General features: G+C 77.9%; 40 protein-coding genes (1 of these 40 running past the window's edge). 14 read left to right on the top strand and 26 right to left on the bottom strand.

All coding sequences use genetic code 11. The features are described 5' to 3' along the window. Positions 1-2,021, top strand: partial view of a S9 family peptidase gene (locus ACRYR7_RS00200; protein ID WP_432570044.1) — the 3' portion only. It extends 37 nt beyond the left edge of the window; the window shows 2,021 of its 2,058 coding nt (coding positions 38-2,058); the start codon falls outside the window, past its left edge; the stop codon is at positions 2,019-2,021. A gap of 55 nt (positions 2,022-2,076) precedes the next feature. On the opposite strand, the gene ACRYR7_RS00195 is transcribed toward ACRYR7_RS00200, so the two are convergent. Then, positions 2,077-3,621, bottom strand: coding sequence for a UDP-N-acetylmuramoyl-L-alanyl-D-glutamate--2,6-diaminopimelate ligase (locus tag ACRYR7_RS00195; protein ID WP_432570043.1), 1,545 nt, complete (start codon positions 3,619-3,621; stop codon positions 2,077-2,079). Between the two features lie 171 nt (positions 3,622-3,792). Here ACRYR7_RS00195 and ACRYR7_RS00190 point away from each other — a divergent pair, with 171 nt between their 5' ends. The 3 genes from ACRYR7_RS00190 (at position 3,793) to ACRYR7_RS00180 (ending at position 8,859) form a co-directional block, all read left to right on the top strand. Continuing rightward, the gene (locus ACRYR7_RS00190) at positions 3,793-5,010 is read left to right on the top strand and encodes an LGFP repeat-containing protein (protein ID WP_432570042.1); all 1,218 of its coding nucleotides are present in this window, start codon (positions 3,793-3,795) and stop codon (positions 5,008-5,010) included. Positions 5,011-5,140: 130 nt separating this feature from the next. Further along, on the top strand, positions 5,141-7,516 hold the full coding sequence (locus ACRYR7_RS00185) for a glycoside hydrolase family 9 protein (RefSeq protein ID WP_432570041.1): 2,376 nt from the start codon (positions 5,141-5,143) through the stop codon (positions 7,514-7,516). 188 nt (positions 7,517-7,704) lie between these two features. Then, the gene (locus tag ACRYR7_RS00180; RefSeq protein ID WP_432570040.1) at positions 7,705-8,859 is read left to right on the top strand and encodes a S8 family peptidase; all 1,155 of its coding nucleotides are present in this window, start codon (positions 7,705-7,707) and stop codon (positions 8,857-8,859) included. 12 nt (positions 8,860-8,871) lie between these two features. Here ACRYR7_RS00180 and ACRYR7_RS00175 read toward each other — a convergent pair whose 3' ends face one another. The 5 genes from ACRYR7_RS00175 to ACRYR7_RS00155 all read right to left on the bottom strand — a co-directional run bounded on the left by ACRYR7_RS00175 (position 8,872) and on the right by ACRYR7_RS00155 (position 15,496). Continuing rightward, positions 8,872-9,987, bottom strand: coding sequence for an ABC transporter ATP-binding protein (locus ACRYR7_RS00175; protein ID WP_432570039.1), 1,116 nt, complete (start codon positions 9,985-9,987; stop codon positions 8,872-8,874). Further along, positions 9,984-11,066, bottom strand: a complete 1,083-nt coding sequence (locus ACRYR7_RS00170) for an ABC transporter ATP-binding protein (protein WP_432570038.1) — start codon at positions 11,064-11,066, stop codon at positions 9,984-9,986. Before ACRYR7_RS00170 ends, ACRYR7_RS00175 begins: the two co-directional genes overlap by 4 nt. Next, positions 11,066-12,070: an ABC transporter permease gene (locus tag ACRYR7_RS00165; RefSeq protein ID WP_432570037.1), complete on the bottom strand. Its 1,005-nt coding sequence runs from the start codon at positions 12,068-12,070 to the stop codon at positions 11,066-11,068. The genes ACRYR7_RS00170 and ACRYR7_RS00165 overlap by 1 nt, the downstream gene beginning before the upstream one ends. 88 nt (positions 12,071-12,158) lie before the next feature. Beyond that, positions 12,159-13,691 (bottom strand): ABC transporter permease, encoded by a 1,533-nt coding sequence (locus ACRYR7_RS00160; protein WP_432570036.1) that lies wholly within the window; start codon positions 13,689-13,691, stop codon positions 12,159-12,161. Between the two features lie 71 nt (positions 13,692-13,762). Further along, positions 13,763-15,496, bottom strand: coding sequence for an ABC transporter family substrate-binding protein (locus tag ACRYR7_RS00155; protein ID WP_432570035.1), 1,734 nt, complete (start codon positions 15,494-15,496; stop codon positions 13,763-13,765). A 253-nt stretch (positions 15,497-15,749) separates the two neighbouring features. Here ACRYR7_RS00155 and ACRYR7_RS00150 point away from each other — a divergent pair, with 253 nt between their 5' ends. Beyond that, positions 15,750-18,830, top strand: a complete 3,081-nt coding sequence (locus ACRYR7_RS00150; RefSeq protein ID WP_432570034.1) for a DEAD/DEAH box helicase — start codon at positions 15,750-15,752, stop codon at positions 18,828-18,830. Positions 18,831-18,833: 3 nt separating this feature from the next. Next, positions 18,834-19,706 carry an SWIM zinc finger family protein gene (locus tag ACRYR7_RS00145; RefSeq protein WP_432570033.1) on the top strand — a complete coding sequence of 291 codons (873 nt, stop codon included), beginning with the start codon at positions 18,834-18,836 and terminating at the stop codon, positions 19,704-19,706. On the opposite strand, the gene ACRYR7_RS00140 is transcribed toward ACRYR7_RS00145, so the two are convergent. From ACRYR7_RS00140 to ACRYR7_RS00115, 6 genes are all read right to left on the bottom strand, one after another. Beyond that, positions 19,675-20,718, bottom strand: a complete 1,044-nt coding sequence (locus tag ACRYR7_RS00140) for a BadF/BadG/BcrA/BcrD ATPase family protein (RefSeq protein ID WP_432570032.1) — start codon at positions 20,716-20,718, stop codon at positions 19,675-19,677. The genes ACRYR7_RS00145 and ACRYR7_RS00140 overlap by 32 nt on opposite strands. Positions 20,719-20,755: 37 nt before the next feature. After that, on the bottom strand, positions 20,756-21,505 hold the full coding sequence (locus ACRYR7_RS00135; protein WP_432570031.1) for a diguanylate cyclase domain-containing protein: 750 nt from the start codon (positions 21,503-21,505) through the stop codon (positions 20,756-20,758). Then, positions 21,502-22,674 (bottom strand): FIST signal transduction protein, encoded by a 1,173-nt coding sequence (locus ACRYR7_RS00130; RefSeq protein ID WP_432570030.1) that lies wholly within the window; start codon positions 22,672-22,674, stop codon positions 21,502-21,504. Before ACRYR7_RS00130 ends, ACRYR7_RS00135 begins: the two co-directional genes overlap by 4 nt. Before the next feature lie 196 nt (positions 22,675-22,870). Further along, positions 22,871-24,577, bottom strand: coding sequence for a glycerol-3-phosphate dehydrogenase/oxidase (locus tag ACRYR7_RS00125; RefSeq protein WP_432570071.1), 1,707 nt, complete (start codon positions 24,575-24,577; stop codon positions 22,871-22,873). A 134-nt stretch (positions 24,578-24,711) separates the two neighbouring features. After that, on the bottom strand, positions 24,712-26,244 hold the full coding sequence (gene glpK / locus ACRYR7_RS00120; protein WP_432570029.1) for a glycerol kinase GlpK: 1,533 nt from the start codon (positions 26,242-26,244) through the stop codon (positions 24,712-24,714). A 55-nt stretch (positions 26,245-26,299) separates the two neighbouring features. Then, the gene (locus ACRYR7_RS00115) at positions 26,300-27,148 is read right to left on the bottom strand and encodes an MIP/aquaporin family protein (RefSeq protein WP_432570028.1); all 849 of its coding nucleotides are present in this window, start codon (positions 27,146-27,148) and stop codon (positions 26,300-26,302) included. Positions 27,149-27,242: 94 nt separating this feature from the next. Here ACRYR7_RS00115 and ACRYR7_RS00110 point away from each other — a divergent pair, with 94 nt between their 5' ends. The 4 genes from ACRYR7_RS00110 to ACRYR7_RS00095 all read left to right on the top strand — a co-directional run bounded on the left by ACRYR7_RS00110 (position 27,243) and on the right by ACRYR7_RS00095 (position 31,936). After that, positions 27,243-27,905: a hypothetical protein gene (locus tag ACRYR7_RS00110; RefSeq protein ID WP_432570027.1), complete on the top strand. Its 663-nt coding sequence runs from the start codon at positions 27,243-27,245 to the stop codon at positions 27,903-27,905. 123 nt (positions 27,906-28,028) lie between these two features. Beyond that, positions 28,029-29,258, top strand: a complete 1,230-nt coding sequence (locus ACRYR7_RS00105; protein WP_432570026.1) for an MFS transporter — start codon at positions 28,029-28,031, stop codon at positions 29,256-29,258. A 73-nt stretch (positions 29,259-29,331) separates the two neighbouring features. After that, positions 29,332-30,189, top strand: coding sequence for an SDR family NAD(P)-dependent oxidoreductase (locus ACRYR7_RS00100; protein WP_432570025.1), 858 nt, complete (start codon positions 29,332-29,334; stop codon positions 30,187-30,189). Positions 30,190-30,283: 94 nt separating this feature from the next. Then, positions 30,284-31,936, top strand: a complete 1,653-nt coding sequence (locus ACRYR7_RS00095) for an ATP-binding SpoIIE family protein phosphatase (RefSeq protein WP_432570024.1) — start codon at positions 30,284-30,286, stop codon at positions 31,934-31,936. Between the two features lie 70 nt (positions 31,937-32,006). Here the strand turns inward: ACRYR7_RS00095 and ACRYR7_RS00090 are convergent, their stop codons facing one another. Together ACRYR7_RS00090 and aroQ are read right to left on the bottom strand one after the other, a co-directional pair. Then, positions 32,007-33,671: an FAD-binding oxidoreductase gene (locus tag ACRYR7_RS00090; protein ID WP_432570023.1), complete on the bottom strand. Its 1,665-nt coding sequence runs from the start codon at positions 33,669-33,671 to the stop codon at positions 32,007-32,009. Between the two features lie 124 nt (positions 33,672-33,795). Further along, positions 33,796-34,227, bottom strand: a complete 432-nt coding sequence (gene aroQ / locus ACRYR7_RS00085; protein WP_432570070.1) for a type II 3-dehydroquinate dehydratase — start codon at positions 34,225-34,227, stop codon at positions 33,796-33,798. 114 nt (positions 34,228-34,341) lie between these two features. Between aroQ and ACRYR7_RS00080 the strand changes: the two genes are divergently transcribed. The 3 genes from ACRYR7_RS00080 (at position 34,342) to ACRYR7_RS00070 (ending at position 37,293) form a co-directional block, all read left to right on the top strand. After that, complete coding sequence (locus tag ACRYR7_RS00080; protein WP_432570022.1) at positions 34,342-34,977, top strand: DNA-3-methyladenine glycosylase I; 636 nt, start codon at positions 34,342-34,344, stop codon at positions 34,975-34,977. Positions 34,978-35,162: 185 nt separating this feature from the next. After that, positions 35,163-36,539 (top strand): NAD(P)/FAD-dependent oxidoreductase, encoded by a 1,377-nt coding sequence (locus ACRYR7_RS00075; protein ID WP_432570021.1) that lies wholly within the window; start codon positions 35,163-35,165, stop codon positions 36,537-36,539. A 127-nt stretch (positions 36,540-36,666) separates the two neighbouring features. Continuing rightward, positions 36,667-37,293 carry a TOPRIM nucleotidyl transferase/hydrolase domain-containing protein gene (locus ACRYR7_RS00070; RefSeq protein ID WP_432570020.1) on the top strand — a complete coding sequence of 209 codons (627 nt, stop codon included), beginning with the start codon at positions 36,667-36,669 and terminating at the stop codon, positions 37,291-37,293. On the opposite strand, the gene recD is transcribed toward ACRYR7_RS00070, so the two are convergent. The 3 genes from recD to recC are packed head-to-tail and all read right to left on the bottom strand — an operon-like array spanning position 37,202 to position 46,130. After that, positions 37,202-39,286: an exodeoxyribonuclease V subunit alpha gene (gene recD / locus ACRYR7_RS00065; protein ID WP_432570019.1), complete on the bottom strand. Its 2,085-nt coding sequence runs from the start codon at positions 39,284-39,286 to the stop codon at positions 37,202-37,204. The two genes, ACRYR7_RS00070 and recD, sit on opposite strands and share 92 nt — an antisense overlap. Continuing rightward, complete coding sequence (locus tag ACRYR7_RS00060) at positions 39,283-42,690, bottom strand: UvrD-helicase domain-containing protein (protein WP_432570018.1); 3,408 nt, start codon at positions 42,688-42,690, stop codon at positions 39,283-39,285. Before ACRYR7_RS00060 ends, recD begins: the two co-directional genes overlap by 4 nt. After that, entirely contained in the window at positions 42,687-46,130 is a 3,444-nt protein-coding gene (gene recC, locus ACRYR7_RS00055) for an exodeoxyribonuclease V subunit gamma (protein ID WP_432570017.1), read from the bottom strand. Before recC ends, ACRYR7_RS00060 begins: the two co-directional genes overlap by 4 nt. A gap of 143 nt (positions 46,131-46,273) precedes the next feature. Here recC and ACRYR7_RS00050 point away from each other — a divergent pair, with 143 nt between their 5' ends. Beyond that, complete coding sequence (locus ACRYR7_RS00050; RefSeq protein WP_432570016.1) at positions 46,274-47,011, top strand: histidine phosphatase family protein; 738 nt, start codon at positions 46,274-46,276, stop codon at positions 47,009-47,011. A gap of 13 nt (positions 47,012-47,024) precedes the next feature. Here ACRYR7_RS00050 and ACRYR7_RS00045 read toward each other — a convergent pair whose 3' ends face one another. The 9 genes from ACRYR7_RS00045 to rlmC form a co-directional block, all read right to left on the bottom strand. Further along, a complete protein-coding gene (locus tag ACRYR7_RS00045) occupies positions 47,025-48,194 on the bottom strand; it encodes an ATP-grasp domain-containing protein (RefSeq protein ID WP_432570015.1) in 1,170 nt (389 codons plus the stop codon). A gap of 105 nt (positions 48,195-48,299) precedes the next feature. Next, a complete protein-coding gene (locus tag ACRYR7_RS00040; protein ID WP_432570014.1) occupies positions 48,300-49,739 on the bottom strand; it encodes a threonine/serine exporter family protein in 1,440 nt (479 codons plus the stop codon). A gap of 22 nt (positions 49,740-49,761) precedes the next feature. Next, positions 49,762-50,148: a hypothetical protein gene (locus ACRYR7_RS00035; protein ID WP_432570013.1), complete on the bottom strand. Its 387-nt coding sequence runs from the start codon at positions 50,146-50,148 to the stop codon at positions 49,762-49,764. A 171-nt stretch (positions 50,149-50,319) separates the two neighbouring features. Beyond that, positions 50,320-51,591 carry a cation:proton antiporter gene (locus ACRYR7_RS00030; protein WP_432570012.1) on the bottom strand — a complete coding sequence of 424 codons (1,272 nt, stop codon included), beginning with the start codon at positions 51,589-51,591 and terminating at the stop codon, positions 50,320-50,322. A gap of 38 nt (positions 51,592-51,629) precedes the next feature. After that, positions 51,630-52,415 carry an MIP/aquaporin family protein gene (locus tag ACRYR7_RS00025; RefSeq protein WP_432570011.1) on the bottom strand — a complete coding sequence of 262 codons (786 nt, stop codon included), beginning with the start codon at positions 52,413-52,415 and terminating at the stop codon, positions 51,630-51,632. Continuing rightward, on the bottom strand, positions 52,412-53,161 hold the full coding sequence (locus tag ACRYR7_RS00020) for a hypothetical protein (protein WP_432570010.1): 750 nt from the start codon (positions 53,159-53,161) through the stop codon (positions 52,412-52,414). The genes ACRYR7_RS00025 and ACRYR7_RS00020 overlap by 4 nt, the downstream gene beginning before the upstream one ends. A gap of 199 nt (positions 53,162-53,360) precedes the next feature. Next, positions 53,361-55,271: a gamma-glutamyltransferase gene (ggt, locus tag ACRYR7_RS00015; protein WP_432570009.1), complete on the bottom strand. Its 1,911-nt coding sequence runs from the start codon at positions 55,269-55,271 to the stop codon at positions 53,361-53,363. A gap of 126 nt (positions 55,272-55,397) precedes the next feature. Beyond that, complete coding sequence (locus ACRYR7_RS00010; RefSeq protein WP_432570008.1) at positions 55,398-56,408, bottom strand: alpha/beta hydrolase; 1,011 nt, start codon at positions 56,406-56,408, stop codon at positions 55,398-55,400. Between the two features lie 88 nt (positions 56,409-56,496). Continuing rightward, positions 56,497-57,624 carry a 23S rRNA (uracil(747)-C(5))-methyltransferase RlmC gene (gene rlmC / locus ACRYR7_RS00005; RefSeq protein ID WP_432570069.1) on the bottom strand — a complete coding sequence of 376 codons (1,128 nt, stop codon included), beginning with the start codon at positions 57,622-57,624 and terminating at the stop codon, positions 56,497-56,499. Positions 57,625-57,671 lie beyond the last annotated feature (47 nt).

The following is a 57,671-nucleotide window of genomic DNA, read 5'->3' as shown; positions in this document are numbered from 1 at the left end:
CCGCGCCCACCGTCTCCCCCGACGGCGGGACGGTGGTGTTCGCGCTCTCGCGCCCCGACACGGCCGCCGACGCCGAGGTGGGGCAGCTGTGGTGGGTGCCCGCCGACGGCTCCGCCCCGGCGGCGCTGCTGACGCGCGGGCACCGCGACGGCGCCCCGCGGTTCTCCCCCGACGGCTCGCTGGTGGCCTTCCTGCGCGCGGCGCCGGGCGCGCCGGCGCAGCTCGCCGTCGTCGCCGCGGGCGGCGGGGAGCCGGTGGTGCTCACCGACCGCCCCCGCGGGGTGCTCTCCTTCGACTGGTCGCCGGACTCGCGGCGGCTGGTGCTGGCCGCCCGCGACCCCGAGCCGGGCCGCTACGGAACCGTCGAGGGCGTCGGCGCGGGCGCCGAGCCGCCGCGGCGCATCACCACCACGCGCTACAAGAGCAACGGCCTGCCCGGCTACACGGTCGACCAGCGGGTGCAGCTCTTCGTCGTGGAGGTGCCCGACGTGGGCGCCGAGCCGGTGCCGGCCCCCGCCCCCGGCGACGCCACCGGGGACGCTCCCGACGCCTCCCCCGGGGGTGCCCCCGACGGCGCTGGCGGTGGCGCGGCGGCCGTCCCGCCGGCGCTGCGGCTGACCGCCGGGGACGTGGACTGCACGCACCCGCGCTTCACCCCCGACGGCGCCGCGGTGACGTTCGTCGCCGCGCGCCACCCCGGCCGCGACGACGACCTGCGGGTCGGCGCGCACCGCGTGCGCGTGCCCGGCCCGGGCGCCGGCGCGCCGGGGCCTGGGGAGCCGGAGGAGCCGGAGGAGCTCGTGGGCCCCGGCGCCGACCTGGCCGTGCGCGAGGTGCTCACCACCGCCGACGGGTCCGTCTTCGTGCTGGCCGCCCCGCTGGGCCCCACCGGCCGGGACTTCGCCGGGCGCAGCACCGTCCTGCACGTGCTGCGCGCGGGCGCGGCGCACCCGCTGACCGACCCGGCGAGCGTGGACCTGGGCGAGTCCGGCCTGGAGGCCGCCGGCGCGGACGCGGTGCTGGTGCAGGACCGCGTCCGCGGCGCTCTGCACCTGCTGCGCGTGGGAGCCGCCGGCGACGTCGAGCGCCTGACCGGCGGGCCGGTGGAGGTCACCGGCGCCGCCGCGGCGGGCGGGACGGTGGCGCTGGCCGTGCGCGACGCCGGCACCTCCGGCGACGTGGCCGTGCTGGGCGCGGACGGCCCGCGCCGGCTGACGGACCTGTCCGCGCCGCTGCGCGCGACCGGCCTGGTGGTGCCGCGCGAGGTGGAGGTGCCCGCGCGCGACGGGCACCCGCTGCACGGCTGGGTGCTCGTGCCCGAGACCCCCGCCGGCGCCCCGCGCGCCACGCTGCTGCTGGTGCACGGCGGGCCGTTCGCGCAGTACACCGGCTCGCTGTTCGACGAGGCGCAGGTGCTCGCCGGCGCCGGGTACGCCGTCGTCATGGGCAACCCGCGCGGCTCGGCCGGGTACGGCGAGGCGCACGCGCGCGCGATCGCCGGGGCGATGGGCACGGTGGACGCCACCGACGTGCTGGACCTGTTTGACGGGGCCTGCCGCGCGCACGGCCTGGAGACGCAGCGGGTGGGCGTCCTCGGCGGCTCCTACGGCGGGTACCTGACGGCGTGGACGATCGCGCACGACCACCGCTTCGCCGCCGCGGTCGTCGAGCGCGGCTACCTGGACGCGGAGCTCTTCGTCGGCACCTCCGACATCGGCACCTACTTCACCGAGCAGTACTTCGGCCCCGACCCCGCCGACCAGCGCGCGCGCAGCCCGCAGTCCGTGGCGCACCTGACGCGCACGCCGACGCTGGTGGTGCACTCCGAGGACGACCTGCGCTGCCCGCTGTCGCAGGCGGAGCGCTACTTCCTGGCGCTGCGCCGGGCGGGGGTGGACTCGGAGATGCTCGTCTTCCCCGGCGAGGACCACGAGCTGACCCGCTCGGGGCGCCCGCGCCACCGCCTGCAGCGCTTCGAGGCGGTGCTGCAGTGGTGGCGGCGGCACCTGCCGCTGGACTGAGGCGACCGCACCGCCCGCCCGCGCGCCCGCCCCCGCGGGGGCGGGCGGTGCGCGCTCAGCGCCCGCCCGCCACGGGCAGGTGCGCCAGCGCCTGCCGCAGCTGCACCGCGTCGTCGAAGGTGCGGGTGCGCCCGCCGGCCACGAGCAGCCGGTCGTGGCCGCGGCCGACGACGACGACCACGTCGCCCGGCGCGGCCAGCGACACCGCCAGCCGCAGCGCCCGGTCGCGGTCGGCCTCGACGTGCACCTGCGCCGAGCCGGCGCTGCGCGCGCCGGCGGCCACCGCCTCGCGCAGCACGGCGGGGTCCTCGCCGTGCGGGCTCTCGTCGGTGACGACGACGACGTCGGCGAGCTGCGCCGCGGTGCGGCCCAGGGGGGCGCGCTTGCCGGGGTCGCGCTCGCCGGTGGCGCCCAGCACCACCACGACGCGCCCGCCGGTCAGCCCGCGCAGGAAGGGCAGCAGCCGCTGCTGGCCGGCGACGTTGTGGGCGTAGTCCACCAGCGCCAGGAACGGCTGGCCGGCGTCGACGCGCTCCAGCCGCCCGGGCACCCCGGCCAGCTCCTCGGCGCCGCGCACCGCGTCGCGGACGTCCACGCCCGTGGCGTGCAGCAGCGCGACCGCCCCCAGGGCGTTGTCCACCTGGTGCCCGCCCAGCAGGCGCAGCCGCACCCGCCGGTCGGTGCCCGGCCCCAGCAGCCGGAAGGAGGTCCCGGTGGCGTCCGCGCGCACCTCGCCGGCGCGCCAGTCCGCGCCGGGGCGCCCGGACGCGGAGAACGTCACGACGGGGGTGCGCGCCGCGGCGGCCAGCCGCCGCCCGTGGGCGTCGTCGGCGTTGACGACGGCCAGGGCGCAGCGCTCCGGCTCGAACAGGGCCGCCTTGGCGGCGAAGTAGGACTCCTGGTCGCCGTGCAGGTCGAGGTGGTCGACGCCGAGGTTGGTGAACACCGCGGCGCGGAAGCGGGTGCCGTCCACCCGGTGCAGCGCCAGGCCGTGGCTGGAGACCTCCACCGCCGCCGAGGTCGCCCCCTGCTCGCGCAGCGAGGCGAGCACCTCCTGCAGCTCCGGCGCCTCCGGGGTGGTGCGCAGCGCCGGGCGCGACCAGCCCGGGGTGCGCACCCGCACCCCGCTGAGCAGGCCGGTGCACCGGCCCGCGGCGCGCAGGCCCGCGTCGATGAGGTGGGTGGTGCTCGTCTTGCCGTTCGTGCCGGTGACCCCGTGCACCTCCAGCGCCGCGCTGGGGTGCCCGTGCAGGTGGGCGGCCAGCTCCCCGAGCACCGCGCGCGGGTCGGGCACGACGAGGGTGGGCAGCCCGTCCAGGGGCCGGTCGCTGAGCGCGGCGACCGCCCCGGCGGCCCGGGCGTCCCGGGCGAAGCGGGCCCCGTGGTGCCGCGCGCCGGGCAGGGCCGCGTAGAGGTCACCGGGCAGCACCGCGCGCGAGTCCAGCGTCAGCCCGAGCAGCCGCGCACCCGCGCCGGGCGGTGCGGGCAGGCCCAGGGCGCGCGCCAGGTGCGCGAGGTCGACGTGCCGCGGCACGGCGGGGCGCGGGCGCGCCTGCGGCGGCGACGTCGCCGGGGAGCCCACCGCCGGGGAGTCCGTCACCGGGCGAGTAACCCACCCGCGCCCCCTGCGCGCGAGTCGGCACGCGCACCGCCCGCCCCACCCGCCCCTCCCGGGCGCCGCGGGGAGCGGCCGGGGGACCCGGGAAATCCCCGGCCGCGGACCCGCCACCGGGTGTTCACTGCCGGTGTCGGTGCGGACGGGGGAGGGGTCGTGGGGCGACGGGTGCGGGCAGCGGTGCTGGCGGCGGCGGTGGTCGGGGTCGGGGCGGCGCCGCCGTCGGCGGCCGCGCCGGCGGAGGGGGCGCCGCCGCAGCTGCGGCTGGCGCCGGCGTGCGTGGGCGGGCGCCCGGGGCACTGGGCGGAGTTCGAGCAGGACGGCACGGCGCTGGCGCTGCGCTCGGACCGCTCCACCGTCACCCTGGCCCCCTCCGCCACCACGCCGAGGACGGTGCGCACGGTCCTGCCGGGGCCGCTGGCGGGCGGGCGGTGGTCGCTGCTGGGCGCGGGCGAGGCGGTGCTCAGCTCGGCCGCGGCCGCCGACGTGCCCTGCGACGGCTGGTACGACCGCACGGGCTTCGTGCGCGGCGGCTCCAACGACCCGTGGTCCCCGCAGCGCGTCGGCGACCTGGCGGAGCGGCCCGTCGCGGAGGGCGGCTGGGAGGTGCACCGGGGCACCGAGGGGGCGCTGTACGTGCGCCCCTCGGTGCCCGGCACGCGCGGGCACGTCGTGCGCGGGGCGATCCACGAGGCCTACGTGCGCCACGGCGGCCCGGCGGGCCGGCTGGGTGCACCGCTGACCAGCGAGGTGGAGTTCGTGCGGGCCGCCGACGGGGACGGGGCGACGGGCGCGGGGTCGGGCGTGGAGCAGATCACGGTGGGCCGGGGCACCGCGTTCGAGCGCGGCACGGTCCTGTGGTCGGCCCCCACGGGGGCGCACGTCGTGCGCGGTGCGCTGGCCGAGGCGTTCCACGCCCGCGGCGGCGTGCGGACCACGGGGGTGCCGCGCGGGGAGGAGTTCGGCCCCCTGGTGCGCGGCGGGTACGGCCAGGTCTTCACCGGCGGCACCCTGTACTGGACCCCGGCCACGGGGGCGCACCTGGTGCGCGACGGCCTGCTCATGGACCGCTGGGCGCGGCAGGGCTGGGAGACCGGGGAGCTGGGCTACCCCGTGTCCGAGCAGTTCGGCGAGGAGGGCTACGCGCCCCGCTGGCAGCACTTCCAGGGCGGCTCGGTCTACTTCGCCAAGCCCTCGACGGTGGTCGTCAAGGGCGCGGTCCGCGAGGCGTACCGCTCCACGGGCGCCGAGGCGGGCCCGCTGGGCTTCCCGCGCGGGGAGGAGGAGCGCCACGGCGACGGCGCCCGGCAGGTGTTCTCGGGCGGCACGATCACCTGGAGCCCGGTGACGGGGACCTCGGTCGAGTTCGGCTGAGCGCGCACGGCACCCTGCCGGGCCGGGCCTCGGCAGGGTGCTGCACGGGCCCGGCGTTGACAGGGCGCTCACCTCGGGTGAAGCTGTGCGCGCTCTCTGAGAGCGCTCTCAACGAAGAGGAGACGCCCCCGTGCCTTCGCACCCCCGGCGCAGGACCCGTGCCCGCGCGCTCACCGCGGTCACCGCGCTGCTCGTCCCGGCGAGCCTGCTGCTCACCCCGTCGGCGGCCCAGGCCGCCGACCAGATCACCAACGGCACCTTCGACCAGGGCACCACGGGCTGGACGGCCTACCCCGCCCCCTCCGTGCAGGACGGGGCCGGGTGCATCACCGTCCCGGCGTCCACCGCCCCCTACGGCGCGACGATCGCGCAGGAGGTCTCGCTGGTCGCCGGCGAGGACTACCGGCTGACGTTCCGCGCGCGCAGCACGCCGGCCACCACCGGCCCGGTGCGCGTCGTCGTCCAGGGCGGCGAGGACGTGAACTACCAGCAGTTCCTGCCGGCCGTGAAGCCCGCCTTCGAGACCGCGTTCGGCGAGCAGGTGCACTACTTCACCGCCGACCGCGACTACCCCAACGCGCAGCTGTCCTTCCAGCAGGACGTGACCAACCCGGTCGCCTACACCCTGTGCGTCGACGACGTCGTGCTCGACAGCGGCGTGGAGCGCCCGCCGTACGTGCCCGAGACGGGCCCGCGCGTGCGCGTGAACCAGGAGGCGTACCTGCCGCAGGGCCCCAAGGGCGCCACGCTGGTGACCGACTCGACCACGGCGCTGCCGTGGGAGCTGAAGGACACCCGCGGCACCGTCGTCGCCCGCGGCACCACCACCCCGCGCGGGGTCGACCCCACCGCGGGCCTGAACGTGCACACCATCGACTTCACCGGCTACCAGCGCCGCAGCGCCGGCCTCGTGCTCACCGCCGACGGGGAGAGCAGCCACCCCTTCGACATCGGCGAGGACGCCTACGAGCGCCTGCGCGACGACTCGATGACGTTCTTCTACACCAACCGCAGCGGCACCCCGATCTCCGACGAGCTGGCCCCCGGCTACGGCCGCGCCGCCGGCCACGTCGGCGTCGCGCCCAACCTCGGCGACACCGCCGTGCCGTGCCAGAGCCTCGAGGACGACTCCCAGGCGATCCTCGTCGCGCAGGGCGACGAGCCGTGGACCTGCGACTACACCACCGACGTCACCGGCGGCTGGTACGACGCCGGCGACCACGGCAAGTACGTCGTCAACGGCGGCATCTCCGTGGGCCAGCTCCTGCAGCAGTACGAGCGCAGCCTGCACGCCCCCACCGCGGACCCGCGCGCGCTGGCCGACGGCACCCTGAGCATCCCCGAGTCCGGCAACGGCGTGCCCGACGTGCTGGACGAGGCGCGCTGGGAGCTGGAGTGGTTCCTGAAGATGCAGGTCCAGCCGGGCCGGCAGTACGCCGGCATGGTGTTCCACAAGGTCGCCGACGTCGACTGGACGGGCCTGCCGCTGGACCCGGCCGCCGACCCGCAGCCGCGCGCGCTGTACCGGCCCTCCACGGCCGCCACGCTCAACGTCGCCGCGACCGCGGCGCAGGGCGCGCGCCTGTTCGCCAAGCACGACAAGGCCTTCTCGCAGCGGCTGCTGGCCGCGGCCCGCACCGCGTACGCGGCGGCGAAGGCCACGCCGGACCTGTACGCCCCGGCGCCGGACGCGACCCTGGACCCCAACCCGGGCAGCGGGCCGTACGACGACCGCGACGTGTCGGACGAGTTCTACTGGGCGGCCGCCGAGCTGTACCTGACCACCGGTGAGGCGGGCTTCCGCAAGGACGTCCTGGACTCCCCCGCGCACACCGCGGACGTCTTCCCCGCCGGCGGGTTCAGCTGGGGCAGCGTGGGTGCGCTGGCCCGCATGGACCTGGCCACCGTGCCCAGCCGGCTGAACCGCGCGGAGCTGCGCGCGGTGCAGCGCTCGGTGGTCGAGGCCGCCGACCGGCGCCTGGCCGAGCAGGCCGCCCAGCCGTTCGGGCAGGCCTACGCCCCCGAGGACGGCCAGTACTCCTGGGGCTCGAACAGCGCGATCCTGAACAACATGCAGGTGCTGGGCACCGCGTTCGACCTCACCGGCCAGGACCGCTACCGCGACGGGGTCGTGCGCAGCATGGGCTACCTGCTGGGCCGCAACGCGCTGAACAACTCCTACGTCACCGGCTACGGCGACGTGTACTCGAAGAACCAGCACTCGCGCATGTACGCGAACCAGCTCGACCCCTCGCTGCCGAACCCGCCCGCGGGCACGGTGGCCGGCGGCCCGTACTCGCCCACCGCCACCAGCGGTGACCCGATCACGGCGCCGCTGTTCGCGGACGGCTGCGCCGCGCAGTTCTGCTACGTCGACGACATCGGCTCGTGGTCGACCAACGAGATCACGATCAACTGGAACGCCCCGCTGGCCTGGGTGGCGTCCTTCATCGCCGACCAGGACGCCGGCCGCGACCCCGGTGAGCGCGGGGGCCGCTGGCACTGACCGGCGGCACCCGCGGCGCGCGAGCGCAGCGGCGCAGCAGCGCGACGACGTGACGACGCCCCCGTCCCCGGCACCCGCCGGGGGCGGGGGCGTCCGCGTTGACGCCGCCCAGCACGCGTGGTTACGTTCCGTGGGCGACGAGAACTCCTCGTAGCGACCGCCGTGGCCACTCGCGCCGGAGGAGAACCGTGAACCGCAGCGCCCTGCTCGCCCCCCTGGCCGCCCTCGCCGTCGGCCTCACCTGCACCGCCGCCCCCGCCGCGGCCGCCCCCCGCGAGGTGGAGGTCACCCGGGCCGGCGCCGCCGCCGTCCGCGGCGACTACGTCGTCACCCTGCGCGAGGGCGCGGACCCGCGCGGCCTGGCCCGCGCGTTGCAGGCCTCCCCGCGCCACGTCTACACCAGCGCCCTGCACGGCTTCGCCGCCACGCTCACCGACGGGCAGGTGAGGGCCCTGCAGCGCGACGCCTCGGTGGTCGCCATCGAGGAGGACCAGAGGGCGGTTGCCGACGCCGTGCAGAGCACCCCCGCCGGCCTGCACGGCCTGGACCGCATCGACCAGCGCGCCCTGCCGCTGTCGGGCACCTACACCAGCACCACCACCGGGGCCGGCGTGACCGCCTACGTCGTCGACACCGGCATCGACACCTCCCACCGCGACTTCGGCGGCCGCGCCCGCAACGTCTACGACGCCCTGGGCGGCGACGGGCGGGACTGCAACGGCCACGGCACGCACGTGGCCGGCACCATCGGCGGGGCCACCCACGGGGTCGCCAAGGGCGTGCAGCTGCGCGGGGTGCGCGTGCTGGGCTGCGACGGCTCCGGCACCACCTCCGGGATCATCGCGGCCCTGGACTGGGTGCGGGCCAACCACGTGAAGCCGGCCGTGGCCAACCTCTCCCTGGGCGGGGGCTACTCCGCCGCCCAGAACGCCGCGGTGACCAGCCTGGTGAACGCGGGGGTGGCCACCGCGGTGGCGGCCGGCAACGAGAACCGCGACGCGTGCCGGGTCTCGCCCGCCTCGGCCGCCGGGGTGGTGACGGTGGCCGCCACGGACCGCACCGACACCCGCGCGTCCTTCTCCAACCACGGCTCGTGCGTGGAGACCTACGCCCCCGGCGTGGACGTGACCTCCACCTGGCTCGGCGGCGCCACCCGGACGATCAGCGGCACCTCCATGGCCAGCCCGCACGTGGCCGGGGTCATGGCCCTGCACAAGGGCGCCAACGGCGACGCCCCCTCGGCCACCGTCAGCGGCTGGGTCGTCTCCAACGCCACCCCCGGCGTCGTGCGCGCCAACCCCGGCAGCACCCCGAACCGCCTGCTGTTCACGTCCACCCCCTGAACCCCCGGGGGCTCAGTCCGCGGTGACGGCGGTGTTCACCTCCGCGAAGTGGCACGCCGCCAGGTGGCCGGGCGCGCGCCCGGCCGCCGGGCCGGCGGCGTCCAGCTCGCCGTGGTGCACCAGCGCCGGCTCCTCGGTGGCGCACACGTCCTGCGCCTTCCAGCAGCGGGTGCGGAAGCGGCACCCCGAGGGCGGGTCCAGCGGGCTGGGCACGTCGCCGGTGAGCACGATGCGCTGGCGCGCCGCCTCCACCGCCGGGTCGGTGACCGGGGCCGCCGACAGCAGCGCCTGCGTGTACGGGTGCTGGGGCGCCTCGTACACGCTGTCGGCGGGACCGATCTCGACGATCTTCCCCAGGTACATCACCGCCACCCGGTCCGAGGTGTGCCGCACCACGGCCAGGTCGTGGGCGATGAACACGTAGGCCAGCCCGAGGCGGTCCTGCAGGTCCTCCAGCAGGTTCACCACGCCGGCCTGCACGGACACGTCCAGCGCGGAGACCGGCTCGTCCAGGACGAGGACCTGCGGCTCCAGCGCCAGTGCGCGCGCGATGCCCACCCGCTGGCGCTGGCCGCCGGAGAACTCGTGCGCGTACCGGTTGCCGTGCTCGGGGTTCAGGCCCACCAGCCGCAGCAGCTCCGCCACCCGCGCCGGGCCGGTCCGCGCGTCCCACAGGCCGTGGATCCTTAGCGGCTCGGCGATGACGTCGTTGACCGGCATCTTCGGGTTCAGCGAGGCGTAGGGGTCCTGGAAGACGATCTGCAGGTCGCGGCGCACCGGGCGCATCCGCGCGGTGCTCAGCGTCGTCAGCTCCCGCCCGGCCAGGCGCACCGAGCCGGAGGTGGGCCGGTGCAGCTGCAGCACCGCGCGCCCGGTGGTGGACTTGCCGCACCCGGACTCCCCCACCAGCCCGAGCGTCTCGCCCGCGTCGACGTGGAAGCTGACCCCGGAGACAGCCTGCACGTGCCCGGTGGTGCGCCGCAGCAGGCCGCCGCCGCGCACGGGGAAGGACACCACCAGGTCCTCGACCTCCAGCAGGTGCGGCTCCGCCCGCCCGCCGCCCGCGCCGCCGGTCTCGCCCGCGCCGTCCGGGCCGGTCGTGCCGCTCGTGGTCGTGCTCGTGCTCACGCGCTGGCTCCCGTGGCGGTGGGGGCACCGGGGCCGTCGGCGCCGGTGCCGCTGAAGACGGTGGAGGGGCGGGCCAGCCGCGCCAGCTCGTCGCTGTGGTGGCAGGCGGCGAGCTGCCCGGCGTGGTCGGTGGCCAGCAGCTCCGGCTCGCGCTGCCGGCAGTCCTCGCGCGCCAGCGGGCAGCGCGGGGAGAACGGGCAGCCGGCCGGCAGGTGCAGCAGCGAGGGCGGGGTCCCCGGCACGGGCCGCAGGCGCCCGCCGTGCCCGGGGGTGGGCACCGAGCCCAGCAGGCCGGCGGTGTAGGGCATGCGCGGGGTGCGGAACACCTGCTCCACCGTGCCGGTCTCCACCGCGCGCCCGGCGTACATCACCAGCACCCGCTGCGCGGTGCCCGCCACGACGCCCAGGTCGTGGGTGATGAGGACGATCGCGGCGCCGACGGCGTCCTTGACCTCCATGAGCTTCTCCAGCACCTGCGCCTGCACGGTGACGTCCAGGGCCGTGGTGGGCTCGTCGGCGATGATGACGTCGGGCTCGTTGATGACCGCCATCGCGATCATCACACGCTGGCGCATGCCGCCGGAGAACTCGTGCGGGTAGGCGCGCAGCCGCTCGCGCGGGCGCGGGATGCCCACCAGGTCCAGCACCTCCGCGGCGCGCTCCGTCGCCGCGCGCGCGCCGACCGCGTGGTGCGCCCGGTACGCCTCGGCCAGCTGCGCGCCGACGGTGTAGACGGGGTTCATCGCCGTCATCGGGTCCTGGAACACCATCGCCACGTCCCTGCCGCGCATCCGCCGGCGCGCCGAGGGGCTCATCGCCAGCACGTCGCGGCCGCGGAAGAGGACGCGCCCGCGCACCCGCGCGGACTTCGGCAGCAGACCCATGACGGCCAGCGAGGAGACCGACTTGCCGGAGCCGGACTCCCCCACCACGCCCAGCACCTCGCCCGGGTGCAGCTCGTAGGACACGCCGCGCACGGCCTCGACCACGCCGTCCTCGGTGGGGAAGCGGACGCCGAGGTCCTCCACGCGCAGCAGGGCGCCGTCGCCGCCGGCGGGCGGCGGGGTGGTGGGGCTCATCAGTCACGCACCTTGGTCTGTCGGGGGTCGAAGGCGTCGCGCAGGCCGTCGCCGATGAAGTTGACCGCCAGGGCGATCGCCACGATGAAGGCGGCGGGCCACCAGAACAGCCACGGCCGGGTCTGGAACGCGGCCTGGTAGTTGGAGATCTGCAGGCCCAGCGAGGAGTCCGGCGGGCGGACCCCCACGCCGAGGAAGCTCACCGCCGACTCCAGCAGGATCGCCGAGGCGATGGTGAGGGTCGCGTTGACGACGATGGAGCCGACGGCGTTGGGCAGCACGTGGCGCACGATGATGCGCCCGGGGCGCGCGCCCAGCGCGCGCGCCGCCTCCACGAACTCCTTCTCGCGCAGCGAGAGGATCTCCCCGCGCAGCAGGCGGGCCATCGTGGTGAACAGCAGCAGGCCCAGGGCCACGCCCAGGGCGAGCACCCCCGCGCCGCCGGTGGCGCGCCCGACCACGGCGGCCACCAGCAGCACCGGCACCGCGATGACCAGGTCCACCACCCGCATGAGCACCGCCTCGGTGCCCCCGCGGAAGAAGCCCGCCAGGGCGCCGAACAGCACGCCCGTGACCGTGGAGACGACGCCGGCGAGCAGCCCCACCAGCAGGGTCTGCTGCGCACCGCGCATCGTCAGCGCGAAGTAGTCGGTGCCCACGTTGTCCTGCCCGAAGGGGTGCGGGCCCACCGCCAGGCCGTCGCCGTCCAGGAAAGCCGGCAGCAGGTCCAGGGTGGGGCGCCCGCCGTCCACGGGGTCGCTGGTGGCCAGGTACGACTGCCCCCACCACCCCGGCAGCGGCCCGGCGCCGATCGAGGTGACCGACAGCAGCACGACGGCGGCCAGCGCCACCAGCCCGGCCATCGCGCCCCGGTGGCGCAGGAACCGCCGGCGCACGAGCTGGCCCTGGGTGCGGGCGACGACGGAGGTGAACCCGGCCTCCTCGGCCCGCGCCGCCGGCGCGAGCGCGCCCGCGGCCGGTTCGGTGCTGGGCGGTGTGCTCATCGCTGCTCCCGGGCGTGCTGAGTGTGCTGGGCGTGCTGGAGGTGCTGGAGGTGCTGGGCGGGCCGCGCGGGGCGGCGGGTGCGCGCGCTCACGAGAGCCGGATCCGCGGGTCGAGGAAGGCGTACGCCAGGTCCGCGACGAGGTTGAAGACGACGATCGCCACGGAGGTGACGACGAAGAACGCCATCACCGGGTTGGGGTCCACCTCGCCGAGGCCGGTGATGAACAGGTTGCCCATCCCCTGCCAGCCGAAGACCCGCTCGCTGATGACCGCGCCGCCGATGACGGCGCCGAAGTCGATCGCCGTGAACGTCGCGATGGGGATCAGGCCGTTGCGGAAGGCGTGCCGCACCACCACCGTGCGCTCGGTCAGCCCCTTGGCGCGGGCGGTGCGCACGTGCTCGGCGTTGAGGACCTCCAGCATCGACGAGCGCGTGTAGCGGCTGTACGTCGCCAGCGAGATGAGGACCAGGGAGAGCGTGGGCAGGACCAGGTGCATCGCCTGGTCCACCGTGGTCTCCCAGAAGTCGCCGGAGAAGTTTGGCGTCTGCGCGCCGATGGTGGACAGCGGCCGCCCGCCCACCGAGCGGGCGTAGTCGGCGAAGGAGGCCAGCAGCCGGTCCGTGAACACCACCGCGGCGGTGAGCACGCCGGTGAGCACCGCGGCGCGCACCGCCTCGGCGCGCTCCAGCGGCCCGCCGGCCACGGCCCCCACCAGCGCGCTCAGCGCGACGGTCACCACCAGCAGCACCCCCATCGTGCCCCAGGTGGAGACGTCGAACAGCGGCTGCAGCGGCACCGAGGCGACCGTGCCGATCAGCGCGGTGACGAGCGCGCCCACCAGGACCCGGCGCCGGTGCAGGCCGCTGACGAGGAACGTCACCCCCACCGCGGCCGCCACCGACAGCACGCCGACGAGGCCGACGCCCAGCGCGGGGCGCGCGAACCAGCCCAGCGCCGACAGCTGCAGCAGGACCGCGGCGGTGACCGCGGCGCCGGCGGCGAAACCCAGCCACCTCCACGCCCGCCGGCCCGGCACGGCGCTCATCACCAGGGCGCCGACCACGACCGCGGCCGCGGCCACCACCGGCACCGGCACCCGCGGGTCGGCCAGCCAGTCGTTGTAGGCGATCGCCAGGTACTGCTTGAGCACGATGCCGATGACGAACACCGGCAGGGAGAAGAACACGAACGCGGCGAACGTCACCGAGTAGTCCAGGCGGCTGTACTGCTTCAGCGCCGAGACGATCCCGACGCCGATGCCGATGAGCATCGCCAGGACCGTCGCGCCCAGGACCAGGCGCACGCTGGTGACGGCGGCCTGGCCGACGAGGACGCTGACCTCCTGGCCGTTCTTGCTCAGCCCCAGGTCGCACCCGCCGCCGGGCACGAGGCAGCCGCCGACGCCGCGCAGCCAGCCGAGGTAGCGCAGCGGCACGGGCACGTCGAGCTGCAGCCGCTCGGTGCGCTGGGCGAACTGCGCCTCCCGGTCGCCCGGCGGGAGTTCGCGGATGTCGTTGTAGGGGTCGCCGGAGTTGGCGACGAGCACGTACACGAAGAAGCTGGCGACGAGCAGGGTGAGGAAGGAGACGACGAGCCGCCGGGTGGCGAAGACGAGCACGGGGGGTCCTCCGGGGGGACGGGGAGCGGCCGGGCCCGGGGGGACCGGGCCCGGCCGCGAGGGGCGTCAGGTCAGGACAGCGCCCACTCGTCCATGTTCCAGGTGATCTGGGCCTGCGAGGGGTTGACCACCACGCCGCTGACGCCCTTGGACCAGGCCGCCAGCTCGGGGAAGGCGAACACCGGGATCGTCACCAGGTCGTCCCACAGGACCTTCTCGATCTGCGCGACGAGCTGGTCCTGCGCGGCGGGCTCGGTGGCGCGGTTGAGCTGCGCGACCAGGTCGTCGACCTGCGGGTTGCTGTAGCAGCCGTAGTTGGCCGAGCCGCAGCCCTCGGTGGTCCACTGCCCCGCCGAGCCGGTCACCAGGGCCGAGCCGGACCAGGCGAACAGGCCGACGTCGAAGTTGCCCTGCGGGAACTCGGTGCCGAAGGCGTTCTCGCTGGCGGCGTCCACGACGGTGAACCCGGCCTGGCCGCAGGACTCCGCCAGCAGCTGCACCTCGTTGGTGCGGCGCTGGTTGGGCGCCTGGTACAGCACCCGCACCGTCGTGCCCTGCGCGCCGGCCTGGGCCAGCAGCGCCTGCGCGCCGGGGATGTCGGTGGTGTCGTACTGCCCGCCGTAGGCGGCGGAGGTGATGGTCTCGTAGTTGTCCCGGAACGGGTACGTGTACCGGGAGTCCTGCAGCTGCGCCTCGGCGCTCTGCGGCTTGATGAGGCGGTCGACGATGAGCTGGCGCGGCAGGCACTTGGCGAAGGCCTCGCGCACCCGCCGGTCGGCGAAGACGCCCTTGAAGTTGAAGTCGAAGTGCTCGTAGGTGAAGCCCTGGTAGCTCTCGCTGTTCACCGTCTCGCCCAGGGACTCCAGCTGCGCGACGAGGTCCGGGTTCGGCTGCGGCTCGATGACCTGGACCTCGTTGTTCTGCAGCGCCGCGAACTGCGCCTCCTGGTCGATGAAGCGCACGACGACGTTGCGCGTCTTCGCCGGGGTGCCCCAGTAGCGCTCGTTGGCCGTCAGGGTGACGTTGTTGCCCGCCTCCCAGGAGGTCAGCGAGTACGGCCCGTTGGAGGGGATGTTCGCCGCGTCGCCCAGGTCGCCGGGGTTGAAGACCCAGCCGGTGTTCCAGAACTCGGCGGCGGGGGCCAGCGCGGCGGGGTCGGCGGCGGTCGCGGCCGCGACGAGGTCCGGCACGCCGGAGACGCGCTCCACGACGTGCGCCGGCATGATCTCCAGGGAGCCGAACGAGGCCTGCCAGTCGGCGAACGGCTCGTCGTAGACGACCGTCACCTCCTTGTCGCCGTCAGCGCACTGCGGCTGCTGCATCTGCTCGTACCCGGCGGTGCTGGCCGGGTTGAACAGGTCGCTGCCGTCGGCCGCGCGGAACTTCCCCGAGCGCGACATCCAGGTGAGCACCAGGTCGTCGCAGTCGACGGCCTCGCCGTCGGACCACACCGCCCCGTCGGCGATGCTGTAGCGCACGGTCAGCGGGTCGTCGGAGGTCTTCTCGAACGTGCCGAACTCGGTGTCGGGCACGGCGGTGCCGTCGGTGCCGTAGTACCAGAAGCCGCGCAGAACCTGGTTCAGGACGAACGTGTTGCGGGTGCCGTTGGTGTCGCCGGTGCCGTTGTTGTAGGCCTGGAACTCCTGCTCGGCGGCCGCGGTGATCGTGCCGTCCGCGGTGCCGCCGGCGGCGGCGCCCTCCGCGGGTTCCTCGCCGGACGAGCCGCTGGTCGTGCACCCGGCGACGGCCAGGGTCCCGACGAGGGCGAGCGCCGCGATCCGGGCGCTCCTGGGGGTGTTCCTCAACTCGCGTCCTCCTGGATTCGTCGCGCAGTCTGCCCAGTGACCAGGGCGCTGCGTGCGCACAGTGCTCACTCAAACGGCCAGACCGTAACCCGCCGGGGAGCGGGAACCGCCGCGGCGCCGCGAAGGTTCACGCACTGGAAACACCCGGCCCGCGCCGGTTACGCGCCCGAAACGCGGCACCGGCCCGGCCGGGCCGCCCCCGTGCCGCCCCCGTGCCGGTGCCGTGTCGGTGCCGGGGCCTACGGTCCTCACCGTGCCCGCCGCTCCCGCGCCCCCGCCCGCCGTGCGCGTCCACGGCCTGTGGACGCGCACGGGGACCCTGGCGCTGTGGGTGCAGGCCCCGCGCCGCCCGGTGGGCGCGGCCCGCCCCGCCGACCTCGCCGCCCTGGCCGCCGCCGCGCCGCGCGCGGTGCACCTGGCGGCCGCGCTGGCCCGGCCCGCCGCCCGCGAGCTGGCGCTGCGGCTGCCGTGCACCCCCGCCGGCCGGCCCGTGCCCGCCTGCGCGCGCGCCCGCGGGGAGGTGGTGCTGCGGCCGGTGGCGGTGCCGGTGGTGGAGCTGCGCGGCGACGCGGTGCTGGACGTGCTCGCCGAGGTGCTCGGCGAGGAGCCCGGCCCGGCGGCCGCGGTCGCCGGCGACGGGCTGCGATGGCTGGCGCACGCGGCGCGCGGCGCCCGCGCCGCCGTGGACGCCGGCGCCGTCCTGCCCACCCTGGGCCCGGCGCCGGGCGACGCGCCGGGCGAGGCCGCGGAGGTGCGGGCCCGCTGGGCGCCGGTGCCCGACAAGCGCTTCCACCGCTGGCGCAGCGCGCTCGCCGACCTCGCCCCCGCGGTGCTGCGCTGCGAGCAGCCGCCCCCGCGCACCCCGGCGCCGGCCGCCGCCGCGCTGGCCGACGAGGTCGTCACCGCCGTCACCGACCTGCTCGTCGCCCGCCGCACCGCGCACGTGCGCCCGGGCACCGGCGCCCTGGGGCCCGGGCCGGCGGCCTGGGTGCGCGCCCTGGCCACCGGCGACCCCGTGCCCGAGCACGCGCAGCCGCGCTCGCTGGCGCACCGGGTGCGCGACTGGCACCGCAGCGCCGAGGGCAGCGGGTACGACCTCGTGCTGCGCGTGGTCGAACCGCCCGGCGACGACGAGCGCTGGCGGCTGCAGGCGCGGCTGCGGCCCGTGGACGACCCCAGCCTGGCGCTGACCCTGGAGCAGGTGCGCGCGGAGTCCGGCGCCGGCGGGCCGGGCGGCGGGGAGGACCCCGTGCTGCTGCTCATGGCCCGCACCGCGCAAGCCGCCGCCGCGCACCCCCCGCTCAAGCGCCTGCTCGCCGGCGCCGCCGACGCCGACGTGGAGGTCGGCGCCGAGGACCTGCTCGACCTCGTGGAGGTCGGCGGCCCCCGGCTCGCCGCCGCCGGCGTCGCCCTGCAGCTGCCGCGGCACTGGACGCGCCGGCCGGTGAGCCTGTCCCTGCACGCCGCCGCCGCCCCGCCCGGCGCCGTGACGAACCCGCGGCTGCGCCGCGCCGACCTCGTCGCCTTCGAGTGGCGCGCCGCGCTCGGCGGCGCCGCCGTCACCGAGGCCGAGCTGCTCGCCCTGGCCGCCTCCCGCGAGCCGCTGGTGCGCTTCCGCGGCGAGTGGGTGCAGGTGGACCGCGAGGCGCTGCGGCGCAGCGCGCTGTTCCTGCGCCGGCGCGGGCGCGGCACCACCACCGTGCTGGACCTGCTCACCGGCCTGGGCGCCGACCGCGACCTGCCCGCCCCCGTCACCGGCGTGCACGCGCGCGGCGCGCTCGGCGAGGTGCTCGCCGGCGAGGCCGAGGCGCACGCGGCGCCGCTGCCGGACCCGCCGGGGCTGACCGCGCAGCTGCGCCCCTACCAGCGCCGCGGCGTGGCCTGGCTGGCCGCGATGGCCCGCCTGGGGCTGGGCGCGGTGCTCGCCGACGACATGGGGCTGGGCAAGACGGTGCAGCTCCTCGCGCTGGAGCTGCACGAGCGCACCGGCGGGCACGAAGCCGGGCACGACACCGGGCACGTGGAGGGCGCCGGCGGCGGGCACCGGCCGACGCTGCTGGTGTGCCCGACGAGCCTGGTGGGCAACTGGCGGGCCGAGGCCGCCCGGTTCACCCCCGACCTGCGGGTGCACGTGCACCACGGCCCGGACCGCCCGCGCGGGGAGCACCTGGCCCGCACCGCCGCCCGGCACGACCTCGTGGTGACCACCTACGGGCTGCTGGTGCGCGACGCCGCCGACCTGGCCGCGGTGCGCTGGCGGCGCCTGGTGCTCGACGAGGCCCAGCACGTCAAGAACGTCGCCACCCGCGCCGCCCGCGCCGTGCGCGCGGTGCCCGCCGAGCACCGGGTGGCCCTGACCGGCACGCCGGTGGAGAACCGGCTGGAGGACCTGCGCGCCGTGCTGGACGCCACCAACCCCGGCCTGCTGGGCAGCGCCGCGAGCTTCCGCGACACCTTCGCGGTGCCCGTGGAGAAGCTCGGGCACACCGCCCCCGCGCGCCGCCTGGCGCTGGTGACGCGCCCGTTCGTGCTGCGCCGCGTCAAGACCGACCCCGCCGTGGCGCCGGACCTGCCCGAGCGCCTGGAGATGACGGTGCGGGCGAGCCTGACGCCCGAGCAGGCGGCCCTGTACCGGGCGGTGCTGGACCGGCTGCTGGCCCGCCTGGCCGACGCCGACGACCGCGGCCGGCGCGGCCTGGTGCTGGGCGCCCTGACCCGGCTGGCGCAGGTGTGCAACCACCCCGCGCACTACCTCGGCGACGGCTCCGGCGTCCTGCACCGCGGCCGGCACCGCTCGGGCAAGCTGGAGGTGCTCGACGACGTGGTGGGCACCGCCCTCGCCGAGGGCGAGAGGGTGCTGTGCTTCACCCGCTTCGCGGAGTTCGGGCACCTGCTCGCCCCGCACCTGTCGGAGCTGACCGGCCGGCCGGTGCCGTTCCTGCACGGCGGGCTGGCCCGCGGCCGGCGCGACGCGATCGTGGAGCGGTTCGCCCGCGACGACGGCCCGCCGGTGCTGGTGCTCTCGCTGCGCGCGGCCGGCACCGGGCTGAACCTGACCGCCGCCAGCCACGTCGTGCACCTGGACCGCTGGTGGAACCCCGCCGTGGAGGACCAGGCCACCGACCGCGCGCACCGCATCGGCCAGCGGCGCACCGTGCAGGTGCGCACCCTGGTCAGCACCGGGACCGTGGAGGAGAAGGTGGACGAGGTCATCGCCCGCAAGCGCGAGCTGGCCGGCTCGGTCGTCGGCGCCGGCGAGCGCTGGATCACCGAGCTGGACGACGAGGCGCTGCACGACCTGCTGCGCCTGGGCGCCGACGCGGTCGGGGACTGAGCCGTGGCCCACCCCCGCCGCCCCTCCCCGCGCACCTCCGCGGGCCCCCGCGCCGCGCGCCCGGCCGCCGGGCGCTGGTCGCGCCGCCTGCTCACCGCGCTGCCCGCCGCCCTGGCCGGCGCCCACGACCCCGCCCGCTGGCGCCGCGGCGCGGAGCTGGCCGCCGCGGGGGCCGTGGGCGAGCTGCGGGTGCGCGCCGGCGCGGTCGGCGCCCGCGTGCAGGGCGCGCGCCCGCGCCCGTGGCTGGTGGAGGTCGGCGTGCGCCGCCACGGGCCCGCCGAGGTCGACGCGCTCGTCGCGGTGCTGGTGGAGAACCCGCTGCTCATCGCGCCGCTGGCCGGCGGGGACGTGCCGCCGGTGCTGCCGGACCTGCTCGCCGAGGTCGGCCTGGACCTGCTGCCCGCCCCCGGCGAGCTCACCCACGACTGCAGCTGCCCCGACGACGGCGAGCGCGCGTGCGAGCACGCCGCCGCCGTCCTGCACGCGCTGGCCGCGCACACCGACGCCGAACCCTCCGCCCTGCTGGTGCTGCGCGGCCTGGCGCCGTCGGGGCTGCTGCGCCGCGTGGAGAGCGCCGCCTCCGGTCCCGCCCCCGTCGTGGAGGAGCTGCCGGCCGACCCGGTGGCGTTCCACCGCCTGGCCGCCGACCCGCCGCCGCTGGCCGTGGCGCCGCGGGTGCCCGGGCGCACCCCGGCCGACGACCTCGACGCGGTGGCCCTGGGCCCCGGCGGCGACGGGATCGCCGACGCGCTGCGGCCGTTCTACGCGGCGCTGCGCGAGGCCGGCGCGGGCGCTGGAGGCAGCAGGAGCGGCGGGGGCGGCGGGGGCGCTGGCGCTGGCGGGCTCAGGTCCACAGCAGGCCCGGCACCGGGCTGAGCGGGCCGGCCGCCGCGGCGCGGGCCAGCGCCAGCGCCCCGTCCAGCGGCGAGCCCGCCGGCGCCAGCGCGCGCAGGTCCGGGGCGGTGGCGGCCAGCGCCGTGCGGAAGGAGGCCAGCAGCGCGGCGGAGGCGAACGCGCCGCCCGTCCAGGCCACCGCGTCCGTGCCCGCCGCGCGCGCCGCGGCCACCGCGGTCTCGGCCAGGGCGCTGCCGGCCTGCGCCACGACGGCGCGCGCGGCGGGGTCGCCGCCGGGCCCACCGCCGGGCACGTCAGCGGGCCCACCGGCGGGCCCGTCGCCGGCGAGGGCGGTGACCGCGGGCGCCAGGGACGCCAGCACGCGGGCGCGGTCGTCGCCGGCCAGCAGCCGCGGCCAGCCCCGCGGCTCCCCCAGCGCGGCGCGCGCCGCGGCCAGCAGCCGGTGCCCGGCCGGGCAGCGACCGTCCTGCGCGCGCAGCGCCTCCTCCAGCGCGCGCCGGCCGATCCACGCCGCCCCGCCGCGGTCGCCCAGCAGGTGCCCCCAACCGTCCACGCGCGTCCAGGTCCCGGCGGCGGAGCGGCCCAGCCCGATCACGCCGGTGCCGGCGGCGACGACGGCGCCGGGCCGGTCGCCCAGCGCGCCGGCGTGCGCGGTGAGGGCGTCGGCGGCCAGCACCACCGCGCCCGGCGCCAGCGCGGCGACCACCTCCGCGCGCACCGCGTCCCGGTCGGCGGCCACGGAGGCCAGGCCGGCCGCCCCCAGGGCGAGCGCCGCCACGGGCCGCCCCCGCAGCAGCGGGTCGCGCTCGCGCCGGGCGGCCAGGTCGCCCAGCACGGCGCGCACGGCGCGCAGGACCCCGTCGCCGCGGGCCGCGGTGCCCGGCCCGCCCACCCGCAGCCCGGCACCACCGCCGCCCGCACCGGTCAGGAGGGCGCGCGCGCCGGAGCCGCCCACGTCCAGGCCCACGAGCAGCGGGCCCGCGGGCAGCCGGTCCCCCGCGGGCCCCGGGTCCCGCCCCGCTCGCTCCACCACGGCGGCACCCTGCCACGCCCGCGGGCCGGGCGGCGGCTCAGCCGGCGGCGTCCAGGTCCCGCACGCTGACGCGGTTCTTGCCGGCGGCCTTCGCCGCGTACATCGCGTCGTCGGAGGCACGCACGAAGTCGCTCGTGGTGCGGTCCCGGGCCGCGCCCAGCGCCACGCCGACGCTGGCGCTGACGCGCACCTCGCCCACCGAGAGCTGGAACGGCGCCGCGAGGGCGTCGGCGGCGCGCTGCGCGGCCGCGCGCACCTCCTCGGCCCCGCCGTCGCCGCTGCGCACGACGACGAACTCGTCGCCGCCCAGGCGGCCCACCACGTCCCCGGGGCGGCAGCGCGCGCGCAGGCGGCCGGCGACGGCCACGAGCAGCTCGTCGCCGGTGGCGTGGCCGAAGCGGTCGTTGACGGCCTTGAAGCCGTCCAGGTCCAGGAACATCCCGGCGAGGCGCCCGCCGGTGCGCCGGGCCCGCTCCAGCGCCCGCTCCAGGCCCTCCAGCGTCCCGGCGCGGTTGGCCAGCCCGGTCAGGGCGTCCACGAGCGCGCGCGAGCGCAGCACCTCGTGCAGCTCGCGCATCTCCTCGGAGGAGATGCGCATGGCGCGCTCGAGCACGTACCGGGAGCGGTCGTGCTCGACGTACACCGACGACACCGCCGTCAGCAGCCGGCGCCACTGCTCGGCGTCGGGCGGGGTGCCGGCGTCGGCGCCGGCGCGGCGCAGCTGGCGCGCGAGCACCCGGTGCAGCTCCTCCCCGCCGGGGCCGCCGGTGCCGCCGGGGCCGCTCACCGGGACCACTCCGACAGCACAGCGACGGTCACCGTCTCGTTGTGCAGGTCGCACGGGCGGGTGGCGGTGGGGGCCAGCTCGCCGTAGGTGTAGAACCCCACGGCCGGGGTGCCGCCGGGCAGGCCGGCCACGACGGCCTCCAGCTCGTCCTCGGTGCGCGCGCCGAGCGCCATGCGCCGGCCCAGGCAGCTGACGACGAGGGCGAGGGTGCCGTCCGCGCCGGGCTGGGCGCCGCCGCCCGCGCCGGCGGCGGCGGTGCGCGCGGCGGTCTCGGCGGCGTCGGCCAGGGCCTCGGAGTCCTGGTGCAGCAGCTGCACCGCGGACCCCTCCGGCACGTCGCCGGTCAGGCCGATCGCGTTCGTCTCCTCGTCGGTGCTGCGCACCGAGCGCACCAGCGCCGAGCTGCGCTCCCCGGCGCGGCGGATGGCCAGCGGGAAGCGCAGCCCCGACACCGGCAGGTCCCGCGCCTCCTCGCCGAGGTAGCGGCGGTACAGCTCCAGCGCGGGCTGGCCGTCGACCTCGAAGAGGGTTGCGCCGCTGGAGCGGGTGACGCACCGCTCGGGGCCGAGGTCGGCCCAGCCGCTGCCGGTGCCGGTGGTGAAGGTGATCCGCTCGCCGTACATGCCGACGCCGAGGAGGACGCCGCGCTCGGCGCGCCCGTCCAGCAGCGTCCAGGGGTCGGGCAGCGCGCCGTCGGGGCCGGGGAAGCCGGCGGACATGCCGCCGAAGAGGGGCACGGAACCGCCGGTGCCGGCCACCAGGCCCTCGGCGAGGGCGTTGCCGACGACGGTGAGGCCGTCGGCGACCACGAGGACCCCGGCGAGGTCGTCGCCGTGGCGGCGCAGGCGCGCCCCGAGGCGCTGGCCGTCGGCGTGCGAGGAGTGCCGGTCCAGCGGGGCGCGCTCCAGGACCAGGCGGGTGGCGTCGAAGCGGACGGCGACGACCAGGACGACGTCGTCGAGGACCTGCTCGCCCTGCACGACGCCGGCCGTGGAGAACCCCACGACCACGGAGGCGGGGTAGGCGGCGTCCAGGTCCGCCACCGGCACCCGCTCCGGCGCCACGCGCGGGCCGACGAGCGCGAGCACGAGGGTGGAGGCGCCGTCCAGGGCGGGCAGCTCACCCGCCCACCCGGACGCCTCGCTCCAGCGCACCGACTCGACCCGCACCCCGCACCTCCCCGCCCCGGGGCCGCTCCTCGACCCCGGGGGTCACATCGGTGCGCGGGGCGGGCGGCGTGAGGGCCGGCCACCCGGGCGGCGCAGCGCCGCGCGGGTGGCCGGCCCCCTGCGGGTCCGGGCCGGACCGGTCGGGCCGGACCGGTCGGGCCGGACCGGTCGGGCCGGACCGGTCGGACCGGGACGGTCAGACCGGGACGATCTCCGGGGCGCGCAGGCGCACCGCGTCGGCGCTGGCGTCGTCGGGCTGCTCCTGGGAGGCGCGCTCGGCGGCGACCCGCTCCTGGTAGGTGCGCACCTCGGTGGCGCGCCGCTCCTCGTCCCAGCCCAGCGCGTCGCCCATGAGCTGCGCGACGAGCTCGGCGCTCTCGGTGCCGCGGTCGTACGTCTCGATGGAGATGCGCGTGCGGCGGGCCAGGACGTCGTCGAGGTGGCGGGCGCCCTCGTGGGTGGCGGCGTAGACGACCTCCACCTTCAGGTAGTCGTCGGCGTGCGGCAGCGGCTCGCCCAGCGCGCGGTCCTGCGCGACCAGGGCGAGCAGCTCGTCGACGGTGGAGCCGTGGCGGTTGAGCAGGTGCTCGACCTGGTCCACGTGCAGGCCGGAGCGGGCGGCGATCAGGTGCCGCTGGTTCCACATCGCGTGGTAGCCCTCGGCGCCCACGAGCGGCACGTCCTCGGTGGTGGAGGCCGGCACCCCGCCGCCCAGGCCGTCGGCCGCCACGTCCACGGCGTCCTTGGCCATGACGCGGTACGTCGTGTACTTGCCGCCGGCCACGACCACCAGGCCGGGGACGGGGTGGCCCACGACGTGCTCGCGCGAGAGCTTGCTGGTGGACTCCGACTCGCCGCTGAGCAGCGGGCGCAGGCCCGCGTAGACGCCCTCGACGTCCTCGCGCGTCAGCGGGGACTTCAGCACCCCGTTGGCGTGCGAGAGCACGTAGTCGATGTCGGCGCTGGTGGCCGCCGGGTGGGCCTTGTCCAGCTCCCAGTCGGTGTCGGTGGTGCCGATGATCCAGTGCCGGCCCCACGGGATGATGAAGAGCACGCTCTTCTCGGTGCGCAGGATCATGCCGGTCTTCGACTGGATGCGGTCGCGCGGCACGACGAGGTGGATGCCCTTGGAGGCGCGCACCCGGAACTGCCCGCGCGCGTTGACCAGGGCCTGCGTCTCGTCGGTCCACACGCCGGTGGCGTTGATGACCTGCTTGGCGCGCACCCGGATCTCCGCGCCGGACTCCAGGTCGGTCAGCACCGCGCCGACGACCCGCTCGCCCTGGCGCAGGAACTCCTTCACGCGGGTGCGGTTGGCGGCCAGCGCGCCGTAGGTGACGGCGGTGCGGGCGATCGCCATGGTGTGCCGGGCGTCGTCGACCTGCCCGTCGTAGTACTGGATGGCGCCGACCATCGCGTCGCGGCGGATGCCCGGCGCCTCGCGGGCCACGCCCTTGCGCGTCAGGTGCCGGTGCAGGGGGAACCCCTGGTTGTTGCCGCCGGACAGCGCCATGGCGTCGTACAGGGCCACGCCGGAGCCGACGTAGGGGCGCTCGGCGAACCGCTTGGTCAGCGGGTACAGGAACGGCACCGGCTTCACCAGGTGCGGGGCGAGCTTGTTGCGCAGCAGGCCGCGCTCGCGCAGCGCCTCGTGCACGAGGCCGAAGTCGAGCATCTCCAGGTAGCGCAGGCCGCCGTGGACGAGCTTCGAGGACCGGCTCGAGGTGCCGCTGGCCCAGTCCCGCGCCTCCACCAGCCCGGTGCGCAGCCCCCGGGTCACCGCGTCCAGGGCGGCGCCGGTGCCGACGACGCCCCCGCCCACGACGAGCACGTCCAGCTCGCCCTCGGCCATCTCGCGCAGCGCGTCCTGCCGCGACTGCGGCGACAGCGGTTTGGTCTCCACGTCCAGGTCCTCCAGATCGAGCGTCTCGTCCATCCTCGGGCCGGACGCCGCGGGACGCTCGGTGAGCGCGGCGGCCGGCTCCGGCGCGCGGGCGGGTGCGTGCCCGCCCGCGCGCCGTCAAGCACTCGCGGGCGTCAGTCGACGTCCACCCAGTCCAGGGTGCGCTGCACGGCCTTCTTCCAGCCCGCGTAGCCGTCGGAGCGCTGGGTGTCGTCCCAGGTGGGTTCCCAGCGGGCGCCCTCGTTCCAGTTGGCCTTCAGCTCCTCGGTGTCCTTCCAGAACCCCACGGCCAGGCCCGCGGCGTAGGCGGCGCCCAGCGCGGTGGTCTCGGCCACGACGGGCTTGGACACCGGCACGCCCAGGATGTCGGCCTGCAGCTGCATGCACAGCTGGTTGGCGGTGATGCCGCCGTCGACCTTGAGCACCTCCACGGCCACGCCGGAGTCCTCGGCCATCGCCTCGGTGACGTCGCGGCTCTGGTAGCAGATCGACTCCAGGGTGGCGCGGGCGATGTGCGCGTTGGTGTTGTAGCGCGACAGGCCCACGATCGCCCCGCGCGCGTCGGAGCGCCAGTACGGGGCGAACAGCCCGGAGAAGGCGGGCACGAAGTAGCAGCCGCCGGAGTCCTGCACCTGGCGGGCCAGGCTCTCGGACTCCGCGGCGCCGGAGATGATGCCGAGCTGGTCGCGCAGCCACTGCACGGCCGAGCCGGTCACGGCGATGGAGCCCTCCAGCGCGTACACGGGCTTCTCGTCGTTGAACTGGTAGCAGACGGTCGTCAGCAGGCCGGCCTTGGAGCGCACCAGCTCGGTGCCGGTGTTCAGCAGCATGAAGTTGCCGGTGCCGTAGGTGTTCTTGGCCATGCCGGGGTCGAAGCAGACCTGGCCGACCATGGCGGCCTGCTGGTCGCCGAGGATGCCGGTCAGCGGGACCTCCCCGCCCAGCGGGCCGTCGGGCAGGGTCGTGCCGTACCCGGCGGTGCACGAGGACGGCTTGATCTCCGGCATCATCGCGCGCGGGATGCCGAAGATCCCCAGCAGCTCGTCGTCCCAGTCCAGGGTCTCCAGGTCCATGAGCATGGTGCGGCTGGCGTTGGTGACGTCGGTGACGTGCGCGCCGCCGTGGACGCCGCCGGTCAGGTGCCAGATCAGCCAGGAGTCGGTGTTGCCGAAGACGGCGTCGCCGCGCTCGGCGGCCTCGCGCACGCCGGGCACGTTCTCCAGGATCCACTGCACCTTGCCGCCGGAGAAGTACGTCGCCGGGGGCAGGCCGGTCTTGCGGCGGATCGTCTGCCCGCGCTCGTCGCGGTCCAGGGCGGAGGCCAGGCGGTCGGTGCGGGTGTCCTGCCACACGATGGCGTTGTAGTACGGCCGGCCGGTGCGCCGGTTCCACACCACCGCGGTCTCGCGCTGGTTGGTGATGCCCAGGGCGGCGAGGTCCTCCGCGCCCAGGTTCGCCTGGCGCATCCCGGACTGGATGACCGAGCTGGTGCGCTCCCAGATCTCGATGGGGTCGTGCTCGACCCAGCCCGGCCTGGTCATGATCTGGGTGTGCTCGAGCTGGTACTTGGCCACCTCGTTGCCGCCGTGGTCGAAGACCATGAACCGGGTGGACGTGGTGCCCTGGTCGACCGCGCCGACGTACCGTGCTCCGCTGTCGTTCGCCATGTCCGTGCTGCCTCTCTGCAGGTGCTGTCGGGGGTGCTGGTGCCGTGCGCGGCGGTCAGTCGTCCTCGGAGGGGACGCGCCCGGCGGGCTGGTCCTGCGCGTCCTCGTCGGGCAGGTGCCGCTCGACGAGGACGCGGTACAGGCCGCCGCCGACGAGGGCGCCGATCACCGGGGCGACGATGGGGACCCAGAAGTAGAACTGCTGCCCCACGGGCTCGCGCATCGCCGTGGAGTAGCCGGTGAGGAAGGACGCCACGCGCGGGCCGAAGTCGCGGGCCGGGTTGATGGCGTAGCCGGCGTTGCTGCCCCAGGCCATGCCGATGCCGACGACGAGCAGGCCGACGATGAAGGGGGCCATGTTCGCCCCGGGCGGCGTGGCGCGCAGCTCGGAGATCGCGAAGATGACGAACACGAGGATCGCGGTGCCGACGACCTGGTCCAGGAAGGCGGTGCCGATGCTCACGCCGGTGCCGGGCAGGGTGGAGAAGATGCCCTGGGTCTCGGCGGTGGTGCCGGGGTCCACGGTGGCGATGGCGTCGGCGTACACCCAGCGCACCAGCAGCGCGGCGGCGAAGGCGCCGAGGAACTGCGCGACCGCGTAGGGGAGCACCTTGCGCCAGGCGAAGCCCTTGTAGACGGCCAGCGCGATGGTCACGGCGGGGTTCAGGTGCGCGCCGGTGGTGCGCCCGGCGACGTAGATGCCGAAGGTGACGCCCAGGCCCCACGCCCAGTGGATGGAGTCGGCGCCGCCGTTCTGGCCGGCGACGACCTGGGCGACGACGCCGACGCCGAAGAGGATGAGGACCGCGGTGCCGGAGAACTCGGCCAGCAGCTCGCCGACCAGGGTCGGCTGCCGGCGCACCGTCGGTGGCGTCGCGGTCGACGCCGGTCTGGTCTGTGCCATGGGTAACTCCTCGTTGAGTCGACTGGCGGCTCGCTCGCCGCGGACCGGGACGTTAGGTGGGGGCCACCGGGGCGTCAACGACGGGCGTTCGACGATGCCGAACGTCTTCGCCGGGCGGGCCCGCGAGCTCAAGGGCGCCACCCGGACGGCCGATGCCTGCGCGGTGACCCCGCTGAGCGCCGCCGCCCCCGCCCCCGCCGCCGACCGCCCGCACCTGCGCGCCGTCGAGCGGCGACGGCCGGCGCAGCGCGGGACCGGGACGGGCGGGGGGACCCGCCGCGCGGGCGGCCACGGGGCGCAGCACGTCCTGGAGCACGGCCTGGAGCACGTGCTCGAGCACGCCCTGGAGCACGCCCTGGACGCCGACCAGCGCCTGGGCACGGCGACCGCGCTGCTGCTCGTGGAGGTGACCGGCACCGGCGCGCCGGCGGCCGCGGCCGTCGAGCGGCGGCTGCGCTCAGCCGTGCGCGCCGAGGACCGCTGGCTGCGCCCGGCGCCGGACCTGCACGCCGTGCTGCTGACGGGCCTGCGCCCCGGCACCGCCGAGGCCGCCGTCGAGCGCGCCGCCGACGCCCTGCTGCACGCCGTGGAGTGCTGGGCGGCGCTGGAGGGCGCCGGGGGGGTGCGCGTGAGCGTGGGGGCCAGCCTGGCGCCCTGGCGCGCGGCGACCGCCGCGGAGGCGCTGGCGCAGGCCGGCGCGGCGCTGGGCGCGGCCCGCGCCGCCGGCGGGGACTGCGCCCGCATCGGCGCGGCCTGAGGCGCGCGCCGCGCCGCTGAACCGGTTCGGCCGGGACCCGACCGCTGTGGGAGGCTGCCGGGACCGGCGCCGGTGCCGGCTCCCGGGTGCACGGCCCCCGGGCGAGTGGACGGGAACGGTGACATGGCGGGCTACGTCGCGCTGCTGCGCGATCGTCGGGTGGCGGCGCCCTTCGCGGCGTCCGTGGTGGCCAGGCTCTCGATCGCGACCATCCCCCTGGGGCTGGTGCTCCTGGTGCGCGGCCAGCGCGACGCGTGGGACCTGGCGGGCCTGGTGACGGGCGTGTTCGCGATCGGCCTGGCGCTGGGCACCCCCTTCTGGGGGCGCGGGCTGGACCGGCGCGGGCAGCCGGGGGTGCTGGTGCCCACCGCCACCGCCAGCGCGGCGCTGCTGCTGGCGCTGACCGCGGCCGTGGCCTCGCCCGCCGTGCCCGCCGCGGTGCTGGTGGTGCTGGCCTTCGCCGTGGGACTGACGTTCCCGCCGCTGAGCCCGGCGATGCGCGTCACCTGGCGGGTCGTGGTCGCCGACGAGCGGCTGCGGCGGCGCGGCTACGCCCTGGACGCCGTGGCGGTGGAGACGATCTTCGTGGCCGGGCCGCTGCTGCTGACGGTGCTGCTGGCCCTGGGCCCGCCCGTGGTGCCGCTGGTGGCCACCGCCCTGGCGCTGGCCGGCGGCACCCTGGCCTACTGCCGCTGCGCCGGTCCGCGCACCCGCCCGCCGGCCGCCGACCGCGGCGAGGCCGCCACCGGCGCCGGCGCCGGGCTGGGCGTGCTGCGCTCGGTCGGCGTCCCGCTCATGCTCTCGGTGATGCTCGCCATGAGCGTCGGCTTCGGCCTGCTCGACGTGTCGATGGCCGGCATGGCCGAGCAGCGCTTCGGCTCCGCGGACGACCTCGGCGTGCTCTTCGCCGCCATCGCCGGCGGCAGCGCCGTGGGCGGGCTGGCCTACGGCAGCCGCTCCTGGCGCAGCAGCGACCGGCTGCGCCTGGTGCTGACCCTCACCGGGTTCGGCGTGCTGCTGGTGCTGCTGTCCGTCAGCGCCGCCGGCAGCGTGCCGCTGCCCCTGCTGCTGGTGGCGCTGTTCGTCACGGGCCTGTTCATCTCCCCCAACCTCATCGCCGCGCAGCACCTCGTCGACGACCTGGCGCCGCGGCACCGGCTGGCCGAGGCGCAGGCGTGGCTGTCCACGGCGATCACCGCCGGCGCCGCGATCGGCAACGCGCTCGCCGGCGCCGTGCTGGAGCACCGCACGGCGCAGGTGTCGCTGGCGACGGCGGCCAGCGCGGTGCTGCTCGCGGCGGTGGTGGCGCTGCTGGCGCAGCGCCGCTGGCGCGAGGTGGCCCTGGCCGCCTGAGCGCACGGGACGGACGGCGGGGCGGCGCGCGGCCCGGGCGGGCGGGGCGGCGCGCCGCGTAGGCTCGCCCGCCGTGAGCAGCACCTCCTCCCCCGCCTCCCCCGCACCCGCCGCGCGCCCGACCGCGCTGGTGACGGGGGCGACCGCCGGCCTGGGGGCCGGCTTCGCCGACCGCCTCGCCGCCCGCGGGCACGACCTCGTGCTGGTCGCCCGGGACGCGGCGCGCCTGGAGGCCAGCGCCGCGGACCTGCGCGCGCGGCACGGGGTGTCGGTGGAGGTGCTGTCCGCGGACCTGGCCGACCGCGCGGCGCTGGCGCGCGTGGCCGAGCGCGTGGCGGACCCGGCGCGCCCGGTGGACGTGCTGGTCAACAACGCCGGCTTCGGCCTCAAGCAGCGCTTCTTCGACGGCGACCCGGCCGACCACGAGCGGATGTTCGACGTGCTGTGCCGCGCCGTGATGGTGCTCTCGCGCGCCGCGGCGGGCGCGATGGTGGCGCGCGGGCGCGGTCACGTGCTCAACGTGGGCTCGGTGGCGGGCATGGTGCCCGGCGGCGGGCACTACTCGGCCGCCAAGGCGTACGTCATCGTGCTCACCGAGACCCTGGCCGGGGAGCTGCGCGGCACCGGCGTGGGCGCCACCGTGGTCGCCCCCGGGTACGTGCGCACCGAGTTCCACGCGCGCTCGGGGATGCGCTCGGGCGGTCGCTCGGCGCTGACGCAGCGCGTGTGGCTGGACGTGGACGACGTCGTCGACGCGGCCCTGGACGACCTGTTCGCCGGGCGGGTCGTCAGCGTGCCCACGCGCCGGTGGCGGGCGGTCTCGACGGTGCTGGACGTGGTGCCGCGCTCGGTGGTCAGCCGGGTGTGGAACTCGATGCCGGGCGGGGCCAAGCGCCGCCACCCCGGCGGCGAGGAGCGCCGGGCGGGGTGAGGCTGGCGCGGTGCAGCGGGCGGGACGCGGCGCGGCGGGCCGGATCACCCGGAACGGGCAACAACCCAACGTAGTCGTCAAGTAACCTAGGGTTGTGAACCCTGCCACCGCCACCGGCTCCACCGGGGTGGCCGTCGACGCCGAGGAGGCGGCCCGCCTGGCGGCCCTGCGCGACTACGTCGACGTCGACGCCGAGCCCCCGCACGAGCTGCAGGCGGTGGTGCGCCTGGCGACGCGGGTCAGCGGCCTGCCGCACGCGGTGGTCAACATCATCGACGAGAAGCTCCAGCGGCAGCTGGCCGCCGAGGGCTTCGCGCGCGGGGACTGCGCGCGCGAGGACTCCATGTGCGTCTACACCGTCGGCGTCGGCGGGTTCGTCGACACCGTCGACGCCAGCGGCGACCCCCGCTTCGCCGCCAACCCCTGGGTCGACGGGCGGCTGGGCGCGGTGCGCGCCTACGCCTCCGCGCCGCTGCTGACGCCCGAGGGGCTCACCCTGGGCACCCTGTGCGTCTTCGACACCGAGCCGGGCGAGCTCACGCCGCCCCAGCGCGCCGACCTCGGCGACCTCGCCTCGCTCGTCGTGTCGATCTTCGACCGCGAGCGCCGCGCCCGCAGCGAGGTCGAGGCTCGCGAGGCCGCGCTGCGCGCCGAGCGCTCCGCCGAGACGGCCCGGGCCCTGCAGGCCGCCCTGCTGCCGCCCTCGCTGCCCCGGTGCGGCGCCGTGCGCCTGGCCGCCCGCTACCTGCCGGGCACCGACGGCAGCGAGGTGGGCGGGGACTTCTACGACGCGGTGCGCACCGAGAACGCCCTCGTCGTCGTCATGGGCGACGTGCAGGGCCACAACACCGCCGCCGCCGCGCTCATGGGGCAGGTGCGCACGGCGGTGCGCGCGTACGTCAGCGAGGGCCACGAGCCCTCGGCGGTGCTGGAGCGCACCAACCGGCTGCTGCTGTCCACCGGCGCGGAGCTGTTCGCCACCTGCTGCCTGCTCTCCCTGGACGAGGACACCGGCGAGGTCACCGTGGCCACCGCCGGGCACCCCGCGCCCGTGCTGTTCTCCCCCGGCGGCCCGCGCACCCTCGACGTCGAGCCCGGCCCGCCGCTGGGCGTGCTGGAGGACGCCGTCTACCCCGCCGCGCGCGAGCGGCTGCACGGCGCCAGCCGGCTGCTCATGTACACCGACGGGGTCGTGGAGTGGCCGCGGGAGGCCACCGACCAGGGCGCCGCCAGCGTCGAGCGGGTGCTGCGCGAGCACGCCGCCGCACCCGCCGAGGAGCTGGCCGACCACCTGCTCGCCCCCGCCGCCGGGGCGCTGCGCGACGACGCCGCGCTGCTCGTGCTCGACTACGCCGGCCCCGCCCCCGGCAGCCGCGAGTCGCAGCTGCAGCTGCCGGGCGACACCCGCGCCGTGGCCACCGCCCGCGCCCACCTGCGCGACGTGCTGGGCGCCTGGGGCCTGGTGCGGGTGGCCGACGAGGCCGAGCTCGTCGTCTCCGAGCTCGTCACCAACGCGGTGCTGCACACCGGCTGCGGCACCGCCCTGACGGTGCGCCACGACCCGCTGGCGGCGAGCCTGAGCCTGGGCGTCGACGACACCTCCACCTCGCACCCGCAGCCGCGCGGCGCCGGGGAGGAGTCCCTCAGCGGGCGCGGCATGCACATCGTCGACGTGCTCGCCGAGCGCTGGTGGGTCAGCCCGCGCGGGGACGGCAAGACCGTCTGGGCGGAGCTGCGGGTGGCCTGAGCCGGCCCGGCACGCGCGCGGGCCGCCCCCTCCGGCACCGGAGGGGACGGCCCGCGCGCACCCGGGGGCGTCAGTCGACGATCGCGCCCGGGTTGAGGTTGCGGCCGGGGTCCACGCCCTCGAAGAGCGCCCTGACGACCTGCTCGCCCGCCGGGGACAGGTCGTCGGCCACCCAGCGCTTGTGCTCGCGGCCCACCGCGTGGTGGTGCGAGAGGGTGCCGCCGTTGTCGATGAACGCCTGCTGGATGGCGCCCTTGACGATGTCGTAGGCCTCCAGCCCGTCGCGGTCCGCCGGCGGCTGGAACGCGAACGTGAAGTACTGGCACGCGCCGGAGTGGTAGCTGTGCGAGAGGTGGCAGAAGATGAACCCCTTCGTGCCGACCTCCGCGAACGCCTTCTGGGCGGCGGCCACCACGTCGTCGTGCAGCGTCTTCAGCGTCGCCCAGGTGGAGGACGTCTCGGACACGTCGCCGTAGGCGCCGCGGTCGAGGATGAAGTCGCGGATGTACGGGGTGTCGAACTTCTTCTGGTCGTACAGGGTGCCCGGGCCGGTGCCCACGCCGAAGCCGCCGTGCGCCTTGACGATCTCGTCGACCAGGCGCTTGCTGCGCTTGACGTGCAACGAGGAGCCCTCGAAGCCGATGAACGACAGGCACATCCTCGACAGGTCGAAGCCCTTGCGCTTGGAGGCGTAGAGCTTGACCCCCTTGGAGAGCAGCTGCGAGAGCGCGCTGCCCTTCTTGGAGGTCGCCAGCGTGAACTGGGTCTCCATCTCGTCGGACACGCGCGTGATCGAGGGGGACGCGTCGGAGGCGGCGATGTCGTGCATGGCCTTCAGCCCGCTGCCGTAGTCGGGGAAGAAGTACGCCTGGATCACGCGCTCCTCGGCCAGCCGGTGCACCTGCACGGTCGCCTCGGTGATCACCCCGAGGCGGCCCTCGCTGCCCAGGACCATCTCGCGCACGCTCGGGCCGGCGGCCTGCACCGGCACGTTGCGGGTGGCCACCACGCCCTTGGGGGTGACGACCCGCACGGCGCGGGTGATGTCGGCGATGTCGCCGAAGCGGTCGGACTGCATGCCCGAGGAGCGCGTGGCGATCCAGCCGCCCAGGGTGGAGTGCTTGAAGCTGTCGGGGAAGTGCCCCAGCGTCCAGCCGCGCGCGTTGAGCTGGGCCTCCAGGTCCGGGCCCAGGGCGCCGGCCTGGATGCGCGCGAGCTGGGAGGTCTCGTCCAGCTCCAGCAGCGAGCGCAGCCGGCCCAGGTCCAGGGAGACCACCGGGCGAGTCTCGTCGCGCGGGGCCTCCAGGGAGCCGACGATGTTCGAGCCGCCCCCGAAGGGGATCAGCACGGCGTCGGCGTCCAGCGCCACGCGCAGGGCCGCCTCCACCTCCGCCTCGTCGGCCGGGTAGACCACCAGGTCCGGCAGGCGGCCGAAGTCGCCGCGGCGCACGCGCACCAGGTCGCGCATGGACTTGCCGTAGGCGTGCACCACGCGGTCGAGGTCGTCGTCGTGGACGTGCTCGGCGCCCACAGCGGCCTCGAAGGCCTCGCGCAGCGCCGCCGGCGCCTGCGGGGCGGGCACGTCCAGCTCGGACAGCTCCGGCACCCGCACCGGCGGGGCGTCGAAGTCGATGCCCGCCATCCTCCGCGCGAACGGCGCCAGCGCCGGCTTGTCCTCGTGGTGGAAGGCCACGCCCTCCTGGCCCCAGCCCCACCACTTCATGTGCTCGACCACTGCGTCTCCCGTGCTCGCTGTCCCGCTGTCCTGCTGCTGCTCGTGCTGCCGCTGTCGTGCTGCGGCCGTGCTGCTGCTGCCGCTGTCGCGCCGCCGCCGTCCCGCCGCGCGGGTCCCGGAGAGCCTACGCGCGGCGCGAGGCCAGGAAGCGCACCGCCAGCGCGTACCCCTGCACCCCCAGGCCGGCGATCACGCCGGTGGCCACGGGGCTGACGAAGGAGCGCTGCCGGAAGTCCTCGCGCGCGTGGACGTTCGACAGGTGCACCTCCACCAGGCCGGCGCTCAGCTCCGCGCACGCGTCGCGCAGCGCCACCGAGGTGTGCGTCCAGGCGGCCGGGTTCAGCACCACCGGCCGGCCCTCGTCGGCGGCCCCGTGCACCCAGGCGAGCATCTCGTGCTCGGCGTCGGTCTGGCGCACCTCCACCGCCACGCCCAGCTCCGCCGCCAGCTCCTGCAGGGAGGCGTCGACGTCGGCCAGCGTGGTGGTGCCGTACACCTCCGGCTGGCGCTTGCCGAGCCGGCCGAGGTTGGGGCCGTTGAGGACCAGGATGCGCAGCACGTCGCGGACGCTACCGGCCGCCCCCGACACGGGCCCCGCGCGGCGGGCCGGGGCGCCCGCGCCGGGGGCGCACCGGTGCGCCGTGTCGGGGGCCGCTGCCACGCTCGGCGCGTGAGCACCAGCGGCACCCCGGCCACCCCCGCCCCGAGCGCCCCCGGCCCGCGCCCGGGCGGGGAGGTCTTCCGCTGCTTCGGCACCGGCGACCCGCTCTACGAGCGCTACCACGACACCGAGTGGGGCCGGCCGGTGCGCGGCGACGCCGCCCTGTACGAGCGGCTGAGCCTGGAGGCGTTCCAGTCCGGGCTGTCGTGGATCACGGTGCTGCGCCGGCGCGAGGCGCTGCGCGCCGCCTTCGACGGCTTCGACCCCGAGCGCGTGGCCCGCTACGGCGAGGACGACGTGCAGCGCCTGCTCGCCGACCCCGGGGTGATCCGCAACCGGCGCAAGGTGGAGGCGGTGGTGGCCAACGCGCGCGCCGCGCTGCGGCTGGCGCAGGCCGGGCCGGGGCTCTCGGAGCTGGTGTGGTCCTTCGCGCCGGCCGAGCCGGGCCCGGCGCCCGTCGAGCCCGCCGACGTGCCCGCCGCCACGCCGGCCTCCACGGCCCTGGCGAAGGCCCTCAAGGCCGCCGGGTTCCGCTTCGTGGGGCCCACCACCGCCTACGCCGCCATGCAGGCGTGCGGCCTGGTCGACGACCACCTGGCCCGCTGCCCCGCCCGCGGCGGCGGGCCCGCCCGGGGGGCCCCCTGAGGACCGACCGGAGGGCCCGGCCGGGGGTCCGGGCGGGGGTCGAGGCGGTGCGCGCGCAGCCCTGCGCACGGCTCGTCAGGACCCCGCACGACACACCTGCCTGAGAGCCGGCGGGGCAGCGTGCAAGGATTCTGCGAGCGCGGGAGTCCCGGTCCCGACGACGAAAGAGACGAGAGGTGTCCCACATGGTCGATCGACAGCGAGTCGTCATCGTCGGCGGGGGCTTCGCCGGCCTGTACGCCGGCCGGAAGCTGGAGAAGCTGCTCCCCGCCAGCACGGCCGAGCTGGTGATCGTGAGCCCCACCGACCACCTCACCTACAGCCCCCTGCTGCCGGACGTCACCGCGTCCGTGCTGGAGCCGCGCCACGTCGCGGTCTCCCTGCGCCAGGCGCTGCCCCGCCACCGCCTCGTGGTCGGCCACGTCACGTCGGTGGACGTCGAGGCGAAGACGATCACCATCTCGCGCAGCGAGAACGGCGAGCTGGGCCCGGACTCGCAGGTCATGTCCTACGACCGCCTGCTGCTGGCCCCCGGCTCGGTCACCCGCCGCTTCCCGATCCCGGGCGTGGCGGAGTCGGCGCGCGGCGTCAAGACGATCACCGAGGCCGCGTTCGTGCGCGACCACCTGGTGAACCAGCTCGACGCGGCGGACTCCCTGCCCGACGACCCCCGCTTCGACGCCGAGCGCGCCGAGCGCATGACGGTCGTGGCGGTCGGCGCCGGCTACACCGGCACCGAGATCGTCGCCCAGACGCAGCGCTGGCTCAAGCGCGTCGCGGACCGCTGGTCCAAGATCGACGTCGACGACGTCAAGTGGCTGCTCATCGACGTGGCCCCCGCGGTGCTGCCCGAGCTCGGGCCGCGCCTGGGCCAGTACGCGCTGTCCGCGATGAAGGCCCGCGGCATCGACGTGCGCCTGGGCGTGTCGGTGGCCTCGGTCGAGGGCAACGTCATCAACCTCACCGACGGCACCCCGGTGCCCTCGCGCACCCTCATCTGGAACGCGGGCATCATCGCCAACCCGCTCATGGGCACCCTGGGCCTGCCGCTGGAGCGCGGCCGCCTCGTCGTGGACACGCAGCTGCGCGTCACCGACGACGTCTGGGCGGTCGGGGACGCGGCCGCCGTGCCGGACCTGGCCAAGGAGAAGCCGGCCGACGGTCCGCAGCCGGTCACCCCGCCCACCGCGCAGCACGCGCAGCGCCAGGGCACCCGGGTCGGCGAGAACATCGCCGCCAGCTTCGGCGTGGGCCAGGCCAAGGACTACGTGCACAAGGACCTCGGCCTGGTGGCCGACCTGGGCGGCACGACCGCGGTCGCCAAGCCGCTGGGCATCGAGCTCACCGGCCTGCCGGCCAAGATCGTCGCGCGCGGGTACCACCTGTACGCGCTGCCGAGCATGGCCAACCGCGTGCGGGTGCTCACCGACTGGGCGCTGCACGCGCTGCTGCCCCCGCAGGCCGTCGCGCTGAACCAGACCCGCTCGGAGGACGCGCTGATCACCACGGCGCAGAACACCGAGATCTACCCCAAGGCCGAGGACAAGCCCAAGGTCGGCTGACCTGGACGACCCCTCGGACGCCGTGCCCGAGGACGCGGTGGCGCTCGTCGCCGCGTCCCTGGGCACGAGCACCGCACGAGCCCGGAGGCTGGCGCGTACCGCGCTGCCCCCGGGCTCCGTGCGTTCGGTGCGCGGCGCGGTCGCGCGCGGGCGGGTGGTGCTGCTCGTGGAGGGCGCCACCGACGCCGCCGTCCTCACCGCGCTGCTCGGCGAGGACGACCGGCGCGACGAGCACGACCAGCGCGACGGGCGCGGCGGGCACCACGAGCACGGTGCGCGCGCCCCGCTGGTCGTGGCCGCCGGCGGCAAGCACGCCCTGCCGCTGGCCGCGGCCGTGGCCGGCGCCCTGGGCGCCCAGTGGCACGTGCTCCTCGACGGCGACGCGGAGGGCTGGCGGCGCTCGGCGAACCGCTCCCGGGCGCGCACGACGCACGCCCGCAGCACCGAGCGGGTGCTGCGGGCGCTGCCCGCGCAGCGGTGCACGGTGCTGCCGGACGCGCTGGAGGCGGAGCTGGAGCGCTGGCCCTCCTTCGTCGCCGCCCTGCGGCGCCTCGGCGGCGAGCTGACCGGCCCGGCCGCCAAGGACCCCGCCCGCTACGCGGCGGCCGCGGCCGCCGCCGGTGACGCCGACGCCCCCGCGCGGCTGCTCGCGCTGCGCCGGCTCACGCCGGGCGGGACGCCGGGCCTCCCGGACCCGCAGGACCCGCCGGACCCGCCGGACCCGCCGGGTCGGCCCGGCCCCCCGGGCCGCTGAGGCGCGCGGCCAGGCCCGTCGCGCGCGCCAGCGGCCGCTGCACCGCGGCGGTGACCGCCTCCACCGAGCCCACCAGACGCACCCGGTGCCGGGCGCGGGTCACGGCGGTGTAGAGCATCTCCCGGGTGGCCAGCGGCGAGCGCGCCGGCGCCGCCAGCACCGTCACCGTCCCGAACTGCGAGCCCTGGCTGCGGTGCACCGTCATGGCGTGCACCGGCTCCACCTCGGCCAGGCGCGCCAGCGGCACCAGCAGCGGCCCGTCGCCGCGGCCGACCGCCACCACCAGGTCCCCGCCGGACTCCAGCACCACGCCGGTGTCGCCGTTGAACACGCCGACCGCCGGGTCGTTCGTGGTGACGATGACGGGCAGGCCGACGTAGCGCCCGTCCGGGCGCGGGCGCACCCCCAGCTCGTCCACGGACCAGCGGTGGGCCAGCGCGCCCCAGTGCGACACGCCCCGCCCCCCGCGCCGGTGCGCGCACAGCACGCGGTGCGCGTCCAGGGCGGCCAGGGCCGCCGGGGCGTCGCCGCGGCGGGCGGCGTCCACGACGTCGCGGGCGCGGGCCAGCACGTCGGCGCGCACGAGCTCCAGCGCGGCGCCGGCGACGGGCTCGTCCTCGGCGACCTCGACGAACTCCACCCCCGGCGCGCCCGAGCGCAGCACGTCCACGACGGCCCCGGCGTCGCCGCCGCGCACGGCGCGCGCCAGCTCCGCGATCGGGCCGCCGGCGGCGAAGCGGTGCGTGGTGCGCAGCAGCGCCACGCCGTCGGCCACCCCGCCCGCGCGCGGCCCGGCGCCCGCGGGGTCGGCGGCGCCGGGAGCGGTGGCGTGCGCGGGGGCGGTGGCGGGGGCGACGAGGTCGGCCAGCACGGCGCCGACCTCCACGGAGGCGAGCTGGTCGGGGTCGCCGACGAGCACCAGGCGCGCCTGCGGGCGCAGCGCCGCCAGCAGGTGGGCGACCACCCCCAGGCCCACCATCGACGCCTCGTCGACGATGACGACGTCGTGCGGCAGGCGGTGCTCGGCGTCGTAGCGGGCGCGCACCGACCCCGGGCGCAGCCCCAGCAGGCGGTGCAGCGTGGAGGCGCTCGCGGCGGCCAGGTACGCGGACTGCGCCTGGCTGAACACCGCCTCGCCGGCCGCGGCGGTGACGGCCTCGGTCAGGCGGGCCGCGGCCTTGCCGGTGGGCGCGGCCAGCGCGACGCGCGGCGGGTCGCCGTCGGCCAGGGCGTGCAGGGCGGCCAGCAGCCGGGCCACCGTGGTCGTCTTGCCGGTGCCGGGCCCGCCGCCGAGCACCGCCACCCCCGAGCGCAGGCACACCTCCGCGGCGCGGCGCTGGTCGGAGGGCTCGTCCTCCCCCGGCCACAGCCGGTCCAGCACCTCGCGCACCCGCCCGGCGTCGTGGGCGGGCACCGCGACCGCGCGCCGGCGCAGGTCCTCGGCGACCGCGACCTCCAGGCGCCAGTACCGGTCCAGCCACACGCCGTCGCCCACCACGTGCACGGGCCGCTCGCCCGCCGCGCCGCCCGTGGACGGGTCCGCCGACGCGCCGGCCGCGCCGTGCACCGCGACCAGGGGGCTGGCGCGCACCGCGGCCAGCCACCCCTCCGGCTCGGGCCAGGGGGCGTCGACGGCCCCGACGGCCCCGGTGTCCTCCTCGTCCTCGGGCACGACGGTGACCGGCGCCTGCCGCAGGTGCAGCACGACGGAGCCGTGGCGCACGGCGCGCACCGCCAGCGCCACCGCCAGCAGCACCCGCTCGTCGCCCTCGCCGGCGACCGCGCCCAGGCGGCGGGCGACGTGGACGTCGGCGGCGCGCAGCAGGCCCAGGACGTTGAAGTCGCGCAGCAGCCCGTCGGCGCTGCGCACCCGGGTGACGGCGCGCTCGGCGTCGTCCACGCCCCCCGGGGCGGGCGGCGGGGCGGTGCCGGTGGTGGTGGTGGTGCCGGTGGTGGTGCCGGTGGTGGTGCCGGTGGTGGTGGGTGCGGTCATCGGGCCCTCCCGGCCAGCAGGTCGGACAGGTCGGTCACCAGCGCCGCCGGCGGGCGCCAGGACCACACCCCCGGCGGGGCGGCGACGGCGCCGTCCGCCCCGGGCAGGTCCGGGCCGCACATGCCGCGCAGGAACAGGTACAGCACCCCGCCCAGGTGCGCCTGCGGGTCGTACCCGGGCCGGCGCCAGCGCAGGAACCGGTGCAGCGCCACGCAGTACAGCAGCGCCTGCAGCGGGTAGTGCGCCTCGCGCACGGCGTCGTCCAGGGCCTCGCGCCGGTAGTGCCAGGCGGTCAGCGCCTCCCCCGGCCCGGCCAGGCGGTTGGTCTTGTAGTCCACCACCAGGTGCAGCGGGCCGGCCGGTCCCGGGCGGCGCAGCACCGCGTCGATGGAGCCGGTGAGGTAGCCGCGCAGCACCTGCCCGCCCAGCTCGGGGACCTCCAGGGCGTCGGCGTAGCGGTGCACGGGGTCGGCGGGGTCCAGGTGCCGGCGCAGCAGGCCGGCGACCTCGCCCAGCAGCGCGCCGTCGCCCTCCCCGGCCGCGTCGCCGCCGGCCAGCGGCAGCTCGAAGTCCAGCTCCGCCAGGCGGTCGGCGACGGCGAAGCCCTCCAGCGCCGCCCCGCCGGCCAGCGGCCCCAGCGGGGTGCGCAGCACCGGCTCCAGCGCGGCGGCCAGCGGTCCGGCCAGCGGGCCGGCGAACTGCTCGCGCGCCAGGGCCGCCAGGTGGGCGGGCCGGTCCGGCTCGGCCGGGTCGAAGTCCTCCAGCACGGCGTGCACGAGGGTGCCGAAGCCGGCGCCGGCGGGCAGGTCCGCCATCGGCGAGGGCACCTCGCGCCAGCGCGCCGCGAGCGGGTCGCCCGCGCCGTCGGCGCCCGGCGCCCCCACCGCCTCCAGGTCGGCCTCGTCGACGGTGCCGGGCTCCTCCGGCTCGCTGCGCACCAGCGGCGCCTCGTGCACGGCGCGGGTCAGGCCGCTGTAGGAGGTGCGCCGCCAGGCGGCGTCCACGCGCCCGCCGAAGGCGGCCGGCGGCAGCAGCGGCACGGGCGCCGCCGCGGCCGGCGCGGGCAGCGCCGCGCCGTCCTCGCCGGCGCGCTCCACCCGCACCCCGCCGCCGGGCCCGCCCGCCAGGCGGGTGAGGGCCTCGTGCACGTCGGCGTCCGCCGGCACCGGCACCGCCGCCGGCAGCGCCCGCGCGTCCGGCGCCAGCAGCAGCCGGTGCAGCGGGCTCTCGCCGGTGCAGCGCGCCGGCGCCCACCACACCAGCAGCCGGGAGACCGCCCGCGTCAGCGCCACGTACAGCAGCCGCAGCTCCTCCCCGGCGGCCTCGGCGTCCTCGGCCGCGCACGCCGCGGCGTACCCGGTGCTGCCGGGCCCACCGACGTGCAGGGTGCGCACCGCCGTGCCGTCCGGGGCGGCGGCGTGCGCCACGGGCAGGCGCTCGCGGCGCCCGGCGCCGGAGGGCACGTCCCAGCCGAACGGCACGCACACCACCGGGAACTCCAGGCCCTTGCTGGTGTGCACGGTGGCGACCTGCACCGCGGCGCGGTCGGTGTCCAAGCGGCGCGAGCGCTCGGCGTCCACGTCGCCGTCGGCCTCCTCCACCCGCGCGCGCAGCCAGGAGAGCAGCCCGGCCACGCCGCGCCCGCCGGCGGCGGCCTCGGCGTGCAGGACCTCGCACACGTGGCGCAGGTCGGTCAGGCGCCGCTCGCCGCCGGTGGTGCCCAGCAGCCGCGCCGGCAGGGCGTGCTCCTCGGAGACGGCCGCGAACAGCCCGGCGACGCCGCGCTCGGCGAGCACCGCCGTCCAGGTGCGCAGGCGCACGGCGGCGGCGTCGGTGGCGCGCTCGCCGCCGGCGTCCAGCTCGGCGGCGGTGGAGCCCACGAACGCCGACAGGGCCAGCCGGCGCACCCGGGCGGTGCGGTGCGGCTGCTCCAGGGCCTCCAGCAGCACCAGCCAGTCGCGGGCGGCGTCGGTGCCGAAGACGCTGGGGCCGCGGCTGAGCACGCACGGCACGCCCGCGGCCTGCAGGGCCTCCTGCACCAGCCGCGCCTGGGTGCGGGTGCGCACCAGCACGGCCACGTCCCCGGCGGCCAGCGCCCGCTCCCCGGCGCCGCCGCCCGCGCCGCCCTGCGCGCCGTCGCGCGGGCGCACCCGCCGGCCGGCGGAGAGCAGGGCCGCGACCTGCGCGGCGACGTCGGCGGCCACGGCGGTGCGGGCCGCCTCCAGGCGCGGCAGCCCGGCGCGGTCGGTGGGCAGGCCGGCGCGCGCCAGCAGCCGCAGCCGCACCGGCGCGGGGTCCTCCGCGCCGGCGGCGTCGACCAGGGCGGCGCGCTCGTGGGCCGGCTCGACCGGGTGCACCACGATGCCGTCCACGCCCAGCGCGGCGCCGCGCAGCAGGCGCTGCACGCCGCGCACCGCGGCGGGGTCGCTGCGGCGGTTGACGTCCAGGGTGGCGCGGTGCTGCGCGGTGCCGCGGGCGGCGAGGTAGCTGTGCACGTCGGCGCCGCGGAAGGCGTAGATCGCCTGCTTGGGGTCGCCGACGAGCACGAGGGGCACGTGCCCGTGGAAGGCCAGGCGCAGCACGTCCCACTGCACCGCGTCGGTGTCCTGGAACTCGTCGACGAGCACGACGCCGTAGCGCTCCCGCAGGCGGGTGCGCGCGACGGGGCCGCTGACGGGGTCGGCCAGGGCGTCGCGCAGCCGGGCGAGCAGGTCGTCCAGGCCCAGCACGCGCCGCGCCGCCTGGCGGCGGGCGACCTCGGCGCGCACCGCGGTGGCGAAGCGCACCCGCAGGTCCTCCGCCGAGCCGGGCGGGCGCTGGACCGGCTCCAGGCGGGCGTCGGCGCGGGCGACGGCCGCGCGCGCCACCCGCAGGGCGCCGGCGCGGTCGAAGGGGGGCGCCTCGCGCACCGCGAAGCGCACGTACAGGTCGTCGCAGACCTCCTCGACGAGGTCGGAGAGGTCCTCGGCGAGCGCGGCGGCCGGGTCGGCGTCGGCGGCGGTGCCCAGGCCGGCGAGGACCTGCCGGCAGAAGCCGTGCACGGTGGTGACGGTGGCGGCGTCGAAGGAGGCCAGGGCGGTGGCCAGGCGCTCGCGGCGCAGGTCGACCTCCGCGGCCGGGGCGGCGGCCAGGTGGCGCACGACCTCGTCGCGGTGCCGGGCGGCGGCCGCGGGGTCGGCGAGGGCGTCGCGGGTGGCCACGAGCCGCTCGCGCACGCGGCTGCGCAGCTCGCCGGTGGCGGCGCGCCCGAAGGTGACCACGAGCAGCCCCTCCACGCGGGTGGGGCCCTCGGCGAGGTGGCGGGCCACCAGGCCGGCGACGGCGTGGGTCTTGCCGGTGCCGGCGCTGGCCTCGAGCACGGTGGTGCCGCCGGGCAGCTCGCCGGCGGGGTCGAAGGCGCTCACCCGGCCTCCCGGTGCCGCGCGGCCAGCAGCGGGCGCCACACCCGGCGGGCCAGCTCCTCGAACCCGGCCGGGGTGCCCGGCGGCGCCCCCGGCGGGGGCGTCCAGCGCAGCAGGTGCTCCACCCCGACGGTCCCTCCCCACAGCAGCCGGTGCTCCTCCTCGGCGTCCTCGCGGGCCCACTCGAAGGTCGAGCGCCACTCCTTCTCGGCGGCGGCGGCGCGGTTGTCCGGGGACATCCCGCGCGCGGCGGCCGACGCCCACGCCGCGCCGGTGGCCACCGGCAGGGGCAGCGGCAGGCGCAGGCCGGTGCGGCGCAGCGCCAGCAGGTCCTCCAGGGCGTGGCGCGCGGCCTCGGGGGCCACCGGCCCCAGGCGCACCACGGCGGTGCTGCCGCGCTCGCCGCGGCCGACGACGACGGCGGCGCGCGGGGCGCGCGGCTCGGCCAGGGTCAGGGCCAGCACCTCCACCCACGCGCGCAGCTCCTGCTTGGCCTTCAGCCGCGAGTAGGTGACGGTGACGGCGGCCGCGGCGGGGCCGTCGCCGGCCGGGCGCACCCCGCGCACCACGCCGCGCAGGCGGGTGCCGCCGTCCAGCTCCAGGTCGACCTCGACGGTGCGGGCCGGCGGGGCCGTCCACGGGCCCGCGGCGGCGACGAGGCGCTCGACGGCCGCGCCGACGCGGTGCAGCACCTGCGAGCCCAGGACGCCGGGGGGCAGGTCGCCGCGGGCGACCTCGCGGCGGGCGACGTCGGCGGCGGGGGTGCCGGCCAGGCGGGCGGCCAGGCAGCGGTCGCCCACGGCCCACTCGGCCAGGCCGTCCAGCTGCACGGGCAGGGCGTCGTCGGGCTCCTCGCCGCGGGTGTCGGCGGCCACGTCCAGGCGCTGGCGCAGGAAGCCGCGCGCGGGGTGCTGCCAGAAGCGCACCAGGGCGTCCAGGTCGACCTCGCCGCCGGCGGGCGCGGGCGGCTCGGGCAGCGCGGCGGCCAGGAACGGCGCGGGCGGGCGGGTGCCGGCGGCCGCGGCGAGCGCGCCGGCGCGGGCGGTGGTGTCGAAGCTGAAGGCGCCCGCGCGGCCCAGGGCGCCGTCGGTGAAGTTGCGCGCGTCGGTGGGCTGCAGGGGGTGGTGCACCAGGACGCGCTCGCGCACCGGCGGCCCGCCGGGGGCGCCGAGCAGGTCCACGGCGTCGAGCAGCTCGCCCACCGGCACCGCCGGGGGCAGCTCGGCGCCGGTGCGCACGTCGCGGCCGCCGTAGGTGACGAGCAGGTGCTCGCGGGCGGCGAGGACGGCGTCCAGGAACGCCCGGCGGTCCTCCGCGCGCGCGTCGTGCTCGCCGACGCGCGGTGCGCGCGCCAGCGGGTCGTCGTCGTCGGGGGCGCCGGCGCGGGGGAAGGCGTCGTCGTCCAGGCCGAGCAGGCACACCACGCGGTGCGGCACGCCGCGCAGCGCCCCGGGGGCGCACACGGTCATCGCGCCGGTGCGGAAGGACACCCGCGCGGCGGTGCCCTCGAAGCGGCCGGCGAGCAGGGCGGCGGCGTCGGCCAGGCCCACGGGGGCGCCGCCGGCGCGGTCGGCGAGCTCGCGCACCCGGCCCAGCTCGCGGCGCACCTGCGCGTCCTGCCAGGCGGCGTCGGCGGGGGCGGCGCCGAGGTCCAGGACGCCCTCGAGCAGCGCGTCGCACCACCGCGCCACCGGCTGCCGCCCGCTCAGGCGACGCACGGCGGCGTCCAGGCGCTCCAGCAGCTCGGCCAGGCGCCCGGCGAGGTCGACGCGGCTGGACTCCACGTCGTCCAGCGGGGCGACGGGGTCCTCCGGCCCGGCGGAGGGCAGCAGGTCGCCGCCGAGGGCGACGCCGACGAGGACGCGGTCCAGCCCGGCGCGCCAGGAGCCCTGGCGCACCTCGCCCAGCCGCCAGGCGCGCCGGTGCTCCGGGCCCAGGCCCCAGTGCACGCCGGCCTGCACGGCCCAGCTGCGCAGCTGCTCCAGCTCCTCGTCGTCGAAGCCGAAGCGCAGCCGCACCGGCTCGGCGGCGGCCAGGTCCAGCACGTCGGTGGCGGTGGCGCGGCCGGCGGCGAGCTCGAGCAGCCGGGCGGCCAGCGCCAGCAGCGGGTTGGCCTGCAGCGGGGAGCGGTCGGCCACCGACACGCGCAGCGCGGCGCCGGGGTGGCTGTCGGTGGCGAAGACGGCGCTGACGACGGGGGCGTAGGCGTCGACGTCGGGGCACACGACGAGCACGTCGCGCGGCTGCAGGGTGGGGTCGGCGTCCAGCAGGCCGAGCACGGCCTCGCGCAGCACCTCCACCTGCCGGGTGCGCCCGTGGCAGGCGTGCACCTGCACGGAGCGGTCGCCGGCGGCCAGGGGGCCCGCGTGGGCGGAGGCGTCGTCGTCGGCCAGGGAGCGCTGCAGGCGGGCCAGCAGCGTGCCGGGGGCGCCCGCGGGGGCGGGGGGCGCTCCGTGCAGCTCGTCGGCGTGGCCGGGGGCCAGGGCGGCCAGGCGCACCTGCAGCTCGCGCACCTCGCGCGTCAGCGAGTGCAGCAGCGGGTGGTGCACCAGGTCGCCGGTGCGCTGCTCCCAGTCCTGGCGCGCGGTGCCGGCGCCGGCGGCACGGGCGGGCCCGGCGAGCGCGTCCCACAGCACCGGGGAGGGGTGCGGCAGCCACAGGTGCACCTCGCGGTGCCCGGCGAGCGCGGCGAGCACCTCCAGGTGGGCGCCGGCCAGGGGCGCGACGGCCAGGACGCCCAGGCGGGCGGGCACCCCGGGCACCCGTGCGCCGGCGCGCAGCCGCGCGCAGGCGTCGGGCAGCAGCTCGGCGGGGGCGGGGGTGCCGGTGCGCTCGCGCACGCGGCGGAACACCTCGGGCCACCAGCGCAGGTCGGGCGGCAGGTGCGCGGCGGCGCCGGCGGGGTCGCCGGCCCAGGCGGCGAGCAGCTCGGGGCGGGCGGTGCCGCAGCGGGCGAGCAGGCGGGCCAGGCGGGTGGCCACGCCGACGCGGCGGGTGCGGTGGGTGCCGTCGCCGTCGTCGGGGCGCAGGTGGTGGCGCAGCACCGCCAGGTCCCCGCCGGCGCCGCTGCGGGCGCCGCTGCCGGCGCCGGGGGCGGGGTCGCCGGCGATCTCGTCGAGGACCTGCAGGACGTGCCAGGGCAGGGCGTCGGCGTCCCAGGCGCTGACGGCGGCGGCGTGCTCGGGCCCCAGAGCGGCGACGACCTCGTCGAGCAGGGCGCCGGGGGCGCGGAAGTCCACGCGGGCGCAGACGCCGTCGCCGCCGGCGGCGGAGGCGCCCAGGTGGTGCGAGAGGCGCTGGGCGACCCAGCGCTCGGTGCCGGGGGCGCCCACGGCGAGCAGCTCGGGGGTGAAGGGGTCGGCGCCGGGCGCGGGCGACGAGAGGACCCCGGCGAGCGCGGCGAGGAGGTCCTCGGCGTCGCGGGACCGGTGGACGTGGAGCACGCCCCCTGTCTACCCGACGGGGCGGACAGCCCCGGACGGCACCGCGGGGCACCGGGCGGCACCGGGCGGCACCGGCGCCGGCGGGGTGCGCGAGGATGCGGCGCGCCCGGGAGCGGCCCGCGGCGCGGCGACGGGAGGACCCGGTGGGCACGAGCACGACGGCGGCGGCGGGCACGACGTTCCTGCTGGCCCGGCACGGGGCGACCGCGCACACCGCGGAGGGGCGCCTGAGCGGCAGCACGGGCGCGAACCCGCCGCTGTCGCAGGTGGGCCGGGAGCAGGCGCGGCGGCTGGGCGCGGCGCTGCGCGCGGCCGGCGGCGCGGACGTGCTGGTGTGCAGCCCGGTGCTGCGGGCGCGGCAGACGGCCGAGGAGGTCGCCGCCGCGCTGGGGCTGGCGCTGCGCGTGGAGGACGACCTGCGCGAGATCGACTTCGGCGACTGGGAGGGCCTGACGCCCGCGGAGGTGGACCGCCGCTGGCCGGGCGAGCAGGCCGCGTGGCGGGGGCAGAGCGAGCAGGCCCCGCCCGGCGGGGAGTCCGTGGAGGCCGTCGGGGACCGGGTGGCGCGGGTGCGCGAGCGGCTGGCCGCGCAGCACCCGGGCGCGCGGGTGCTGCTGGTCAGCCACATGTACCCGGTGAAGCTGACGGTCGTGGACGCGCTGGGGGTGCCGCGGGTGACGATGCACCGGATGCACGTGGACCCCACGGGCCTGGGCGAGGTGCGCGCGCTGCCGGCGGGCGACCCGCGCGGGCCGTGGCTGGTGCTGCGGCACAACGACGCCGCGCACCTGCGCGACGCCGCGCACCTGCGCGACGCCGCGCACCTGCGCGACGCCGCGCAGCGGATCGCCCCGGCGACCGCTCCCCCGCCCGCGCCCTGAGCCCCCGGGGGGCTCAGAGGGCCGGCGCCCCGGCGGTCGCGGGCACCGGGCGGGGGCGCGCGGGCACGGCGGCGCGCAGGCGCGCCAGCGCCGGGCCGGGGTCGCGCAGCGAGGCGACGCTGTGCCGGGCGCCGGGGGCGCCGGCCAGGGTGCCGGCCAGGTCGCGCACCAGGCCGCCGCGGCGCTCGGCCAGGGCGCGGCGCACGTCGGCGCTGCCCCACTGGTAGCGCACGCCGGCGCGCGCGCGCACCGGGCGCGGCTCGCGGCCCAGGGCGACCTCGCCCCAGGCGGCGGGCAGGTTCGCGCCGGCGGCCACGGCCAGCGACAGCGAGCCGTAGAAGCGGGCGTTGAGGTCGATGAGGCGCGCGGGCCCGCCGGGCTCGGCGACGTACTGCAGCTCCGCCAGCCCGACCAGCTCCAGCGAGGCCAGCAGCTCCTGCGCGCGCGCGGCGAGGTCGGCGTCGACCTCGACGGTGACGGCGCGGGCGCTGGCCCCGGCCAGCGGCGGCCAGATGCGCTCGGCGCGCTGCATGGACTCGGCGACCACGCCGCGCGGGCCGCGCACCGCGGCGTAGGCGATCAGGGTGCCCGGGTGCAGCACCTGCACCTCGGCCTCGCCGCCGAGGGCGCGGATCTCCGCCACGCGGCGGGCGACGGCGCTGCGGCCGGTGACGACGGTGGTGTCGATGCGCGGCGGGGAGCCGGCGACGTCGGGCAGGGCGTGCCGGTGGGCCTTGACGACGCAGGAGGTGCGCTCGTCGGGCACGTCGGCGGGGTCGAGCACGTCGGGCACGGCGATGCCGGCGGCCGCGGCGGCGCGGGAGAGCTCGGCCTTGTCCATGGCGCGCAGGAGCTGCTCGTGGGGGCCGTGCGGGACGACGGCGCCGGCGGCGGCGAGGACGTCGCGGGCGGCGGACAGGGCGGTGACCTCGGCCTCCCCGGCGCCGAAGACCACGTCGTAGGAGCCGGCGCGCGCGATCGCGGCGACGGCCTCGACGAAGGCGCCCGCGGGGTGCAGGGCGGGCACGCGGTGCGCGGCGGAGCAGGCGCGGGAGGAGACGGCCAGCCCGCGGCCGGGCCCGTCGGGGGCGGCGACCCCCACGGTCCAGCCGGCGGCGTGCAGGGCCCGCGCGGCGGCCAGCGCCCCGCGGCTCCAGCCCTGTTCGACGATGAGCGCTCGCACCCGTCCCGTGCCTCCTCCCGGGCGCCCCGGCGGCGCCCCGCGACAGCCTGTCGGGGGCCGGGCCGGCGCGCGATCCGGGGGCTCGCGGCGGGGGCGCCGGGGCCCTCAGAAGCTGCGGTTGAGGGAGCGGCGGCGCACGCGGCGCTCGACGCGGTCGAACTCGCGGCGCAGCGGGGTGGAGCAGAACTCCCCGAGGGTGACGCCGGCGGCCAGGGCCAGGGCGGTGCCCAGGGCCTCGACGAGCATGCCCAGGCCGGCGGAGGTGCCGCCGCCGACGAGGGTGAAGATCGCCCGGTAGGTCGCCAGGCCCGGCAGCAGCGGCACGATGCCGCAGACGGAGACGACCAGGCCGGGCACCCCCCAGCGCCAGGCGGTGCCCTCGGCCATGAGGCCGACGACCAGGGCGGCCGCGCCGGCGGCGGTCAGCGGCCCGGCGCCGGCGGCCAGGGCCAGGGCGTTGACGGCGGAGCCGGTGCCGCCGGCCAGGGCGGCCAGCGCCAGGGCGCGCCCGTCGGCGTAGCCGCTGACGGCCCAGGAGAGGGCGGCGGTGGCGCCGGCGAGGACCTGCACGGCGACGGCGGGCGCGGCGGTGGCGGTGAAGGTCAGGCTCAGGGCGATGCCGGCGCGCTGGCCGAGGTCGAGGACGCCGGCGATGCCCAGGACGAGCCCGGCGGTGAGCACGACGGTCTCGAAGGCGCGGGCGCCGGCGGTGACGTAGAAGCCGGAGATGGCGTCCTCGGCGGAGCCGACCAGGGAGAGGCCGGCGAGCAGCACGACGATGCCCGAGCCGACGACGAGGGAGGGCGGCAGCGCGCCGATCCACCCGGGCAGGTGCGGCTGCCACAGCAGCAGCCCCAGGGCGACGGCGGTGGCCAGGGCCGCGCCGGCGACCTGCTGGAAGAAGGCGGGCAGGCCGCGGCGGTTCAGGGCGAACAGCAGCACCTGCAGCACGGCGGTGGTGCCCGCGGCGGCGGCGGCCACGGCCCAGCCGCCGCCGAGCAGGACGGCGACGGAGACGGCCAGGCCGACGGCGCCGAGGGAGGCGACGCTGCCGCGGTAGGGGCGCCGGGCGGTGAGCAGCCGCTTGAGGCGCTCGTCGAGCTCGTCGACGGCCAGGCCGTCGCCGGCCTCGTGGGCCAGCGCGTACAGCCGCGACAGGCGCGAGTAGTCGGTGCTGCGCGCCTGCACCACGCGCACGTCGGTCAGCGGCACGCCGTCGGCGCCGGTGGTGGAGACGACGACGGCGGTGAAGGTGATGTCGACCTGGGTGCGGCGCAGCCCGGCGCCGGCGGCGGCGCGCAGGGTCAGGGCGGTGACGTCGGCGGCGGAGGCGCCGCAGGACAGCAGCGCCTCGGCCATGCGGGTCAACGCGCGCAGCGCGGCGAGGACCTGCTCGTGCGGCACGCCGCCGTCGTCGTGGGCGTCCTCGGCGACGGGGTGGCCGGCGAGGCGGGCGACGACGGTGGAGGCGGTGGAGGCGACGGCGGTGGCGACGCGGTCGCGGACCCGGCCGCTCGCCGCTCGGCCGGTCAGCAGCGGTGGCACACCGCGACGCTACCGGCGGGGCTCAGCAGGGCAGGGCGAGGTCCGCGAGCACGGCGGGCGGGGCCTGCTCGCAGCCGACGCCGGCGGTGCCCAGGGACACCACGCGCCAGGCGCCGTCCACGCGCTGGAGCACGGCGGTGGCCGGGTCCAGCGCGGCGGGGTCGGCGGGCTCGAGGCGGGCGGCGGCCCAGGCGGGGTCGGCGTCGGCGGTGCGCACGTCGGCGACGGCGTAGGCGTCGGCGGGCGCGGCGGCGGCCTCGGGGCTGGTGCGCACCGCGGCGGCGACCTCGCCGGCGGTGGCGGGGTCGGCGGGCGCGGCGCCGGCGGGCAGCGCGGCGGCGAGCACGGCGAGGGCGCCGGCGGCCGGGACGGCGGCGGCGGTCAGGGCGGTGCGGCGGGTGCGGGTCACGGGGGACCTCCCGGGTGTCGTGGTCGTCGTGGTGCTCGTCGGTCACCGGTGGGACGCGCCGTGCGCGGCGCAGGTTGCACCACGGCCCGTCCCGGTCCCCCCACGGTTGCCCGCACCCGGCCGCCCCCACACGTGACGCTCGTCACAGGCGGGTCGTCACAGACGGGGCCGTCATACGTGGGTCTCGGCGACCTCGCCGAGGTCGCGGGAGCGGGCGCGCTGGAAGCGGTGGGCGTCCAGGCGCCCGACGACGGCGGCGGCGGTCGCCCCGTGCACGAGCACGGACAGCGCGACGGTGAACCCGACGGCGGCCCACAGCTCCTCGCCGGGGAACTCCGCCTCGCCCAGCGCCCAGGACAGGTAGAACAGCGAGCCGATGCCGCGCACGCCGTAGATGCCGATGACCCAGCGCTCGCGGGGACCGGCGGGGCTGCCGAGCAGGCTGAGCCGGCCCACCAGCGGGCGGATGACGAAGACGAGCAGCACGCCGACCAGGGCGAGCTGCCAGGTGAGGGCGTCGAGCAGCCCGTCGGACAGGGCCGCGCCGAGCAGCAGCAGCAGCCAGGCGGTGAGCATCCGCTCGATCTGCTCCACGAAGCTGTGCGCGACGCGGTGCGCGCCGTGGGAGCGCTCGGCGGAGCGGATGGCGCAGGCGGCGACGAAGACGGCGACGAAGCCGTAGCCGTGCAGCAGCTCCCCGAGGCCGTAGGCGAGGAAGGTCACCGCCAGGGCGGTGAAGCCCTCCACGTCGTCGGCCAGGCGCAGCGCGGGGATCGAGGAGCGGAAGAACAGCTCCCCCAGCACCCGGCCGGTGACCCAGCCCACGGCCACGCCGACGACGGCGCGCAGCAGCACGTCCTCCAGCACCCAGGTGCCCAGCGCCCCCGCCGTCGCGCCGGCGGTGGCCAGCACGACGGCGAGGTGCACGACGGGGAACGCGGCGCCGTCGTTGAGGCCGGCCTCGCTGGTCAGGGCGAAGCGCACCTCGTCCTCGGTGCCCTCCTCGTCGGCGGGCTCGCCGACCTGCACGTCGCTGGCCAGGACGGGGTCGGTGGGCGCCAGGGCGGCGCCGAGCAGCACCGCGGCCGCGACGGGCAGGCCGCCCAGCACGCTGCCGGTCACCGCCACCAGGGCGATGGTCAGCGGCATGGCCACGGCGATGAGCCGCCAGGTGCTGGCCCAGCGCCGCCAGCCCACGCGCCGGTCGATGGCCAGGCCGGCGCCCATCAGCGAGATGATCACGACGATCTCGGTGACGTGGCTGGTGACGGCCTCGTGCTCCAGCGGGTCCACCGAGGGCAGGCCGGGCACGAGGCCCAGCACGACCCCGGCGGCCAGGAACGTCATGGGCAAGTTGACCGGCAGCTTGTCGACCACGCGGGGGACCAGCGCCGCGCCCAGGGCGCTGGCCCCGGCGAGGGCGAAGAGGACGGCGTAGAGCACGGCGTTCCAGACGTCGGGGTCGGGCGGGGGGTGAGGGGTCAGTCCTCGGAGGGGGCCTCGGCCCTGCCGAGGACCCGGTCGTACAGCACGGCGGCGAGCACGCCGCCGACGACCGGGCCCACGGCGTAGACCCAGAAGGAGTCCCAGGTGCCCGAGACCAGCGCGGGGCCGAAGGCGCGGGCGGGGTTGACCGCCCCGCCGGTCAGCGGGGCGGCCAGCGCCACGCACACGGCCAGGGTGGCGCCCACGGCCAGGGGCGCGGCGGCCGCGGGAGCGCGCTCGTCGGTGGCCACCGAGATCACCACGAGGACGAGCACGAAGGTGATGACGGCCTCGACGAGCAGCGCCCGGCCGTCGGAGACGCCCGGGGCGGGCACGGTGGCCGCCAGGCCGGTGAGCTCGCGGGCGCGCTCGCCGTAGAAGGCCCAGGTGGCCAGCGAGGCCAGCACGGCGCCGCCGAGCTGGCAGACCAGGTACACCGGCACCGCCCGCCACGGGAAGCGGCCGGTGGCGGCCAGCCCGAGGGTGACCGCGGGGTTGAGGTGGCAGCCGGAGACGTGGCCGAGGGCGGCGGCCAGGGCGGCCAGCGCCAGGCCGAACGCCAGCACCACGGCCAGCAGGTCGTAGGGCGCGGGGCTGCCGGTGGCGCCGGCCGAGGCGACGGCGGTGCCGGCCAGGACGAGCACGAAGGTGCCCACGACCTCGGCGGTGCCGGCGCGGGCGGTGTTGGCGCCGGCCTCGCTGCCGTACAGGCCGCTGCGGCGGCTGCCGCCGGGCGCGGGTGCGCGCCGCACCCGCAGCGGGCTCTCGGTGCGCTCGCTCACCGGCCCAGCCCGGCCTTGTCGACGCGGCGGTGGAAGCGCATGCCGGCCAGGCCGCCCAGGACCGCGCCGACGAGGGCGACGACGAAGGCGCCGATGAGCGCGAGCACGCCCGCGGCGGTCAGCGAGCCGAGGTCGGCGGGCACGCGCGGGAAGCTGTCGAGCTGGCCGAGCACGTCGTAGGAGTCGCCGGCGATCGCGGCGACGGCGGCGACGACGAGGGCCACGACGACCGCCCACACCCACACGGCCACGCCCTGCTTGGCGCCGTTGAAGCGGGCCATGCGGCCGGCGACGTACCCGCCGCAGAAGTACGACACGAGCAGCACGGCGAGCAGCGCGATCGCGCCGAGCAGGCCGATGGTGCCGGCGTTGCCCTGCGCCTGCTGCGCCAGGGAGCCGACGGCCTCGGTGGCGTCGTCGCCGGTGCTGGAGAGCCCCACGGCGGTGCCGGTGGCGGTGAGCAGTGCGGTGAGCAGCACGGCGGTGCCGGTGGCGGTGAGCCAGCCGAAGAACGCCGAGCCGACCTTGACGCCGCCGAAGGCGTCCTTCTCGCGCTGCACGACGGACTTGCGCGACATCGAGGGGGTCCCGGTGCCGTGCTCGACGCTGAGGCGGTCCGGGTGCGCGGTGGCCTGCTGGGCGCCGGCCTGCTGGGCCGGGCGGCCGGCGGGGCGGGTCGCGCCGCCGGTGGTGGCGCCGTCGCCGGGGGCGTCGGCGGCGTGGGAGCCGTCGCTCGGGGTGCTCACGAGGGGCCTCCTGAGGGGTGCTGGTGGTCGCCGACCGCGACGGCGCTCGCCGAGCGCCCCGTCGTCCCTGGAGGCGGTCGTGCCTGGGCGCGCGGCCCGGCGGCACCGGGGACCCCGGTGCCCCTCGAGTGTCGCGGGAGCGCGCGCACCCGGCCACTCGAGAGGCACCGGCCGTCGTCAGGCGATCCTCAGGCGACCCTCAGGGGACGGGGTGGACGACCCCGGCGGAGCCGCCGCCGCGGCGGACCGGCTCGGCGACGGCCTGCACCCGCCCGTCGGGCAGGAACTCCAGGGCCGCGGCGGCGCCGATCTCGGCCACGGGCGTGAAGACGTGCCCGAGGTCGGCCAGGGCCCGCCCCCGCGGGGAGTCGACGTAGGCCTGCTCGGCGTTGGCCCCGCCGCGCTCGCCGGCGCGGTTCTGCTCGGACACGCGCGGGGCAGCGACGGCCTCGGGCAGCGGCACGCCGCGGTCCAGGCGGTCGACGAGGACGCCCAGGGTGGTGCCGATGATCGTCGCCCCGCCCGGGGAGCCGACGGCCAGCAGCGGCCGCCCGTCGCGCAGCACGATCGTGGGGGACATCGACGAGCGCGGGCGCTTGCCGGGGCCGGGCAGGTTGGGGTCGGGCACGGCCGGGTCGGCGGGGGCGAAGTTGAAGTCGGTCAGCTCGTTGTTGAGCAGGAACCCCCGCCCGGGCACGGTGATCCCGCTGCCGCCGGTCGCCTCGATGGTCAGGGTGTAGGAGACGACGTTGCCGGCGGCGTCGGCGGTGACCAGGTGGGTGGTGGAGGTGCCCTCGTCGGGGTCCTCGGCGCCGGGGGCCGCGGTGCAGCCGGCGCCGTCCAGGGCGCCGGGGGCCACCGGGCGCGGCAGCACGGCGCCGTCGCGCACCAGGCAGGCGCGCGAGTCCGCGAAGCGCTGCGAGAGCAGGGTGCTGGTGGGCACGTCCTGCACGTCGGGGTCGCCGACGTACCGGTTGCGGTCGGCGAAGGCGAGCGCGGCGGCCTCCAGCTTGCGGTGCTCGGAGACGACGGGGTCCCCGCTGCGCCCCAGGGCGTCCAGGACCTGCAGCGCCTCCCCCACGGTGGTGCCCCCGCTGCTGGGCGGGGCCATCCCGTACACCTGCACGGGCCCGTCGGCGGCCTCGTGGGTGACCAGGGTGGGGCGCCGCTCCAGGGCCCGGTAGGCGGCGACGTCCTCCAGGGTCATCGCCCCGCGCAGCACCTCGCGGGTGACGCCGGTGGCCACCGGCGGGGCGGCGACGGTGTCGACGACGGCGCGGCCCAGCTCGCCGCCGTAGAACGCGCCGGCGCCCTGCTCGGCCAGGACGCGGTAGGTGTCCGCCAGGTCGGGGTTGCGGAAGACCGAGCCCACGGCCGGGGCGTCCCCGCCGGGCAGGAAGAGCTGCGCGGTGGAGGAGAAGTCGCGGAAGCGGGCGGCGTTGTCCAGGGTCTGCTGCCGGAAGGTCTCGTCGACGGCGAAGCCGCGCTGGGCCAGGGAGCGGGCGCCGGAGAGCGCCTCGGCCATCGTCATCGTGCCGGACTCGCGCAGCGCCTCCTCCCAGGTGGCCGGGGTGCCGGGCACGCCCACGGACAGGGTCGAGTTCACGACGTCGTTGAACGGCAGCGGCCGGCCCGCCCCGTCGAGGAAGCCCTCGGGGCCCAGCGCCGCGGGCGCGCTCTCGCGGCCGTCGATCGTGGTGACGGTGCGCCGCAGCGCGTCGTAGGAGACGAGGAAGCCGCCGCCGCCGACGCCGGCGGAGTACGGCTCGGTGACGCCCAGGGCCGCGGCGGTGGCGACGGCGGCGTCGACGGCGTTGCCGCCGCGGCGCAGCACGTCCAGGCCGACGGCGGTGGCCTCGGGGTCGACGCTGGCCACGGCGCCGCCGTAGCCGGTGGCCACGGGCTGCTTGGCGGGGCCGGGCGCGGCGACGCTGCGCGCGGCGCGCTCCACCACGGGGGCGGCGGAGGCGGGGGCGGCGGCCAGCGCGGGGGCGGCCAGGCCCAGGGCCAGCAGCAGCGCCGCGGGGCGGCGGGCGGGCCGGGCGGGTCGGGCGCGGTGCTGGGCGGGGTGCTTCGGGCGGGGCTGCACGGGGGTCTTCGCGCGGGGCATCGTGGGCGCCTTCCGGTCGCGGGTGCGGCTCCCGGACCGCCGTCGGCCCGGGAGCCGCACCCTCTCAGAGACCCCACAGGTGCGCCAGGGGTGCGCGGGCGGCGCCCCCGCGGCGCCCGGGGCCGCTCAGCGGGTGCCGAGCAGCTCCCCCAGGTCCCGGCACAGGCCCCGGGAGGCCCGGTCGGCGGAGGCCGACACCGGTCCCATGCCGAAGAACCCGTGCACGAGGTCGTCGTGGCGGCGCAGCACGACGGGCACGCCCTCGGCCTCCAGGCGCTGCGCGTAGGCGATCCCCTCGTCGCGCAGCGGGTCGAACCCGGCGACGCCGACCACGGCGGGCGGCTGCCCGGCCAGCGAGGGCGCGTCAAGCGGCGCGAAGCGCACGTCGGTGGCGTCGCCGCGGTAGTGCCGGCCGAACCACTCCACCGCGGCGCGGTCCAGGACCGGGGCGGAGGCGTTCTCGCGCACGGAGGGGAAGTCCCCGCGCCCGCCGGAGACGGCGGGGTAGACCAGCAGCTGGGCGGCCAGGCCCTCCCCCGCGGGCGACTGGGCGGCCACGGCGGCGAGGTTGGCGCCGGCGCTGTCGCCGGCGACGGCCACCCGCTGCGGGTCCGCGCCGAGGTCGGCGGCGTGGTCGCGCAGCCAGGCGGTGGCGCTGACGGCGTCGTCGGGGGCCGCGGGGAAGGGGTCCTCGGGCGCCAGGCGGTAGGCGACGGAGACGACGACCGAGCCGGACTCGGCGGCGAGCATGCGCGCCTGCCCGTCGTGGGACTCCAGGTCGCCCAGGACGAAGCCGCCGCCGTGGAAGAACACCACCAGCGGCGTGGCCTCGCTGCCGCCTGCGCTGCTGGCGGCGCCGCTGCCTGCGCTGCTGCCGTCGCCGCTGCCGGCGGGCGGCTGCGGGCGGTAGAGGCGGGCGGGCAGGTCGCCGACGGCGCCGGGCACGGTGAGCTCCTCCACCGCGGCGACCGGTCCCCACCACGCGGGGTCCACCCGCTCCTGCGCGGCGGCCCCGCTGCGCACCTGCGCCGGGGTCAGCGCGCTGATCGGCGGCAGGCCCGCGGCGGCGACCCGGCGCACCGCCTCGGCGATCTGCGGGTCCAGCCCGGGGGCGGTCTGCGGGTCCTGCTGCGTCACGGGTCCTCCGTCGTCCGGGCGCCCGGCGGCGCCGACCGCGGCCCAGTCTGCGCGCGCGGTGCGGGGCCCGCCCGGGGAGCCGGGCGGCTCAGGCGGCGCGCTCCAGGAGCGTGACGACCTCCACGTGCGGGGTCTGCGGGAACATGTCGAGCACCCGCGCGCGCACCGGGCGCAGCGAGGGCATGGCGGCCAGGTCTGCGGCCAGGGTGGCGGGGTTGCAGCTGGAGTAGACGACGTGCCGGGTCCCGGAGCGCTCCAGCCAGTCGCGCAGCTCCTGCCCGATCCCCCGCCGCGGCGGGTTGACGACCACCAGGTCCGGCGCGACGGCGGCCCCCAGCGCGAAGCGGGTGGCGTCGCCGGCGAGGAACTGCACCCCCTCCAGCCCGGCGGCGCGCGCGGAGGAGCGGGCGCTCTCGACGGCCTCGGCGCTGACCTCCACGCCCGTCACGCGCCGGCCGGGCGCGGCCACGTGCAGGGCGAAGCCGCCGACGCCGCAGTACAGGTCCCACACGCTGCCCGGGTCCACCTCCCCGACCCACTCGGCGACCTGCGCGTACAGGGCCCGCGCGACGGGCGAGTTGGTCTGGAAGAAGCTCTGCGGGCGCAGGTCCAGGTCCACCTCGCCCAGCCGCATCCGCAGCGCGGTGCGCTCGGTGAGCGGGACCTCCACCTCGCCCTCGACGACGGCCTTGTGCTCGGGCAGCAGGTTCGCGGTGACGACGACGGCCGCGGGCAGCTCGCGCAGCAGGTGCGGCAGCGCCCGGCGCATCGCGGCGAGCGGGGCGCGCGAGCGCACGACGAAGCGGACCATCAGCTCCCCGTCGGGCGACTCGGTGACCAGGACGTTCTTCAGCTCCCCGCGCCGGCGCGGCACGTCGTAGGGCTCCAGGCCGGCGCGGGTGATGAAGCGCGCGACGGGGGGCAGGGCGGCGCGCACGCCCGGCGAGCACACCGGGCAGCGGCGCAGGTCCACCCCGCGCCCGCCGGCGTCGAGGATGCCCAGGGTGGGGCGCCGCGCGGTGCCGCCGACGACCATCTTGGCCTTGTTGCGGTACCCGCCCTCGGGGCTGCGCACGGCGGGCAGCCACCGCAGCTGGGGCTGCTCGCCCAGCAGCTCGCGGCAGCGCTCCTCCTTGCCCGCGACCTGCTGCGGGTAGGGCAGCTCGATGAGGGTGCACGAGCGGCACTCGCCGCGGTCGTAGTAGGAGCACTGCACGGTGCTCCAGGGTAGGTCGCCGCCGGGGCGGCCGGCGCCGCCGGCGG

This window comes from Kineococcus gurbantunggutensis (assembly GCF_050871925.1).
Lineage (GTDB): Bacteria > Actinomycetota > Actinomycetes > Actinomycetales > Kineococcaceae > Kineococcus.
This window is presented reverse-complemented; position numbering and strand designations above follow the sequence as displayed.

What these genes read in the sequence shown, in the direction of transcription:
- ACRYR7_RS00110 (WP_432570027.1), top strand. Translation starts at nt 27,243, where the DNA reads ATGCCGAACGTCTTCGCCGGGCGGGCCCGCGAGCTCAAGGGCGCCACC.
- ACRYR7_RS00105 (WP_432570026.1), top strand. Translation starts at nt 28,029, where the DNA reads ATGGCGGGCTACGTCGCGCTGCTGCGCGATCGTCGGGTGGCGGCGCCC.
- ACRYR7_RS00170 (WP_432570038.1), bottom strand. Translation starts at nt 11,066, where the DNA reads ATGAGCCCCACCACCCCGCCGCCCGCCGGCGGCGACGGCGCCCTGCTG.
- glpK (WP_432570029.1), bottom strand. Translation starts at nt 26,244, where the DNA reads ATGGCGAACGACAGCGGAGCACGGTACGTCGGCGCGGTCGACCAGGGC.
- ACRYR7_RS00115 (WP_432570028.1), bottom strand. Translation starts at nt 27,148, where the DNA reads ATGGCACAGACCAGACCGGCGTCGACCGCGACGCCACCGACGGTGCGC.
- ggt (WP_432570009.1), bottom strand. Translation starts at nt 55,271, where the DNA reads ATGCCCCGCGCGAAGACCCCCGTGCAGCCCCGCCCGAAGCACCCCGCC.
- ACRYR7_RS00165 (WP_432570037.1), bottom strand. Translation starts at nt 12,070, where the DNA reads ATGAGCACACCGCCCAGCACCGAACCGGCCGCGGGCGCGCTCGCGCCG.
- recD (WP_432570019.1), bottom strand. Translation starts at nt 39,286, where the DNA reads ATGACCGCACCCACCACCACCGGCACCACCACCGGCACCACCACCGGC.
- ACRYR7_RS00075 (WP_432570021.1), top strand. Translation starts at nt 35,163, where the DNA reads ATGGTCGATCGACAGCGAGTCGTCATCGTCGGCGGGGGCTTCGCCGGC.